37 protein-coding genes, 1 tRNA gene and 1 rRNA gene are annotated in these 41022 nt (G+C 66.7%); 29 read left to right on the top strand and 10 right to left on the bottom strand.

Going from position 1 to position 41022, the window contains the following annotated elements; genetic code table 11:
* Nucleotides 1-94: ribosomal RNA gene (gene rrf, locus ACFRAU_RS16205) — 5S ribosomal RNA — on the top strand; the annotation flags it as partial.
* A gap of 311 nt (nt 95-405) precedes the next feature.
* Here rrf and ACFRAU_RS16200 read toward each other — a convergent pair.
* The 3 genes from ACFRAU_RS16200 to ACFRAU_RS16190 form a co-directional block, all read right to left on the bottom strand.
* Nucleotides 406-2448, bottom strand: coding sequence for a multicopper oxidase domain-containing protein (locus ACFRAU_RS16200; RefSeq protein ID WP_378000677.1), 2043 nt, complete (start codon nt 2446-2448; stop codon nt 406-408).
* A 146-nt stretch (nt 2449-2594) separates the two neighbouring features.
* Entirely contained in the window at nt 2595-4514 is a 1920-nt protein-coding gene (locus ACFRAU_RS16195) for a cytochrome c oxidase assembly protein (RefSeq protein ID WP_378000676.1), read from the bottom strand.
* A gap of 308 nt (nt 4515-4822) precedes the next feature.
* Nucleotides 4823-5944, bottom strand: coding sequence for a hypothetical protein (locus tag ACFRAU_RS16190; protein ID WP_378000675.1), 1122 nt, complete (start codon nt 5942-5944; stop codon nt 4823-4825).
* Between ACFRAU_RS16190 and ACFRAU_RS16185 the strand changes: the two genes are divergently transcribed.
* The 12 genes from ACFRAU_RS16185 to ACFRAU_RS16130 all read left to right on the top strand — a co-directional run bounded on the left by ACFRAU_RS16185 (nt 5915) and on the right by ACFRAU_RS16130 (nt 17923).
* Entirely contained in the window at nt 5915-6706 is a 792-nt protein-coding gene (locus tag ACFRAU_RS16185; RefSeq protein WP_378000674.1) for a hypothetical protein, read from the top strand. The two genes, ACFRAU_RS16190 and ACFRAU_RS16185, sit on opposite strands and share 30 nt — an antisense overlap.
* 4 nt (nt 6707-6710) lie before the next feature.
* Nucleotides 6711-7703, top strand: a complete 993-nt coding sequence (locus ACFRAU_RS16180; RefSeq protein ID WP_378000673.1) for an HAD-IIA family hydrolase — start codon at nt 6711-6713, stop codon at nt 7701-7703.
* A 9-nt stretch (nt 7704-7712) separates the two neighbouring features.
* Nucleotides 7713-8018 carry a hypothetical protein gene (locus ACFRAU_RS16175; RefSeq protein WP_377997933.1) on the top strand — a complete coding sequence of 102 codons (306 nt, stop codon included), beginning with the start codon at nt 7713-7715 and terminating at the stop codon, nt 8016-8018.
* Nucleotides 8019-8020: 2 nt separating this feature from the next.
* Nucleotides 8021-8833, top strand: coding sequence for a TlyA family RNA methyltransferase (locus ACFRAU_RS16170; RefSeq protein WP_378000672.1), 813 nt, complete (start codon nt 8021-8023; stop codon nt 8831-8833).
* 13 nt (nt 8834-8846) lie between these two features.
* Entirely contained in the window at nt 8847-9872 is a 1026-nt protein-coding gene (locus ACFRAU_RS16165; protein WP_377997935.1) for an NAD kinase, read from the top strand.
* A 3-nt stretch (nt 9873-9875) separates the two neighbouring features.
* The gene (recN, locus tag ACFRAU_RS16160) at nt 9876-11615 is read left to right on the top strand and encodes a DNA repair protein RecN (RefSeq protein WP_378000671.1); all 1740 of its coding nucleotides are present in this window, start codon (nt 9876-9878) and stop codon (nt 11613-11615) included.
* 130 nt (nt 11616-11745) lie between these two features.
* Nucleotides 11746-13503: a CTP synthase gene (locus ACFRAU_RS16155; protein ID WP_377997937.1), complete on the top strand. Its 1758-nt coding sequence runs from the start codon at nt 11746-11748 to the stop codon at nt 13501-13503.
* 47 nt (nt 13504-13550) lie between these two features.
* Nucleotides 13551-14213, top strand: coding sequence for an NUDIX domain-containing protein (locus tag ACFRAU_RS16150; RefSeq protein ID WP_377997938.1), 663 nt, complete (start codon nt 13551-13553; stop codon nt 14211-14213).
* On the top strand, nt 14213-15241 hold the full coding sequence (gene xerD / locus ACFRAU_RS16145) for a site-specific tyrosine recombinase XerD (RefSeq protein ID WP_378000670.1): 1029 nt from the start codon (nt 14213-14215) through the stop codon (nt 15239-15241). The genes ACFRAU_RS16150 and xerD overlap by 1 nt, the downstream gene beginning before the upstream one ends.
* A 72-nt stretch (nt 15242-15313) precedes the next feature.
* Nucleotides 15314-15805 (top strand): 8-oxo-dGTP diphosphatase, encoded by a 492-nt coding sequence (locus ACFRAU_RS16140; RefSeq protein WP_377997940.1) that lies wholly within the window; start codon nt 15314-15316, stop codon nt 15803-15805.
* Nucleotides 15806-15879: 74 nt separating this feature from the next.
* Nucleotides 15880-16404 carry an RNA polymerase sigma factor gene (locus ACFRAU_RS16135; RefSeq protein ID WP_378000669.1) on the top strand — a complete coding sequence of 175 codons (525 nt, stop codon included), beginning with the start codon at nt 15880-15882 and terminating at the stop codon, nt 16402-16404.
* 1 nt (nt 16405) lies between these two features.
* A complete protein-coding gene (locus tag ACFRAU_RS16130; RefSeq protein WP_378000668.1) occupies nt 16406-17923 on the top strand; it encodes a hypothetical protein in 1518 nt (505 codons plus the stop codon).
* Nucleotides 17924-18029: 106 nt separating this feature from the next.
* Here ACFRAU_RS16130 and ACFRAU_RS16125 read toward each other — a convergent pair whose 3' ends face one another.
* From ACFRAU_RS16125 to ACFRAU_RS16110, 4 genes are all read right to left on the bottom strand, one after another.
* Complete coding sequence (locus tag ACFRAU_RS16125) at nt 18030-19169, bottom strand: bifunctional 2-methylcitrate synthase/citrate synthase (protein WP_378000667.1); 1140 nt, start codon at nt 19167-19169, stop codon at nt 18030-18032.
* Between the two features lie 70 nt (nt 19170-19239).
* The gene (prpB, locus tag ACFRAU_RS16120) at nt 19240-20145 is read right to left on the bottom strand and encodes a methylisocitrate lyase (protein ID WP_378000666.1); all 906 of its coding nucleotides are present in this window, start codon (nt 20143-20145) and stop codon (nt 19240-19242) included.
* Complete coding sequence (locus tag ACFRAU_RS16115) at nt 20146-21666, bottom strand: MmgE/PrpD family protein (RefSeq protein ID WP_378000665.1); 1521 nt, start codon at nt 21664-21666, stop codon at nt 20146-20148.
* Nucleotides 21659-22315, bottom strand: a complete 657-nt coding sequence (locus ACFRAU_RS16110) for a GntR family transcriptional regulator (protein WP_378000664.1) — start codon at nt 22313-22315, stop codon at nt 21659-21661. The genes ACFRAU_RS16115 and ACFRAU_RS16110 overlap by 8 nt, the downstream gene beginning before the upstream one ends.
* A 412-nt stretch (nt 22316-22727) precedes the next feature.
* Between ACFRAU_RS16110 and ACFRAU_RS16105 the strand changes: the two genes are divergently transcribed.
* Nucleotides 22728-24398, top strand: coding sequence for a DUF222 domain-containing protein (locus ACFRAU_RS16105; RefSeq protein WP_378000663.1), 1671 nt, complete (start codon nt 22728-22730; stop codon nt 24396-24398).
* A gap of 26 nt (nt 24399-24424) precedes the next feature.
* Here the strand turns inward: ACFRAU_RS16105 and ACFRAU_RS16100 are convergent, their stop codons facing one another.
* Nucleotides 24425-25138 carry a response regulator gene (locus tag ACFRAU_RS16100; protein WP_378000662.1) on the bottom strand — a complete coding sequence of 238 codons (714 nt, stop codon included), beginning with the start codon at nt 25136-25138 and terminating at the stop codon, nt 24425-24427.
* A complete protein-coding gene (locus ACFRAU_RS16095) occupies nt 25135-26856 on the bottom strand; it encodes an ATP-binding protein (protein WP_378000661.1) in 1722 nt (573 codons plus the stop codon). The genes ACFRAU_RS16100 and ACFRAU_RS16095 overlap by 4 nt, the downstream gene beginning before the upstream one ends.
* A 138-nt stretch (nt 26857-26994) precedes the next feature.
* Between ACFRAU_RS16095 and ACFRAU_RS16090 the strand changes: the two genes are divergently transcribed.
* From ACFRAU_RS16090 to ACFRAU_RS16045, 10 genes are all read left to right on the top strand, one after another.
* Nucleotides 26995-28335, top strand: a complete 1341-nt coding sequence (locus tag ACFRAU_RS16090) for a cation:dicarboxylate symporter family transporter (RefSeq protein WP_377997771.1) — start codon at nt 26995-26997, stop codon at nt 28333-28335.
* A gap of 251 nt (nt 28336-28586) precedes the next feature.
* A complete protein-coding gene (locus ACFRAU_RS16085; RefSeq protein ID WP_377997770.1) occupies nt 28587-29486 on the top strand; it encodes a ParA family protein in 900 nt (299 codons plus the stop codon).
* Nucleotides 29487-29491: 5 nt separating this feature from the next.
* On the top strand, nt 29492-30331 hold the full coding sequence (locus tag ACFRAU_RS16080) for a segregation and condensation protein A (protein WP_377997769.1): 840 nt from the start codon (nt 29492-29494) through the stop codon (nt 30329-30331).
* Nucleotides 30328-30957 carry an SMC-Scp complex subunit ScpB gene (locus ACFRAU_RS16075; RefSeq protein WP_378000660.1) on the top strand — a complete coding sequence of 210 codons (630 nt, stop codon included), beginning with the start codon at nt 30328-30330 and terminating at the stop codon, nt 30955-30957. Before ACFRAU_RS16080 ends, ACFRAU_RS16075 begins: the two co-directional genes overlap by 4 nt.
* Nucleotides 30958-31063: 106 nt before the next feature.
* Entirely contained in the window at nt 31064-32314 is a 1251-nt protein-coding gene (locus ACFRAU_RS16070; protein ID WP_378000659.1) for a pseudouridine synthase, read from the top strand.
* A 3-nt stretch (nt 32315-32317) separates the two neighbouring features.
* On the top strand, nt 32318-33427 hold the full coding sequence (locus tag ACFRAU_RS16065) for a prephenate dehydrogenase (RefSeq protein ID WP_378000658.1): 1110 nt from the start codon (nt 32318-32320) through the stop codon (nt 33425-33427).
* Complete coding sequence (gene cmk, locus ACFRAU_RS16060; protein ID WP_377997765.1) at nt 33427-34140, top strand: (d)CMP kinase; 714 nt, start codon at nt 33427-33429, stop codon at nt 34138-34140. Before ACFRAU_RS16065 ends, cmk begins: the two co-directional genes overlap by 1 nt.
* Before the next feature lie 73 nt (nt 34141-34213).
* On the top strand, nt 34214-34897 hold the full coding sequence (locus ACFRAU_RS16055; RefSeq protein ID WP_378000678.1) for a lysophospholipid acyltransferase family protein: 684 nt from the start codon (nt 34214-34216) through the stop codon (nt 34895-34897).
* Between the two features lie 10 nt (nt 34898-34907).
* Entirely contained in the window at nt 34908-36458 is a 1551-nt protein-coding gene (der, locus tag ACFRAU_RS16050) for a ribosome biogenesis GTPase Der (RefSeq protein WP_377997764.1), read from the top strand.
* A 139-nt stretch (nt 36459-36597) separates the two neighbouring features.
* Nucleotides 36598-36674 (top strand) — tRNA-Pro (locus ACFRAU_RS16045).
* An 83-nt stretch (nt 36675-36757) separates the two neighbouring features.
* Here the strand turns inward: ACFRAU_RS16045 and ACFRAU_RS16040 are convergent.
* Entirely contained in the window at nt 36758-37630 is an 873-nt protein-coding gene (locus tag ACFRAU_RS16040) for an Fpg/Nei family DNA glycosylase (RefSeq protein ID WP_377997763.1), read from the bottom strand.
* Nucleotides 37631-37784: 154 nt separating this feature from the next.
* On the opposite strand from ACFRAU_RS16040, the gene gcvH reads away from it, so the two are divergent.
* From gcvH to ACFRAU_RS16015, 5 genes are all read left to right on the top strand, one after another.
* Nucleotides 37785-38171 (top strand): glycine cleavage system protein GcvH, encoded by a 387-nt coding sequence (gene gcvH / locus ACFRAU_RS16035; protein ID WP_306922252.1) that lies wholly within the window; start codon nt 37785-37787, stop codon nt 38169-38171.
* A 146-nt stretch (nt 38172-38317) separates the two neighbouring features.
* Entirely contained in the window at nt 38318-38797 is a 480-nt protein-coding gene (locus ACFRAU_RS16030) for an FHA domain-containing protein (RefSeq protein WP_378000657.1), read from the top strand.
* A 22-nt stretch (nt 38798-38819) separates the two neighbouring features.
* Nucleotides 38820-39536, top strand: coding sequence for a MerR family transcriptional regulator (locus tag ACFRAU_RS16025; protein WP_353713277.1), 717 nt, complete (start codon nt 38820-38822; stop codon nt 39534-39536).
* Nucleotides 39536-40039: a bifunctional nuclease family protein gene (locus tag ACFRAU_RS16020; RefSeq protein WP_377997760.1), complete on the top strand. Its 504-nt coding sequence runs from the start codon at nt 39536-39538 to the stop codon at nt 40037-40039. Before ACFRAU_RS16025 ends, ACFRAU_RS16020 begins: the two co-directional genes overlap by 1 nt.
* Nucleotides 40040-40291: 252 nt before the next feature.
* Entirely contained in the window at nt 40292-40888 is a 597-nt protein-coding gene (locus ACFRAU_RS16015; RefSeq protein WP_003801807.1) for a MerR family transcriptional regulator, read from the top strand.
* The last annotated feature ends 134 nt before the right edge of the window (nt 40889-41022 follow it).

Here is a 41022-nt window from a genome sequence, read left to right as displayed (position 1 = left end):
AACGCCCGGTCCCATTCCGAACCCGGAAGCTAAGACCCACAGCGCCGATGGTACTGCACCCGGGAGGGTGTGGGAGAGTAGGTCACCGCCGGACAACCATTAAGGTCGAGGACCCCAACCACCAGGTTGGGGTCCTCCCGCATTTAACACCGGCTTAGCCGCATTCCACCCCAGGCCCCGACAGGCACAACCAACTGGCCCAGTCCCCGAACGCTCCATCACATCCTGCAGCGTTTCCCCAAACGCTTCCGCAGCTTTCGCAGGTTTTCCCCAGACGCGCACTCACATCCCGCAGCGTTTCCCCAAACCCTTCCGCAGATCCTGCAGGTTTTCACGAGCCCCGGCATGTACGCCGGGGCCGGAGCCACCTAACGGCCTTCTCCCAGGTGGGTCGGACGGGCCTGGTCAGCTGGTCCGCACTCTGGTTGTCGCAGTCCCGCCGACGCTCGATTCGGCCTTGACGGCGGTGACCTGCTTCGTTGGTCCGGGCTTGACCGTCAGTGTCCAGGCTCCCAGGGCGTTCGCCTTCACGGTGCCCAGGCGGGTGGCGGCACGCCCCGGCGTGACGTCGTACAGCACGACGGTGGCTGAGGTGGCCGCCGTCGAGCCCGTAAACTTGGAGGTTCCGGCGAAAGCCATGTCCTTGGTCAGCCGGTGCCGGGCGGCGATGATGGTCACGACGTCCTTCTGTCCCACCGGGGCCGTGGCCGGAGATGGGACGGCCGCCGGTGGTGATGCGACCGGTGACGTGGCCGGAGTGGTCGTTACGGGTGCAGTCACCTCTGTGGGCTGGGTGGTGAGTGGCGCCGGCACTCCCGCCGTCCCCGGGGTTGCTGCTGATGGGGCCGGTGCAGATTGATTGATCGGATGCGGCCTTACAGCCTCGACGGGATGATTGGGATCTGCGTTGTTCGTGTCGATGCCGACGCTGAACTGGGCCATCATGTCATGGTCCTCATGGGGCAGGTTGTGGCAGTGGATCATGTACCTGCCGCGGTTGTGCTCAAACTTCATGAGCAGCCGAACTGTTTCCCCTTCACCCACGTAGACCACGTCCTTCGGCCCCCGCTCGTGGGCGAAGGGTGCCTGCCCGTTGCGGCTGACGACCTGGAAGTCCACCAGATGGATGTGGACCGGGTGGAACCATCCTCCTGAGCTGTTTTCTATTTCCCAGATTTCCACATCGTCGAGATCGGGATCGGCAAGAACCTTCCTGTAGCCACTCTGCACCACCTCGTCCCACGTCATGCCGCCGATGGTCCACATGCCGTTGTCCCGCTTCACCCGCATGCGCCGGGTTTTTACAGAGTCCGAAGTCTTGAGGCTCATGGCGGTGCTCGGGGCGAGAAGAGTCGGCAGCACCCTGGCGCCGGGTCCGGACGTGTCGACCGGCTCGTCCGTTACGTCGAAGGCCATGACTTTGCTGGTGAAGTCGTAGTCCACATTGTTCTTGTTGGACAGGTTGCGCAGTTCCACCCGCTTGCCGACTGGATACTTCGAAAAGTCGATAAGGACCTCGTAGCGCTCGGCGCCGCCGTGCCGCCAGGATGTCACCTGCTGGGCGGCCGGCATCAGGCCGCCGTCCGTTGCGACGATGGTCATGGCGTCGCCTGTGCTCAGCGAGAAGCGGTAGGAGCGCGCAATGGATGCATTGAGTATGCGGAAGCGGTAGACCCGTCGCTGGACCTTCATCACCGGCCAGGGCGCTCCGTTGACAAGGATGACGTCACCCCATAGGCCGGAGTGGGTGTTGTCGTTGTAGCCGAGGGAGCCGTTGGCTGCGAACATGGCGTCGGAAACAGTGAGCGGCACGTCGAACTTTCCCTGCGGAAGAATGTTGCCTTCCACATCGTCGTGCAGGTGGTACTGCGCGGCCAGGCCGGAGTAGACGCTCTGGCCCGTATTGTGCACCGCGTGGTCGTGGTACCAGAGGGTCCGCGCCGGCTGGAAGTTGGGGTATTCGTAGTCCTTGCAGTAGTCCCGGCCTGTGAGGTCGTTGGCGTAGCCGTCGAACTGCGGCAGCGACGCAGACCCGTGCAGGTGGGTTGAGGTGTCAAGCCGGTATCCCCACTGCGGATGGAACAGTGGCAGGACGTTGTCCATCTCCAATGTGATGCGTTCGCCCTGATTCACTTTGATGGTCGGGCCCGGAAATGTCCCGTTGTAGCCGAGGATGGGAGTGCTGAGGCCAGGCACGATGTTCGCCAGGGCGGCTTTCTGCTCGATCTTGTACAGGTGCCGCTTGTGACCGTCGGGGTCCACAACCGTGCTCTTGGGCTTGAGTACCTCTGGAATGGGAAGAGCCCGCTGGTAGGGCTTTGGCATGTTGCGGGACGCCAGCTGGCTTGCCGACTTGGCGTTGACGGACGTCAGGGGTACAGCCAGCCCAAAGGCACCGATGATCCCCACTCCACCTATTTGCAGTGCCTGACGGCGAGTAACTGACACGACTACCTCCAACGTCGCTAGAAAGTCCATTTGATTTAGTTGAGGGTGTAATACCTACCCTGCGGAAACCTTGAGCGAGACAGGGCCGGCGGCGGCCTTCTTTGGGTGGGGGCCGCCCACGGGACGCCCGCTTGGGGAGGCGCCCATCAGGACTCTGAGGACATCACAAGGTCTTGGGCCTGCTCAGGAGCGGAGCGGACCCGCTTCCCCGTACCCGCGGCGGGGCGCCGGCGGGCCCGGTACAGTACAGCCGCTGCCGCCACGGCAAGCGTCCCGGCGGCGATGACCCACATGGCCATGCCCGCCGGCTCCACGACCGACAGAAACGGCCGGTCCCAGGGCTGGCCCACACTGATCAGCCATTCCTGCCGTCGCGAATCCGGCAGCTGGTCTGTCTGTTGGGCGAGGGCCCAGCCGTGCATCGCGTAGAGCATTGCCACAGCTCCCAGGGACATCAGCCTGGCGGCCACTGATGATCCGGGCCCGCGGTCCGTGGCACGGGCAAGGGAAGCAGCAAACAGGCAGCCGGAGAGCAAGGCCAACAGGGCCATGGCCTGGTATCCGAACTGGGTGCGAGACGAGTACTCGAGCAAAGGCGTGTAGTACAGGGCAGCCAGCACTGCGGCCAGGCCGGCGGCCGCCGTAAAGGGCGCTGACGTGGCACTCAGAACGGGACGCAGTGTCAAGGTGAGAGCTTCGGCACCGCCTATGGACCCGTCCTGCCTGGGTGCCGCGGCGTGCCTGGCCAATGTCAGGGGGGCACCCGGTACCAGCAGGAGCGGAACGGCGGCCATTAGTAGCATCTGCGTCGTGACGTGCGCGCTGATCAGGTACTCCTGGTAGAAGCGAAGCCCTCCGTTGGTGACCAGGAACAACAGCGCGACTCCGGTGAACCAGGGGACGGCGCGGTAGGCAGGCCAGTGCCCGCCCCGGTTCCGAACACGCCGCATCCCGGCTGCATACAGGAACACGGCGACGGCGCAGAGGAAGATCCACAGGGCGTCGGGCTTCCAGCTGCTGAACACATCCACAACGCCCGGAAGACGCAGGGAAACGGGGGCGGGCGCGGCCTGCGAGGCCGTTGGCGGTGGGGTGCGCGCCAGGGCAGCCGCCAGTCCTGATGCGGCTGTCATGACGGCAAGCTCGGCCACAGCCAAAGCCGCGAAGGTGGTCCGTGCCTTGCCCAGGGCCGAATCCAGCTTCGTGAGGATCCACTTTCGGTGCAACGCCCCGAACAGGCCCAGAACGCCCAGAGCCGCGGTCTTCGCCAGGAGGATCAGGCCGTACTGCGAGGCCAGCCCTTCAAGCGTGCCGATACTTGTCACCCCAGCTGCCACGCCCGAGATTGCCAGGGCAAGGAAGGACAGCAGCGCCAACGTCGAGTAACGCCGGACCGCGGCCGGCAACTCCGTTCCCAGCGTGCGCCGCAGCAGGACGAGCGTTGCCAGGCCGCCGATCCAGATGGCCGCGGCGGCCATGTGCATGACCACCGAAACCGTACTGTCGGCGTGGCTGGCACCGCCTGCAGCATGGGAGTTCAGGGCCAGTGGTATCAGCCCCGTGGAAGCCAACACAGCCGTGACGGCAACAGCCCGTTGGCTCTGAACTCCGAAACACAGGAGCGCTGCTGTTGCCGTAATCACTACTGTCAGGGCGCTTCTGCGGCCAGCATCAACGTCCGTCAGGAAACTGACGAAGATGGCCCCGGATCCTTCCGAAAACAGTGGCAGGTTAGCCAGCGAGTGGAAGGTGAGTACGCTGATCGCGGCTGCTGCGGCCGTCCAGAGCACCGCGGAAATACCGGCTAGGACCAGCGCCTTCGAGTACGCCTTGCCTTTCGGGGGGAGGGCAAAGAGCGTGAGGATAAGCGGCCCGACTGTTCCGGCGGCCGCGACGTTGAAAGCAAGTTTGGCAACCGGGAGCCCCCAGATGACCGCTGCCCCGGTCCTGTCGAGGAATGCTGCTTCCTTGCCGGCCTCGGTCGAGTAGGCAAGGAACAGTGCCAGTAGCCCGCAACCCAGGATCATGGCAGCCGCGGCCACCGGCTTCGTCCGTGAATTCTTCATGGTCCCCCCTCGGCGGATGCTGTGGGGCCAGTCTTGCCACGCCTCCTTGGATTTTTCCTGTGGGGTGCTGTGCTCTCCCGGGCGCCCGGAAGCACGAATCGCCGACCCGGCCCACAGCAGAATGAATGGCCCTCGCCGCTGTGAGGATGCACACCCCGGCCCGTGTAAGGCCCCCGCCGTTAGTGGCTGGCACCGGCTCTCGCCTAGAATTGTCAGAGATATGCGGACACCGGACGCTTCACCACGGGTCGCGCAGGACAACCAAACACGGACAAGAGCGGCTGCACATCGCGCCAGTGGTCGGCTCACTACAGGAGGAATCCACCATGGCTGAGCACAAGGGCGGCGGTTACCGCGGCGGAAATGACCGGGGGGACTCGGGAAGCAACCGGGGACGGCAGGGGGGCCCTTTTAGGGGGACCAATAATTCCGGCGGGGATCCGCGGGGCTTCCGCGCCCGTGATGGCCGCGGTTCCGGCGGTGACCCTGACCGTAAGCCGTTTGGTGATCGTCCGCGCGGTGAGGGTGGGGGTGATCGCCGCGGTTTTGGTGGTGGTGAGCGTAAGCCGTTTGGTGATCGTGACCGTAAGCCATTTGGTGACCGCCCGCGTCGTGAAGGCGAGGGTGAGCGTCGCAGCTTTGGCGAAGGCGACGGCCGCGCGTTTGGTGATCGTCCGCGTCGTGAGGGCGAGGGTGATCGCCGCGGTTTTGGTGGTGGTGAGCGTAAGCCGTTTGGTGATCGTGACCGTAAGCCATTTGGTGACCGCCCGCGTCGTGAAGGCGACGGTGAGCGTCGCAGCTTTGGCGAAGGCGACCGCCGCGCGTTTGGTGACCGTCCGCGTCGTGAGGGCGAGGGTGATCGCCGCGGTTTTGGTGGTGAGCGTAAGCCGTTTGGTGATCGTGACCGTAAGCCGTTTGGTGACCGTCCGCGTCGCGAGGGCGACGGCGACCGCCGCACCTTTGGTGGCGGAGACAACCGCAGGCCTTTCGGTGACCGGCAGGACCGTGCACCCCGCGAGGACCGTGCCGGTTGGCAGGACCGCGGTGAGCGGCAGGACCGAGGACCCCGAAACTTTGACCGCGGCGACTCCGGCCCCCGCCAGTTCGGCCGCGACAGGGCTGAGGACCGCCCCGTCCGCGTTCCCAACGCCCGCGACCTCCGCAGCGCGAACCGCCCGGACCGTGAGCGTTCGCCCGAAATCGACGAGGACGTCACGGGCAAGGAACTCGACCGCGCCACGCAACACCAGATCAAGACCCTGGAATCCAACAGCGCGGAATGGGTTGCCCGCCACCTCGTGATGGCCGGACGGCTCATCGACGAGGAACCTGAACTGGCGTTCCAGCACGCCCTTGCCGCCAGCCGCCGCGGCGGACGCCTTGCCGCTGTCCGAGAGGCCGTGGGCCTCACGGCTTATGCTGCCGGCCACTACGGCGAGGCCCTGCGCGAGTTCCGCACCTACAGGCGGATCAGCGGTTCCAACGTCCACCTGCCAGTGATGGCCGACTGCGAACGCGGCCTGGGCCGGCCCGACCGCGCCCTGGACGTTGTCCGCTCCGAGGAGGCACAGGACCTCGACGCACCCGGCAAGGTGGAGTTGGCAATTGTCGCCTCCGGTGCCCGCGCCGACCTTGGCCAGCTGGACGCCGCCGTGGCGGAGCTGGAGATCCCGCAGCTGGACATCAACCGTGCCTTTTCCTACAGCCCGCGCCTGTTCCGCGCCTATGCTGAGGCCCTGACCGCCGCCGGCCGCGAAACCGAGGCCGGGAAGTGGCAGCGCCAGGCCGTCGTAGCCGAAGAAGCCCTGGGCCTGGGCATGGCTGAGGAACCCGACATCATCGACCTCGGCTGGGACGAGGAAGAGGAAGCCCGGGAAGAAGCCGAACGCCGGAAGCGAATTGCGCAGGCAGCAGGCACGGCGGCGCAGGACGGCACCGAGTCTTCCGAACAGTCCGCCCCGGGCATCAGCACGGAGGAGGAAGCTGCCGCGCAGCGGCCTTCAGCGGACCTCGCTGCAGAAAACCTGGCGGAAGAAAACCTGGACGACGCAGAAGCGGACTACTTCGAATCCGATGACGCCGAGTCTGACCAGGACTCCGCTGAGCCGGATGAGGACGCTGACGGCGAAGTTGAAGCCGGGCACACCGACGAGCAGGATGCTGACCGCCGCCAGAACGGCTCGGAGGACTAATCACATGAGTGACGCCCAACTGATTTCGCGGTTCGATGCCCTGCTGGCTGACCTGGACGGAGTGGTGTACAGGGGTCCCCACGCCATCCCCGGAGCTGTGGAATCACTGCAGCAGCTGGCCGGGATCGGCGTCGGCCTCGGTTACGTGACCAATAACGCTTCCCGTACCCCGGCGCAGGTCGCAGCCCACCTGCGCGAGCTTGGCGCCCCCGCCGAGGACCACCAGGTGGTGAGCTCCTCCCAGGCCGGGGCCGACCTGTTGGCGTCTCTGCTTCCCCCGGGCTCCGCCGTCCTGATCACCGGAAGCCCGGCACTGGCCCACGAGGTTGAGCTGGTTGGCCTGAACCCGGTGCACAGCGCCGAGGAGAATCCGGTGGCGGTCGTGCAGGGCTTCAACCCTGCAATCGGCTGGAAGGACCTCGCCGAAGCGTCTTTCGTCCTGGCGGACGGTGACGTGCTGTGGGTTGCGACGAACACCGACATGACTCTCCCGCAGACCCGGGGGACCGCGCCCGGCAACGGGTCCCTCGTGGCCGCAGTGGCGGCCGCAACGGGCCGGCAGCCCCTGGTCGCCGGGAAGCCGGAGGCCCCGCTGTTCCACGCCGCGGCCAAGCGGCTTTCCTCGGACCGGCCGCTGGTTGTGGGCGACCGCCTGGACACCGACATCCTGGGTGGCAACCGGGCCGGCTTCGCCACCGTGGCCGTGCTGACCGGCATCGACACCCTGGAAACCATGCTGGCGGCCCGGACCGAGGAGCGGCCCCGCTACATCATCCAGGACCTGGCTGGCCTCTACGAGGCATATCCGGAAATTGATAACGACGGCGGGACGTTCCGTTGCGGGAACGCCACGGCAACCGTCGCCGGTGACGCCATCCGCATAGCAGGACCGACCGATGACCTCGATTCGTGGCGCGCGGCGTGTGCCGCGTGGTGGGCGGCCCGGCCCGACGCCGAAGTCCCCACGGCTCCCGAACTCGAGTGGCTGGATCAATAGACTGGTGCCATGCCCGAGTTGAACAACGACGCGTCGTACGATGCCCTGCCGGGCGGTGCAGCGCCGGACTCCGCAGCGCCGGACTCCGCAGTGGACGCCGCACTGTCAGACGCCGCCTGGCCGGAGCTGACAGTCCCCGGCAGCCCCGCTTCGGAGGCCGGCGTCGCTGACCCGGCGGTACTGGCCGTCCTGGACCGTGTCCGCGAGATCCCCGGGCTCCCCGTTTCGGAGCACCCGGCCGCCTATGCAGCCATGCACGACGCCCTGCTGGAAGCCCTCAACGAAGAGCCGCAGCACGGTCCGGGTGCTGCCTGACCATGCCCAGACTCGACCAACTGCTCGTCAGCAGGGGACTGGCGCGGTCCCGCACTCATGCCGCCCGGCTCATCGCCGACGGCAAGGTGTCATCCGAAGGCGACGTCCTCGCCAAGGCGTCGCTGCAGGTGGGCGACGACCGTGAACTGAGCGTGACGGAAGACGCGGCGGACGCGTACGTCAGCCGCGCCGGCCACAAGCTGGCCGGCGCGCTGGACGCCTTCCCCGAGGTCGCCGTCGGCGGAAAACGGTGCCTTGACGCCGGAGCCTCCACGGGCGGCTTCACCGATGTCCTGCTGCGGCGGGGCGCCGCGCACGTGGTGGCGGTCGACGTCGGGCACGGCCAGCTGGTGCCGCAGCTCCGCAGCGATCCGCGCGTGAGCGTGCACGAGGGGCTGAACGTCCGCTACGTGGACCCCGAACAGATCGGCGGCCCGGCAGAGCTCACGGTTGCCGACCTGTCCTTCATCTCCCTGACGCTGGTGCTGGCCCCGCTGGCTGCCTGCACCGCCCCCGGAGGCGACCTGGTCCTCATGGTCAAGCCGCAGTTCGAGATCGGCAAGGAGCGGCTGGCCCGCACGGGGGTGGTCACGTCGGAGCGCGAACGGCGCCTGGCTGTCGGTAAAGTGGCGGGGGCGGCGCTCGACGCCGGCCTGGAACTGCGGGGGCTGGCCACCAGCCCCTTGCCGGGCCAGGACGGAAATGTCGAATACTTCCTGTGGATAACGCAAAGAATGTCCGAAGACTTGCCTAAGATCGAAGAGCGGGACGCAGCCGTCGCTGCGTTGCTGGGAAAGATCTGGCCGAACCACTAGAGAGCGGAACCCGATGAGCAGGCGTGTACTGGTACTTGCCCATACCGGCCGCGAGGAATCCCTAAAGGCGGCCTGGGAGGCGTGCGCCCAGCTCCATGCCTCCGGCATCATCCCCGTCATGCAGAAGTCCGAACTGGGCGACATGGAAAGCTTCTTCGGCGCCATGGACCAACCGGTCGAAATCCTCCACGACCATATCCAGCTTCCGGACGTGGAACTGGTCATGGTGCTGGGCGGGGACGGCACCATCCTGCGGGCGGCCGAACTGGTCCGCGAAGTGGACGTGCCGCTGCTGGGCGTGAACCTGGGCCACGTCGGTTTCCTCGCCGAGAGCGAGCGTGCGGACCTCGCCCAGACAGTCGAATGGATCGCCAGCCGTGAGTACACGGTGGAGGAGCGCATGACCATTGACGTCCAGGTCTGGGTCCGAGGCCAGAAGATCTGGCACACCTGGGCCCTGAACGAGGCCGCCATCGAAAAAGGCGACCGGGAGCGCATGCTGGAACTGGTCACCGAGGTGGACGAGCGCCCGCTGACCTCCTTCGGCTGCGACGGCGTGGTGCTCGCGACGCCCACCGGATCCACCGCCTACGCCTTCTCTGCCGGCGGCCCTGTTGTGTGGCCGGAGGTGGAAGCCCTTCTCATTGTCCCCATCAGCGCGCACGCCCTCTTCGCCAAGCCTCTGGTGGTCTCGCCGCGGTCCCGGCTGGCTGTGGAGGTCCTTAACCGGACGGACGCCCTGGGCGTGCTGTGGTGCGACGGCAGGCGTTCCGTGGACCTGCCTCCCGGCGCCCGCGTGGAGGTCACCAGGTCCACCACGCCTGTCCGCCTGGCCCGCACGCACCAGACCCCGTTCTCGGCCCGGCTGGTCCGCAAGTTCGAGCTGCCCATCCATGGCTGGCGCGGCCCCGTGCCGCAGTCCGAGCAGGTCCATACCGGTCCGGTGCCCATCGTGCGCACGCCCCGGACCATGGCGCCGCCCTCGGGCCTTCGGCCGTACGAACCCGGTTCAGAATCCGATCCTCCGACTGAAAAGTGAACCATGCTTGAAGAACTGAGAATCCGCGATCTCGGCGTCATCACCGATGCCACGCTGCCGCTGGGCCCCGGGCTCAGCGTGGTTACCGGCGAGACCGGTGCCGGCAAGACCATGGTGGTCACCGCCGTCGGGCTGCTGCTGGGAGCCCGGTCGGACGCCGGCGCTGTGCGCAGCGGCGCGAAGAGCGCCTCTGCCGAAGCGGTGGTGCACCTGCAATCCGGCCACCTCGCCCTGGAACGCGCCAGGGACGCCGGGGCCGAGGTTGAGGAGTTCGACGGCGGCGCGGAGCTTCTGCTGTCGCGGCGCCTCGGTGCCGACGGACGCAGCAGGGCCTTCCTCGGCGGCCGGGCCGCCCCGGTGGGCGTACTGGCCGAAATCGGCGAGTCGCTGGTGGTGGTGCACGGGCAGACGGACCAGATCCGGCTCAAGGGCGCCGCGGCACAGCGCGAGGCGCTCGACAAGTTCGCCGGGGACGGGCTGGCCTCGACGCTCGGCGGATTCCAGGACCTCTACAGCTCCTGGAAATCCAGCCAGGCCGAGCTGGACTCACTGCGCAGTGCGGAGCGCGAACGGCTTCGCGAGGCCGAGTCCCTGGAAGCTGCGCTGGCGGAGATTGACGCCGTGGACCCGCAGGCGGGGGAGGACGAGGCCCTGAAGGCCGAGGCCGTGAAGCTGGCCAACGTCGAAGAACTCCGGATCGCCGCCACCACCGCGCACCAGGCACTCATCGCCGAGGACTTCGGCGAGGCCGGCGACGCCACGTCGCTGGTGGATGCGGCCAAGCGGACCCTGGAACACGTGGCCGAACACGATGAGGAACTCGGATCAGCGGCCTCCCGCCTCGCCGAGGTGGGATTCCTGCTCAACGACATCGCCACCGAGCTGGCCAGCTACCAGGCCGGGCTGGACTCGGAGGGGCCGGAGCGCCTGGCCGAAATCGAAGAGCGCCGCGCCTCCCTGGCCAAGCTGGTCCGGAAGTATGCGCCGAGCATCGACGAGGTCCTCGAATGGGCGGAGAGTGCCCGGGCACGCTTTGACGAACTGCAGGGCGACTCCACCCGGATTGAGAACCTGGAAGCGGAAGTGGCCAGGGCCGCTGCCGAGTTGAAGAAGCAGGCCGCGGCCATCAGCAAGGTCCGCGCCAAAGCCGCCAAGGACCTCTCCGCCCGGGTCAGCGCCGAGCTTAAGGCACTCGCCATGGCCGATGCCACCCTGGTGATCACCATCGAGGCCGCGGCCCAGCTGGGACCCCACGGCGCAGACGAGATCTCCTTCCTGCTGCAGCCGCACTCCGGAGCGCCCGCCCGGCCGCTGGGCAAGGGCGCGTCCGGCGGCGAGCTCTCCAGGGTCATGCTGGCCATCGAGGTGGTGCTGGCGGCGGTGGACCCCGTGCCTACGTTCGTCTTCGACGAGGTCGACGCCGGCGTGGGTGGCCGCGCCGCAGTGGAGATCGGCCGGCGGCTGGCCATGCTGGCCCGCCACGTGCAGGTCCTGGTGGTGACGCACCTGCCGCAGGTCGCGGCGTTCGCCGACCAGCACATCCGTGTGACCAAGACCTCGGTGCGGGGCTCTGACGGCTCCACCGCCAAGGGTTTCACCTCCAGCGACGTCCAGCTCCTGGACGAGGCCGAACGCGTCAGGGAACTGGCCCGGATGCTGGCAGGCCAGGAGGACTCCGAAACCGCGCAGGCGCACGCCCAGGAGCTTCTGGACGACGCCAAGCTCCTGCCGCAGCAGGCCTGAGCTGCTGGCTCGGGACCCGGCGGTCCTTGGGCCCCGTTCTTGCCGGCGGCGCGGCTCTTGCTTGCAAGGCGTGGACAGGGAAAACTGAAGCCTTTGGGGACGCATACCCGATCCGTGGAAGGCTCAATTGATGATAGGCTCGAATTCCGTGGTGCAGCGATCAAATTCCCGTGTAAATTCCCGGTTCCCGGGCTCCTCCAAGACGACCAAACACATCTTCGTCACCGGCGGTGTGGCGTCCTCGCTAGGCAAAGGACTGACGGCCTCCAGCCTCGGCCACCTGTTGCGGGCACGCGGCTTGTCAGTAACTATGCAGAAGCTCGATCCCTATCTGAATGTGGATCCGGGCACGATGAACCCCTTCCAGCACGGCGAGGTTTTCGTCACAGACGACGGTGCTGAAACCGACCTCGACATCGGACACTACGAGCGCTTCCTCGACGAAAACCTCGAGGGTTCGGCCAACGTGACCACCGGCCAGGTGTACTCCACGGTGATCGCCAAGGAACGCCGCGGCGAGTACCTCGGTGACACCGTCCAGGTCATCCCGCACATCACCGATGAGATCAAGCGCCGGATGCGGCTGCCCTCCGAGGGCAAGAACGCGCCGGACGTCATCATCACGGAGATCGGCGGCACGGTCGGCGACATCGAGTCCCAGCCTTTCCTTGAGTCCGCCCGCCAGGTCCGCCAGGACATCGGCCGGACCAACGTCTTCTTCCTCCATGTTTCCCTGGTCCCGTACATCGGTCCTTCGCAGGAACTGAAGACCAAGCCCACGCAGCACTCCGTGGCCGCCCTCCGCTCCATCGGCATCCAGCCGGAAGCCATCGTGATCCGTTCGGACCGCGAAGTCCCCGACGCCATGCGCGAGAAGATCGGCCGCATGTGCGACGTCGACATCGACGCCGTGGTCAACGCCGCCGACGCCCCCAGTATCTACGACATCCCCAAGACCCTGCACACGCAGGGCCTGGATTCGTACATCGTCCGGGCGCTGGACCTGCCGTTCAAGGACGTCGACTGGACCAGCTGGGACAAGCTCCTCGAAGCCGTCCACAACCCGAAGCATGAGGTCGAGATTGCCCTGGTGGGCAAATACATCGACCTTCCGGACGCATACCTGTCCGTCACGGAGGCCCTGCGCGCCGGCGGATTCGCCAACGACGCCAAGGTCAAGATCCGCTGGGTGCCGTCGGACGAATGCGAAACCCACGAGGGCGCTGTGCGCTCCCTCGAGGGCGTGGACGCCATCTGCGTTCCGGGCGGCTTCGGTATCCGCGGCCTGGAAGGCAAGCTGGGCGCCCTGAAGTTTGCCCGCGAATCGCGGCTGCCGGTGCTGGGCCTGTGCCTCGGCCTGCAGTGCATGGTCATCGAGTACGCCCGCAACGTCGTCGGCCTGGAGGGTGCCTCCTCCAGCGAGTTCGAGCCGGACTCCAAGTACCCGGTTATCGCCACGATGGAAGAGCAGCTGGAATTCGTCGAGGGCCGCGGCGACCTCGGCGGCACCATGCGCCTTGGCCTGTACGAGGCCAAGCTGGATGAGGGCTCGGTCATCGCCGAGACCTACGGCACCACCACCGTCAGCGAACGCCACCGCCACCGGTACGAGGTGAACAACAAGTACCGCGAGCAGATTGCTGCCGAGGGCCTGGTGTTCTCCGGCACGTCCCCGGACGGCAAGCTGGTGGAATACGTGGAGCTGCCCCGCGAGGTTCACCCCTACTACGTGGCCACCCAGGCGCACCCGGAACTGAGCTCACGGCCCACCCGGCCGCACCCGCTCTTTGCCGGCCTGGTGAAGGCCGCCCTGGACCACCAGAGCGGCAGCGACGGAACCGGTTTTGAGCCCGCCGCGGCCGGAACCGGCGAAGCCGCCGCAGAGTAGAACCCAGCAGAGCAAATTCACAACACCTATAGAGCAAGGACGGCGCGATGCCCGGTAAATCTGAAAACACCCCTGCTGGCCGGCAGGTTTCGGATGCGCCGAGCCCGCGCCGTCTGCTCTCCCGGGAGCGGGTCTACAACGGCCGGATCTGGGACGTTGTCAGCGACAGCTTCAAGCTCACCGCCGAGGGCGACCCCCTCGTCCGGGACTACATCGAGCACCCCGGTGCCGTCGCAGTGCTCCCCATGAACGACGACGGCGAGGTGCTGCTGATCAAGCAGTACCGCCACCCGGTGGGCATGGACCTCTGGGAGATTCCCGCAGGCCTGCTCGACGTCGAGGGTGAGGATTTCGTGGTGGGCGCCGGGCGTGAACTCGCCGAGGAAGCGGACCTGATCGCCAGCGAGTGGAACGTCCTGGTGGACTTCTTCAATTCGCCAGGTTCCTCCAGCGAGGCGATCCGCATCTACCTCGCCCGCGGCCTCACCGAGGTCCCGCATCACGAACTGCACGTCCGCACGGACGAAGAAGCTGAAATTGAGTTGCACTGGATCCCGCTGGAGGATGCCGTTGCGGCGGTGCTGGAGGGACGCCTGCACAACCCGTCCGCCGTCGTCGGAATCCTTGCTGCCGCCGCCGCGAAAGCGGACGGCTTCAGCGGACTACGGCCGGGCGACGCCCCCTGGCCGGCGCACCCCAGCCAGCGCTGATGTCCGCGGACACTGCGGCACAGGAGGAATCTCCGGCCACGCCGGCACCCCAGCCGGCAGCCGGCGCCGAACCGAAACCGCCGGAACGTCCCCGCACCGCGATTGACCGCGGCGTGACCGACTACCTCCAGCACATGGGCGTCGAACGGGGCCTCGCGGCAAACACGCTGTCCGCGTACCGCCGCGACCTCGCCCGCTATTCCACCTACCTCGCCGGCCAAGGGCTCGGCAGCCCGGCTGACATCACCCGCCACCACGTGACCGGCTTCGCCCAGGCGCTTTCCGACGGCGCCGACGGCGGCACTCCGCTGGGAGTGCGGTCTGCGGCGCGGACCGTGGTGGCCGTCCGCGGACTGCACCGCTTTTGGGCGCTGGAAGGGACGACGACGGCGGACCCCGCCAGCGACGTCCACCCGCCAATGCCCGGCAAGCGTCTGCCTAAGGCCATCACCGTCGAGGAAGTCACCAGGATCCTGGAAGCCGCCGGTACTGACACCCCAACCGGCCTCCGGGATCGGGCGCTGCTGGAATTCCTGTACTCCACCGGTGCCCGGATCAGTGAAGCCGTGGGCCTTGACGTCGACGATCTCTCGGTGCAGGCCGCCGAATCCGGCCCGGCCATCGTGCGGCTGTTCGGCAAGGGCTCCAAGGAACGTCTCGTGCCGCTCGGCTCATTCGCGGCCCGAGCCCTCGACGGGTACCTTGTGCGGGGCCGTCCCCAGCTCGCGGGGAAGGGCAAGGGCACGCCTGCGCTGTTCCTCAACGCCAGGGGCGGGCGTATCAGCCGGCAAAGCGCCTGGACCATCCTGAAGGCCGCGGCGGACAAAGCCAACATCATCAAGGACGTCTCCCCGCACACGCTCCGGCACTCCTTCGCCACCCACTTGCTCGAAGGCGGCGCGGACGTCCGCGTGGTCCAGGAACTCCTCGGGCATGCCTCGGTGACCACCACGCAGGTGTACACGCTCGTCACCGCCGACACGCTGCGGGAAGTCTACGCCGCTGCTCATCCCCGGGCGTTGGGGTAATCGAGGCCCTCGGGGTATTCCCGGGCCTTGGACACACATCCGGACAGCGCCGGCAACGCTAGGCTGGTCTGCATGACCTCCGTGCCCGTCACCCTCTGCTTCCTGCTTCGGGAACGCCAGGAGGTTGGGCCTGAGGTGCTGCTGGGCCTGAAAAGGACCGGCTTCGGAACCGGCAAAATCGTGGGACTCGGCGGCCACGTGGAGGCCGGCGAGACCGATGGCCAGGCCGCGTGCCGGGAGGTACTGGAGGAAGCCGGCGTCGTGGTCCTCGAAGAGGACCTGTCCGACGCGGGAAAGGTGGAGTTTGTTTTCCCCGCCCGGCCGGACTGGAACATGTCCACCCGCCTGTTCACCACCCGCCGGTGGGCCGGTGAGCCAGTGGAGAGCTCCGAGATCATTCCGGAGTGGTTCCTGGTTTCGGCCCTTCCACTGGAGCGGATGTGGCAGGATGCGGAGCACTGGCTGCCCCTGGCGCTGGCCGGGAACGTGGTCGACGCCGTCATCACCCTGAACGAGGACAACGAGACGGTGGCGTCCGCCGAATATTCTTTCCGGGCCGTGTAACCGCCCGTTCCCTGGCGGAAACTATACGGTTAGCCTGCCTGGTCAGGACACTGCTTTTTACGTTGGGGGGATACGTGGAGTCGGAACGCGAACTGGCGTTCGTCGCCGTTCACAGGGACAGCTATCCGCGGGTTTACAGGTACGTGCGGCGGCGGGTGGAATCGCCCGAGCTCGCCGAAGAGCTCGCCGCGGACGTGTTCCGCGTCGTCTGGCAAAAATGGAACGAGCAGCGGCACCCGGACATCGCCTGGTTGCTGACCGTGGCGCGGAACCTGATCGGAAATGCCTACCGCAGCCGTGACCGTCTCGTGGCCCTGCAGGCAAAACTTCGGGCGTCCGCCGAGCTCGGCTCCGGTGTGGATTCCGCGGACCTGGCGGTCCACGACGCAATGGCCGCGCTGCGTGACTGTGAGCGCGACATCCTGCAATTGGCCTACTGGGACGAGCTGAGCATGGCGGAGATCGCCGGTGTTCTGCAGTGCAGCGAAGCTGCTGCCAAGGTCCGCCTGCACCGTGCCAGGGCCGCCTTCCGAAAGCAAATGCCGGTAACCGCCCGCTCGGGCAGCCAGAACTCGCTCACACAAGAGATGGGTGCATGAGATGGATCCGATCAAGAACCTGATTTCCGGGTCAGACCCGCTCCGCAACGATCCTGCCGGGGTGCCCGACGCCGAAGCGGCCCTGCGCCGGGTGACCACCGAAGCACCGATGTTCACGGACAGCCTGCCGGCGCACGTACTCCGGTTCGAGGACCGGAAACGGCGGCGGGCGCGCGTTGCCGGTGTCCTGACCCTGGCGGCAGCGGCTGTGACCGCCGGTGTGCTCGTGGCCGCGAACCTTGGGACGCTGGTATCGGCTCCCGAACCTGCGGGCACCGTTGTGCCGTCGCCGGCTGAATCCACCGTGCCGGCCACAGCAACTCCGCGGGCGACCCCTACCGCGACATCGACGGCGACAGCAGTGCCGGCGCCGATACGAACCGCTCCCGCGGCAGCAGCCACGTGGACCACCTTCACGGACGCCACCGGCCAGGCGACCTTCGAACACCCGCTGGGATGGACCGTGTCCCAGATGCCGCAAACCATCGACGGCGGAGCCTACAACGTCGTCGAAGTGAAGAATGCTGCCGGCAAGACCGTGTCCACCCTGCGGCTGCTCTACGACGCGGCGGGTGGTCCGGTGTGCCCGGACCCGAAGCCGTTCCGGACCCTCGATAAGGTGGTCGTTGACATTCCGCAAAAGGCGGCCAAGATCGCGGAAACCGGCTTCGGCCCGTCCGCCTTTGTCTTCCGGGTCATAGAGGGCGCCAAGGTCTACGGTTCCCTGGCGCTTGCTGACGGCGACGCGGCTTCGCAAACCACGACGTGCGGCTTGTACAACGGCATCCTCGGCCCGGACAACGTTCCCTTCACTCAATTCGGCGACACCACATGGCTCATGGCCAACGGAAAGGACGCTCCGCTCGCGTTCGACTCCGTTGCCGAGGCGAAGGCGTACATGGGGACTCGGGAGTACCAGGACGTCAAGCGCATGCTGATTTCCCTGGCGCTGCGGCCGGCCAATTCACCGGCCGCCAGCCAGCGCTTCGTCAGCGGGGACGGGAAAGCCAGCCTCGTCCTCCCGGCGGGCTGGACCGCGAAGGATGTTTCCGTTGGCACGCCGGACTACCCGGGCTCGGGAATCACCGTGTCAGACGAGTCCGGCAAGGCCGTGGCCAGTTTCCAGCACAGTGCTGCGGGCGGCCTCGGCGGCGCCTGCACGGCTGGAAAGTACAAGATCACCGAACTGGATGCCGGCGAGTCTTCCCTGACTGCCGATTGGGCTGTGGAGCGCGGGGTGCGGTTTTCCTACCGGGTGATGGACAGGACCTCGATCGGCAAGGGATTCAGCTACCAGCTCGGGTTGGTGGACAAGGACAGTGGCTCCGTCAGCGACAACTGCCTCATGTACACGTTGGTCACCGGCACCCCCACGGGCATCCTGTCCTTTACGGCCAGGGGCGCGCAGGACACCGCGGAGCCGGCATTCACCACCATGGCCGAGGCCAGGGCCTACGTTGAGACGCCGGAGTACAAGAAGCTGAAGGCCATGATCCAGAGCCTGAAGACCACCTCCTGACGCCACCACAAAGGGACCCAGAAATGAACGACGCCGGGCCGGCCACCGAAAGGTGACCGGCCCGGCGTCGTGCTTCTCCGGCGTCGTCCGCGTTACAGGCGAGGGACTACGGCACGTGCCGTTCGTCCGGACCGTTGTAGGCGCTCAGTGGGCGGATGAGTGAGTTCGCGTTCAGCTGCTCCATGAAGTGGGCGGTCCAGCCGGTGATGCGGCTGGCGACGAACAGGGGCGTGAACATGTTCGTGTCGAAGCCCATGAGGTGGTAGGTGGGGCCGGCCGGATAGTCGAGGTTCGGCTTGATGCCCTTGGCCTCGTCCATGGCCGATTCGAGGCCGTTGTACAGGCCCAGCAGCTCGGGCCGGCCGAAGTGGGCAATCATCTTGTCGAGGGCGGCCTTCATGGTGGGCACGCGGGAATCGCCGTGCTTGTAGACCCGGTGTCCGAAGCCCATGACCTTCTTCTTCTGGGCGAGGGCGTTCTCCATCCATGTCTTGGCGCGGTCTGCGGCCTCCTCGAGGGACTCCTCGGGCCGGATCCCGATCTCGTCGAAGGTGTGCATGACGGCCTCGTTGGCTCCGCCGTGCAGCGGCCCCTTGAGCGCACCGATGGCGCCGGTCACCGCCGAATGGAGGTCGGACAGCGTGGACATGATGACGCGCCCGGTGAAGGTGGAGGCGTTAAAGGAGTGCTCGGCGTAAAGAATCATGGAGACGTTGAAGGCCTCCACCACCTCGGCGACGGCCTCCTCGCCGAACGTCATCCACAGGAAGTTGGCCGAGTAGCCGAGGTCGTCCCGCGGCTCCACGAGGTCCTGCCCGCGCCGGCGACGCTGGTCATACGCCACGACGGCCGGCATCGCGGCAAACAGGTCCAGGGCCTTGGCCATGTTGGCGTCCCGGGAGGAATCCTCCGCGAGCGGGTGGCGGGCGCCCATCACCGATGCGGCGGTGCGGCAGACGTCCATGGGGTGCGCCGACGTCGGCAGGGCATCAATCACCTGCTTGACCACGGGATCCAGCGGCCGTCCGGCGCGTTCGCGGGCCGTGAACTCAGCCAGCTCGCCGGAGGACGGCAATTCGCCGTTCCACAGGAGGTAGGCGACCTCTTCGAAGCTGCACCTGGCGGCGAGCTCCTGGACGGGGTAGCCGCGGTACAGCAGTGAGTTCGTGTCGGGATTGACCTTCGAGACCGCGGTGTAGTCCACCACGACGCCATCGAGGCCCTTCTTGATCTCTTCTTCAGCCATGCTGAACTCCTTCGTTCCTTGGGTCCGGTTACCGGCTGGAAGGGCCGGTGGTCCTGCGAGAATTTGGGCGTCAGTCGGTTCCGGGGATCCGGAAGTTGAAGACGCCGGTGTCAAAGCGGTTGTAGGCCTCGTAGTCCACCAGGTCGTACAACCGCGCGCGCGTCAGCATGCTCCCTACCTGTGCCTCCTGGGTTCCGTCGGCCTTAATTGAATCCAGCGTACGCTCAGCAGCCCCCATGGCACTACGGAGCAGGGTCACCGGATAAATCACCATGTTCACGCCCACACCCTGCAGCTGGTCCACGGTGAAAAGGTCGCTCTTGCCGAACTCGGTCATGTTGGCCAGGATCGGTACGTCGACGGCGTCCCGGATGGCCTGGAACTCCGCCAGGTCTTTCATGGCCTCGGGAAAGATGGCGTCGGCGCCAGCCTCGACGAGGGCCCTGGCCCGGTCCTTCGCGGCTTCCAGCCCGTCCGTGGCGCGGATGTCGGTTCGGGCCATGATCAGGAAGTTCGGGTCCCGCCGCGCATCGGCCGCAGCCCTGATCCGCTTGGTGGCGGTGTCCAGGTCCACGACGTTCTTGCCGTCCAGGTGGCCGCAGCGCTTGGGGTTGAACTGGTCCTCGATGTGGCAGCCGGCAAGCCCCGCGTTCTCCAGCTCCTGCACGCTGCGGGCCACGTTCATGGGTTCGCCGAAGCCGGTATCGGCGTCCACGATGGCCGGCAGGTCGGTCATACGGGCGATCTGTCCTGCCCGGGTGGCCACTTCAGTCAGGGTGGTCAGGCCGATGTCGGGCAAGCCCAGGTCATTCGCCAGCACGGCGCCGGAGATGTAGACCCCGGCGAAGCCCTTCTCCTCGATCAGCCGGGCGGAGAGCGGGTTGAACGCACCGGGGAACTGCTGAATGGTTCCGGAGTTGAGCAGTTCCCTGAACTTGAGGCGTTTCTGCTCCGGGGTGGCGGTGGAGTACAGCACTTAGAACAGTCCCTTGGGCGCCGCGCTGAAATCGATGACGCCGGGCGCCGCGGTGATGTTCAGCTGGTCCAGCTCGCCCGCCGCCAGTTCCGGGAGGCGTTCGACGGCGGCCAGGAACCTTTCGATTTCGTCCTCCGCCACCAGCCCGGAAGCCAGGGTGCGGAACTTGTTCACGTACTGCTCACGGGCGAACGGCCGGGCGCCCAGCGGGTGGGCGTCGGCCACGGCGATTTCGTCCCGGATGACGGTGCCGTCGGTGAGCGTGATTTCCACGGAACCGCCGAAGGCCTTCTCGGAGATGTCCAGGGAATGGTACCGGCGGGTCCACTCCGGGTCCTCCACCGTGGACACCTTCTGCCACAGCTCCACCGTGTCCGGCCGGGCGGCGCGTTCGGGGGAGTACGAGTCCACATGGTGCCAGGCCCCGTCCTGCAGGGCCACCGTGAAGATGTAGGGGATGGAGTGGTCCAGGGTTTCCCGGCTGGCCGTCGGATCGTACTTTTGCGGATCGTTGGCGCCGGAGCCGATCACGTAGTGCGTGTGGTGGCTCGTCTTGATAAGGACGGACTTCACATTCGCCGGATCCGTGGCCTCGGGGTGCTCCTTGTTCAGCTTGCGGGCGAGGTCGATCCAGGCCTGGGCCTGATATTCTGCCGAGTGTTCCTTGGTGTAGGTGTCCAGGATGGCACGCTTGGCCTCTCCGGCTTCGGGCAGCGGAACCTCGTAGGAGGCGTCCGGGCCGTCAAGCAGCCAGGCGATCACGCCGTCCTCGCCTTCATAGATCGGCACCGGGGACGTCTGTCCGCGCATGGACCTGTCCACCGCCTCGACAGCCATCTTGCCCGCGAAGGCCGGGGCGTGCGCCTTCCACGTGGAGATCTCGCCCTTGCGCGACTGGCGGGTGGCCGTCGTGGTGTGCAGGGCCTGGCCCACGGACTGGAAGATGGTTTCGACGTCCAGGCCCAGGAGTGTACCGATACCGGCGGCCGCCGCGGGGCCGAGGTGGGCCACGTGGTCGATCTTGTGCTTGTGCAGGCAGATCGCCTTCACCAGGTTCACCTGGATCTCGTAGCCGGTGGCGATGCCGCGGATCAGGTCCTTGCCGCTGGAGCCCACGTGCTGGGCGACCGCAAGGATCGGCGGAATGTTGTCGCCCGGGTGCGAGTAGTCCGCGGCGAGGAAGGTGTCGTGGTAATCCAGCTCGCGGACCGCCACACCGTTGGCCCACGCCGCCCACTCCGGAGAGACCCGGTCGCCGATGCCGAAGACCTTGGCTCCTTGGCCGCCGGTTGACGGTGCGTGGGTGACGGCCTGTGCACGGGCCGCGATGATGGGGGCGCGGTTCAGTGAGGCGACGGCCACCGAGGCATTGTCGATGATCCGGTTGATGACCATGTCCGTGACGTCGTCGGTGACGGCCACGGGGTCTGCTGCCACCACGGCGATCTTGTGGGCGAGTTGCTGTTCGCGCGGGAGGTTTTCCTCGCTCTTGTAGACGCGGACGTGGTGTTCCTTAACCATGGGACTCCTTCTGGGCGGATGTGTGGACTGCTTTGACGTGGGAAAGACTGCGGTGCAGATGGAGGGTGGTGGCCGCTTCCGCCAGCCGGGCGTTGCCCGCCGCTATCGCTTCGGCGATGGCGGCATGTTCGGCTGCGGCCGCCGTGAGCCGGGCCTGGTCATCAGCGGCCAGCCGGCGGACCCGCACCAGGTGGACGCGCAGGCTGCGCATGGCCTGCGCCAGGTAGGAGTTGGAGATGGCCGCGTCGATGGCGGCATCCAGGCGGCCGACGAGCTCGTAATAGTCGTGCCGGGTGGGGTCAGGTGAGGTGAGCAGGGCCGGGGCGTCCAGCAGCTCCTCCTGCAGTCCCCGGAAGACGCGGGCATCGCCGCGTTCTGCCGCGAGTGCAGCAGCTTTCCCTTCAAGGGTTTCGCGGAGCTCGAACAACTCGTCGATGTCCTCCAGGGAGATGTCGGTGACGACGACGCCGCGGCCGCCCGCCGTCGTCAGCCCTTCCGCCGTCAGACGGCTCAGTGCCTCGCGGAGCGGTGTCCGGGAGATTCCCAGTCTGGCGGACTGCTCGACCTCAGCGAGCACTGTGCCGGGGAGGAGGCGCCATTCGATGATGTCATCGCGGAGTGCTGCGTAGGCTCTGTCGCTGGCACGCATACAGTCTCCCTCCCTTCGGCTCGGTTTACCTCGAGTGTATACACAGAAGCGGACCTTGCATAGTGTTGTGCCGGATTTGTCAGGGTTGAGAGGCGACTGTGTATACATAAGCTGAATCCGAGGGCGGAAGCGAGTGCTGCAGCCAGGGATTGGTTCCGTTGCTCTCGGCGAGGGCGGCCGCCAGGCGGACAGATGTGTGGCCCTGGTCTGTGGCCGGGCCGGCAGGAATGTCAGTGCCCCGGATCACAATGTGTTTATGGAAGCTTTCGGGGGACGCACCGCACACCGGGCCGCAGGGCCGGGTGCCGGCGTGTTGGCTTCAGTGACAGGGAACGACGGCGATGGCTTGCTCAGCCGGGGGTCCTCCGCTGGCGCGGTTAAGAATGTCAGTGCCCCCTCTCATACTGTGGGTATGGATAACAGCACGGCTGCTGCGGAGGTGTTGGAGGCTATTGGTGCCTCTGCCTTAGCGCTGGCCGCCGAGCTGCGCAGGACCGCTGGCGCGGCTGTTCTTGATCCTGCCCCGGCGGGCGCTGATCCGTTGCCGCATCACGTTGACCCGCTTGGGGAGCAGGCGGCTGCGTTCCTGGACGGCCTGACCGGGGTGGCCGGGATGGAGGCCCGGCTTGCGGCGGTGAAGGTGCAGTTTGCCGCCGGTTACGCCGCGGCGGATGCGGCGATGGCGGGACCTGGTGAAAGCCCGCAGGACGTTGCCGTGCGGCAGATGTCCGTGACGGCGGAGGTGGCCGGTGCGCTGACCATCAGCGAGGGTGCGGCAGCGCGGTTGCTGGTTGAATCGGGCAGGCTGAGCACGGATCTGCCGGTGACACTGGCAGCTTTGCGGGCGGGGAGCATTTCCTGGCAGCACGCCCGGGTCATGTGCGATGAAACCGACGGGCTGGATCGGGCGGCTGCGGCGGCGTTGGAAGCGCACTTCCTGGATCCGGACGCGCCGGGGTTTGCGCGGGGTTGCCCGGCGGGGGAGCTGACCCCGGCGAGGTTCCGGGCCAAGGCACGGTATTGGCGGGAACGGCACCACCAGGACAGCATCGAAACCCGGCACCGCAACAGTGTGAAGGACCGGCGCCTGGAGTACCAGCCGGCCCGGGACGGCATGGCCTGGCTCTCGGCGTTCCTGCCCGCGGACCAGGCCGCCGGGATCTGGAACCGCTCCACCGCCGCCGCGCGCGCAGCCCAGGGCCCGACCGAGACCCGGACCCTGAGCCAGCTCCGGGCCGATGTCTTTTCCACCGGCATGCTCGGTCCCGTTTCGGGGATTGATGGCACGGGCGCAGCATTCTTCGCCGGCCTGGTGCCCGCAGGTGTTGGGGCCGCAGGTGTTGGGGCCGCGGGGGACGGGCCCGCTGCTGATGGGACGGCTCGTGATGTGCCGGCCGGTGTTGTGCCGTCCCCGAGGGCGCAGGTCCTGGTCACGGTTCCGGTCTTTTCGCTGCTCAGCCTCACCGAGGAACCGGCCACACTGGACGGCTACGGGCCCATTCCCGCCAGCATGGCCCGCCGGCTCGTCGCCGACGGCGCGAGATCGTTCCTGCGCGTGCTGACGGATCCGCGGGACGGGGCTCCGCTGGAGATCGGACGCACCAGCTACCGGCTCACTAAACCGATGCGCCAATGGCTGCGGCTCCGCGGTGCGCGGTGCACGTTCCCGGGCTGCAACAACCACTCCCTGGACAACGACGCCGACCACATCCTGGCCTGGGCAGCCGGCGGCACCACCGGCGTCGCCAATCTTGGCCAGCCGTGCCCGAAGCATCACCGCCTGAAACACACCACAGCGTGGACGCCGGTCGCCGCCACCCGCGAGAGCCCGCCAGGCTGGATCTCACCCACGGGACGGACCTACCCCACCGAATACCAGGACTGGGAACCACCCCACTGGCCAGACAGCCTCGAACCAGACAGCCTCGAACCAGACAGCTACGAGCCCGACAGTCACGAGCCCGACAGTCACGAGCCCGACAGTCACGAGCCCGACAGTCACGAGCCCGGCAGGCCCGACGACCTGGATCCGCCACTGCCTCTGGATCCCTGGCCCTACTGGTCCACACCCACAGCCGCCTGAGGGCATGTTCCCATGCCCGTTATTGATCAGGCCCGGGACCAGCGGTATTCGTTCTCGGGGCGGCCCGGCGCGCCGTACCGCGCCGTCCGGGAGACCGTTCCGGCGTCGGCAAGGTATTCGAGGTAGCGGCGGGCGGTAACCCTTGACATGCCCAGGGCGGTCATGACTTCGGTGGCCGAGACGGCGTCGGGCTGTTCCTTCATAAAGTCGCTGACGGCGTCGAGCGTTGAAGGGGCCAGGCCCTTCGGCAGCGGCAGCTCAGACGGAGCCCGCAGGCTCGCGAAAGCCTGGTCCACGTCGCTCTGCGATGCTGCCGCCTTCGCTGACCCCGCCTCCGGGCCCGCGAGCTGCTCGCGAAACTGCCGGTAACTCTCCAGTTTGTCCGCGAACGTCGCATAGGTGAACGGCTTGATGAGATACTGCACGACGCCGATCGACACTGCGCTGCGGACAATTGCCAGTTCGCGAACAGCCGTGATTGCGATGATGTCGGCGAAGTGCCCGGCGGAGCGCATCCGGCGCGCGATGTCGAGGCCGTGCAGGTCCGGCAGGTTCATGTCCAGCAGAACCAGTTCCACCGGGCTGCCGGCGGCCGAGAGCTCGGTGAGCATCCGAAGCGCGGACTGGCCGTCCGGGGCCGTGCCCGCCAGTGTGAAGCCGTCCGCCCTGCCCACGTAGGCGGCGTGGGCCGCAGCTGCGACGGGCTCGTCCTCAACGACGAGGACTCGGATGTCTGTCACGTGTGCTCCTCCGGGAGACTCGATGTGGCCGTGCTTGACGGCAATGTGCTTGAGTGCAATGCGCTTGGCGGAATGGTGTCTGCGTGCAGTGGGTCGGAAGCGATGCTGGCCGGGAGTGCGATGTGGAAGCGCGCCCCTCCGGCGCTGGAACTGCTGATGGTCATGGTACCTGCCAGGCGCTGGACGGCCTGTTTCACCAGCGCAAGGCCAAGGCCCCGCCCGAACGGCCCGGCGGTCTTGGTGCTGAACCCGTAGCGGAACACGTCGTCCACAGCTGTTGGGTCAATGCCCTGCCCCGAGTCCTGCACTGTGATGTCCAGGCCGCCGCGCGCCGTGTCCACCAGCAGCTCCACGCGCTTGGGTGCGGGGGCGTCCGCGGCGGCGTCGATGGCATTGTCCAGCAGGTTGCCGAGCACCGTGACGAGGTCCTGTACGGCCAGCTCTCCGCTGAGGGTCGGCCCGGACGCCTCGACCACCAGCTCCACGCCGCGTTCGTGGGCCTCGGCGGCCTTGCCCATGACGAGGGCGCTCAGCACGGGCTCCTGGACCGAACTGATCACGTCGTCCGTCAGCTGCTGGCTCAGCTCGAGGTCCTTTGTGGCAAAGTCCAGGGCCTCATCAGTCCGCCCCAGCTCCATCAGGGAGACCATGGTGTGCAGCCGGTTAGCATGCTCGTGGGTCTGCGCCCGGAGGGCATCGGAAAGCGTCCGCATGCTTTCCAACTCGGTACCCAGGGATTCGATCTCCGTGCGGTCTCGGATGGTGGCGACGGTGCCGAACACCGGGCCGCGCTGCCGTCCGGTGGAGGACCCTGGCCCCACTGCCGGGCGCTGGTTAACCACCAGTACGCCGTCATGGGTGAGGTGGATTTCGTCGTGGGCCGTGCGCCCCGATTCAAAGAGCTCTTTCAGGCTGGGCGCCAGGGGCAGGTCGGCGAGCAGCGGCGTGGCCGCGTGGTCGTCCTCCGCTTCCCGGGGTTCCAGTCCCAGCAGCTCTGCCGCCTGGTCGTTGTAGATGACCACCCGTCCGGCGGGATCTATCAGGACAACACCTTCCCGGACCGAGTGGAGTACTGATTCGTAGTAGGCAAAGAGCTGGGCGAGCTGCTCGGGACCCCAGCCCCTGGTCACCCGCCGGAGGTAGCGGCCAAGAAACCAGGACGCGAGCGATCCGCCTGCCAGCAGGGATCCGGAGACTGCCAGCAGCGCCGGCAGCCGGCCGGAAACGGCCACGTCAACAGTATTGACGGTCACGCCGGCCGCCACGAGCGCGCGGACCCCACCGCGGGCGTCCTTCACCGGGGCGATCGTACGCACCGACGGCCCGAGCGTTCCCGCAGTGATCTCGGTGAATACGTGGCCTTGGAGGGCCTGCTCGATCGAACCGATATAGGGGCGGCCCAGCTCCTGGTCCAGCGGGTGGGTCCAGCGCGTCCGGTCCGGCGCCATGATGGTGATGAAATCCGCTCCGGAATCGGCCATGACCTTCAATGCGTAGGGCTGCAGCTGCGCTGACGGATTCCCCGTCCCGGCGGCCTGCAGCACAAGAGGGTTGTCCGCAATGGATGTCGCCAGGGCGCCCATCCGGCGGCCGGCCTCTTCGTAGGCATGGTCCCGGGCGTCGACGAAGACGGCCGTCCCGACGATGGCCGTCAGGGCCAGCATGAACAGCAGGTTCGCCACGAACAGCCGCCTCGCGATGCTCCAGCGGTGGATCATCAACACCTCCCATGACCAATATGAACGCAACGGTGAGCCAAGTCACTCTGTGGCGAATGATGGAAATCACAAGGACCGACGCGCGGGGCCCAGAGATTGTGCCGAAGCGTCTCCAGATTATCCATAAGGAGAGACAAGATGGCTTCTCAACGAGGAGAGTCGGCAGTGCCGGCTAAAGCCGAGCGTAAGGGACTCGACAAGTCCCATTACCTGTACATTGCGGTCATCGCCGCAGTCGTTCTCGGCGCTCTGGTAGGACTGCTGTTCCCCGAGGTCGGAAAATCACTCAAGCCCCTCGGTGACGGCTTCATCAAGCTGATCAAGATGATGATCGCCCCGGTCATCTTCTGCACCATCGTGCTGGGCATCGGCTCCATCGCCAAGGCCGCCACCGTCGGCAAGGTCGGCGGGCTGGCACTGGGCTACTTCGTCGTGATGTCCACCTTCGCCCTGGCAATCGGCCTGGTCGTCGGCAACATCATCCACCCGGGTGAAGGGCTGGAGCTCGCGCCGTACGATCCCAACAAGAAGGCGGCCACGGACAGCACCGTTGACTTCCTGCTGGGCATCATTCCCTCGGACATTCCGGTGCTTCCCACCCTGCTCGCTGCCATCCTCGTCGGCTTCGCGCTGCAGAAGATGGGCCCGCAGGGCGCACCGATCCTGAAGGCGATCGGCCACGCCCAGGCACTGGTCTTCCGCATCCTGATCATGATCATGTGGCTTGCCCCGGTGGGTGCCTTCGGTGCCATCGCCGCCGTTGTTGGCGCAACCGGCTTCCAGGCCATCGTGAGCATGTTCACCCTGATGATCGCGTTCTACATCACCTGCGCGCTGTTCATCGTTGTGATCCTCGGCGGCCTGCTGCAGGTTGTCACCGGCGTGAACATCTTCAAGCTGATGAAGTACCTGGCCCGCGAATACCTGCTGATCTTCTCGACGTCCTCCTCTGAAGCGGCCCTGCCGCGCCTCATCGCCAAGATGGAGCACCTCGGCGTCTCCAAGCCGGTTGTCGGTGTGACGGTCCCCACCGGCTACTCCTTCAACCTGGACGGTACCGCCATCTACCTGACCATGGCATCGCTCTTCGTGGCCAACGCCATGGGTACCCCGCTGGACCTCGGCGCGCAGATCTCCCTGCTGATCTTCATGATCATCGCGTCCAAGGGCGCCGCCGGCGTCACCGGCGCAGGGCTGGCCACGCTCGCCGCCGGCCTGCAGGCCCACCGGCCCGAACTCCTGGGCGGGGTCGGCATGATCGTCGGCATCGACCGCTTCATGTCCGAGGCCCGTGCACTGACCAACTTCACCGGCAACGCCGTTGCCACCCTGCTGGTCGGCACCTGGGTCAAAGAGGTCGACGGCGAGCAGGTCAACCGGGTGCTGTCCGGCGAGGCACCGTTCGACGAGCAGACCATGGTGGCGCACCACCACGGCGTGGTAGAAACGCCGGAGCCTGCCGTACCGGCCAAGGCCTAGGTCCCGGGCCTAAGCCCCCGCGCCATACAACTGAAGGAAAACCGCCCGCACAGGCCCCCGCCTGTGTGGGCGGTTTCATTGCTGCCGGACAGACAACCTTCGACCTCAGGTACAAGGTAAAGGCTCAAACGCCATCAAAAGTCAAGGTCCACGGAATGCCGTGTCGGGCGCTGTAACCTTGGGGTGGAACAAGCAGGGGCGCTGGCAGACAGCGGCAGAAAATCACCGTCATCGAAAGTGTGGATAGATACGTGAGCAGCGAACAGGGTTCAGCAACTCTGGAAGGCACGGAACTCGACCTGGAAGACGCCGTCATGGGTCCCACAGGCCGCCCCCACCGCGAATTTCCGGAGCCCGCGCCGCTGTCCTCCCATGGACCGGCCCGCGTCATAGCCATGGTTAACCAGAAAGGCGGGGTGGGCAAGACCACCTCCACCATCAACCTTGCCGCAGCACTGGCCGAATACGGCCGCCGCGTGCTCCTGGTGGACTTCGACCCGCAGGGCGCCCTGTCCGCCGGGCTCGGCGTCAACCCCCATGAACTCGATCTGACCGTCTACAACGTCCTGATGGACCGCAAGATCGACATCCGCGAAGCCATCCACCGGACCGGCGTCGAGAACGTGGACCTGCTGCCCGCCAACATCGACCTCTCCGCGGCGGAAGTCCAGCTGGTCAACGAGGTGGCCCGCGAACAGGTCCTCGACCGTGCCCTGAAGAAGGTTGAGGATGACTACGACGTCGTGCTCATCGACTGCCAGCCTTCCCTCGGCCTGCTCACCGTCAACGCCCTGACCGCGGCCCACGGCGTGATCATTCCGCTCATCTGCGAGTTCTTTGCCCTGCGCGCGGTGGCCCTGTTGGTCGAAACCATCGACAAGGTCCAGGACCGACTCAACCCGCGGCTGCAGGTGGACGGCGTGCTGGCCACCATGTACGACGCCCGCACGCTGCACAGCCGCGAGGTCATCAGCCGCCTGGTGGAAGCCTTCGGGGACAAGGTCTTCGAAACCGTCATCAAACGCTCCATCAAGTTCGCTGACGCCACCGTGGCCGCCGAGCCCATCACGAGCTACGCCGGAAACCACGTGGGTGCCGACGCCTACCGCCGCCTCGCCAAGGAACTGATCTCGCGCGGCGGCGCGCCCTAGCCCGGATGACCGCAGAGCCGGCAGCGCCCCCCGCCGAGGCCAGGCGGTCCGGCTTCGAAGTACGGTTGGCCAACTTCAGTGGCCCCTTCGACCTCCTGCTGGGGCTGATCTCCAAACACCAGCTGGACATCACCGAGGTGGCGCTTGCCACGGTCACCGACGAGTTCATCCGGTACATCCGGAACCTCCAGGAACTGGGGGAGGAGTGGGCCCTTGACGAGGCAAGTGAGTTCCTCGTCATCGCTGCCACGCTGCTGGACCTGAAGGCAGCGCGCCTGCTGCCCGCAGGCGAGGTGGAGGACGACGACGACATCGCCCTCCTCGAGGCGCGTGACCTGCTCTTTGCCCGGCTGCTGCAGTACAAGGCCTTCAAGCAGGTCGCCGCTCTGATGGACGCAACACTGGAACTTGAGGCCCGGCGCTATCCGCGGCAGGTCGCCCTCGAGGAACACTTCGCCGCCATGCTGCCGGAACTGGTCTGGAAGCACAGCCCTGCGCAGTTCGCGGCGCTGGCCGAGGCCGCTCTCAAGCCCAAGGACCCGGCGCCGACGGAGGTCGGTGTGGCCCACCTGCACGGGAGCGCGGTGAGCGTCCGCGAGCAGGCGGAGCTGATGGGGCTGCGGCTGCAGGATGGCAGGCCCCTGACCTTCCGTGCCCTGATAGCCGACGCCGAATCCACCCTCGTTGTGGTGGCCCGCTTCCTGGCCCTGCTGGAATTGTTCAGGGACCAGGTGGTGGCCTTCGACCAGGTGGCGCCGCTTGGCGACCTGACAGTGCGCTGGACCGCGGCCGGCAACGGATGGACCGCGGAGCACCTGAGCGAGGAATACGAGGAGCAGCGATGACGGATCCAATTGAGGGCCGGGAACGCGCCGCGCTTGAGGCGGTGCTGATGGTGCTGGACGAGCCCACCTCTGCCACCGACCTCGCCGCCGGACTCAACCTGACGGTGGCCGCCGTCGAAGCGCTGCTGCTGGACCTGCAGCGCGACTATGACGGCTATACTGTTAAAGCCCTGGATATGGAAACTGGCAGTAATGGACCTAAGCATAACGTCGCTTCCAGCCCCCGGGGTTTTGAATTGCGGAATGTCGCCGGAGGCTGGCGCATCTACTCACGGGCTGAATTCGCCGACGTCGTCGGTGCTTTCGTCCTGGAGGGACAGACGGCCAGGCTGACCCAGGCGGCGCTTGAGACCCTCGCCGTCATCGCGTACCGGCAACCGGTATCCCGGGCAAGGGTGTCTGCAATTCGTGGAGTCAACGTTGACTCTGTTGTGCGGACGCTGACCCAGCGTGGACTGGTCGAGGACGCCGGAACGGATCCGGAGTCGGGCGCTGTCCTGTACCGCACGACGTCGTATTTCCTTGAACGCATGGGAATCGGCTCGGTGGCTGAGTTGCCTCAGCTTTCACCCCACCTTCCGGGGCTTGAAGGAATTGAAGAGTTCTACGACGCCGGAAGAATGTAGGCGGCACGCCTGCGAAGCAGTTTTTACCAGGGCAGATTTATTCTGCACGGCTGGCTAGTGTTGTCCTTGGACAACCTTTGCCGGTCAAAATCACAGAGGACGGGTCATGACACAGGCGGGACGCCAGGGTTCACCACGTAACAGCTCCGGACGCAAAGGTCCGGACAACGCCGCGCGGGGCGCGGCACAAGGCCGCGGGCCAGTACAGGGTCGCGGCGCGGGCGCCGGGAAGCGCGACTTCCCGAAGGGGGGCGACCGCCCCTTCAGCGACCGCACCTACAAGGCCAAGCCCCGCGAGGAGCGCTTCGTCGATCCCGACGAGGCACCTGCCGGCCGCCGGCCCGCAGGCGACTGGAAGCCGGGCACTAAGGCCCCCGCATCCAGGACAGGTGCATCCAGGACGGGTGCACCCAAGGCAGGCGCGCGCAATGCCGCCGCTGCCCGGAAGCCCGGAGCCAACAGGGCTCCCGGCACGCCGGGCGCGCTGAAGCCCAAGTCGGGCGCCCCCAAGACCGCGGGGTCGCGCGCCTTCGGCAGCGAACGCTTCGGCCAGAACCTGGGACCGGTCCGCCGGCCCTCCCGCAACCGCGGTCCCCGCGCCGAGGTGCCGCAGTCGGAAGTCCACGACGCCGACGGCGTCCGCCTGCAGAAGGTCATGGCCTCCGCCGGCGTCGCCTCCCGGCGCGTCTGTGAAGACATGATCGCCGAGGGCCGCGTGGAGGTCGACGGCAAGGTCGTCACCGAGCTCGGCGTCCGCGTCGACCCCAAAACAGCAGTCATCCACGTGGATGGCCTCCGCATCCAGCTCGACGACACGCTGGTCTACATGGTCTTCAACAAGCCCAAGGGCGTGGTGTCCACCATGGAGGATCCCGAAGGCCGGCCGTGCATCAGCGACTACATCCGCAACAACCAGGGTGAACGGCTCTTCCACGTCGGGCGCCTTGACGTCGCCACCGAAGGCCTGCTGCTGCTGACCAACGACGGCGAGCTGGCCAACCGGCTGACCCACCCGTCCTACGAGGTTCCCAAGACCTACCTGGTCCAGGTCCGTGGGCCGTTCCCGCAGGGCATTGGCACACAGCTTAAGGATGGCATCGAACTGGAGGACGGATTCGCGTCCGTCGACTCCTTCCGGCTGGTCGACTCAACCCCGGGCCACGTGCTGATCGAAGTGGTGCTGCACTCCGGCAAGAACCGCATTGTCCGGCGTCTGTTCGACGCGGTTGGTTTCCCGGTGCTGCGCCTGGTGCGCGTCAAGGTCGGCCCCATCGGCCTGGGCGACCAGCGCCAGGGAAGCATTCGCAACCTCGGCAAGCAGGAAGTCGGCCACCTGCTGGCATCCGTGGGGCTGTAAGGGATGTCGGCTTTCCGTACGCACGGCCGGGGGCACCTGAACGGGCCGGTCGTTGTTATCGGCACCGGCCTGCTCGGCACCAGCATCGGCCTCGGCCTGCGCGGCCGCGGCGTTGCCGTCTACCTGTCGGATCCCTCGCCCACCAACCAGGCAGTCGCCGTCGACATCGGCGCAGGCCTCCCGCTGGCGGCCATGAAGGACGAAAGTCCTGAACTGGTTGTCGTCGCGTCGCCGCCGGACGTGACCGCGGACGTTGTGGAACGTGCGCTGGCAGACTACCCGGACGCCACCGTCGTCGACATCGCCAGCGTCAAGGCCGCGATCCTGCACGACCTGCGCAGCCGCGGCGCGGACCTCAGCCGTTACGTGGGCACACACCCCATGGCCGGACGCGAGAAGTCCGGCCCGGTCGCGGCCCGCGGCGAGCTCTTCACCTCCATGCCGTGGGTCGTGTGTCGCACCGAAGAGTCCTCGGCCGGAGCTGTCCAGGCTGCGCAGGCGCTGGCCACCGACCTCGGTGGCCTCGTTTCGCAGTTCACGGCCGAGGAACATGATGGGGCCGTGGCCTTGGTCTCCCACCTGCCCCAGGTGATGTCCTCGCTGCTGGCGACCCGTCTGCAGGACACCCCGCTGCACGCCCTCTCCCTCGCGGGAAACGGGCTACGCGACACCACCCGGATCGCAGCCAGCGACCCCACGCTGTGGGTCCAGATCCTGGGTGCGAATGCCGGCAAGGTAGTGGAGATCCTTTACGGTGTGCGAGATGACCTCAACCGGCTGATCGGAACCCTGGAAGACCCCGCGGCCGCCGGTGCCCGCCTTGACCTGGCGCAGCTGATGAGCGAAGGCAACGCCGGGCAGGCCCGGATTCCGGGCAAGCACGGCGGACCGCCGCAGGCGTATTCGTGGCTCACGGTACTCGTGGACGACCGCCCGGGCCAGATCGCCAGGCTCCTGACCGAGATCGGTGAGATTGGCGTCAACCTCGAAGATCTCCGCCTGGACCACTCCTCGGGGCAGAATGTGGGCATGGTGGAGATCTCCGTGCTGCCGAGCGCGCATGACCTCCTTGTAGAAGCACTAAGCGACCGTGGATGGCGGGTACTGCAGTAATGACACAGGAACTGACCGAGACTTTGCCTGCCCTCCGGCTGGGCCGTCCGCTCGTGGTGGCCATCGACGGGCCGTCCGGCTCCGGAAAGTCCAGCGTCAGCAAGGAAGTGGCCCGCCGCCTCAGCCTTGCCTACCTGGACACCGGCGCCATGTACCGCGCCCTCACCTGGTACTGCCTCGACCGCGGAACGGACCTCGCTGACGCCTCCGCCGTCGAACTGGCTGCCGAAGAACTGCCGCTGGACATCAGCACCAGCCCGCACGCCGAGTACGTGCGGGTCGATGGCACCGACGTTACAGACGCCATCAGGGAACCGGCGATCTCTTCGTCCGTCAGCGCCGTCGCCACCACGCTCGGTGCCCGGACGGAACTTATCCGCCGCCAGCGCGCCCTGATCGAAAAACACAACCGCCGCATGGTGGTGGAGGGCCGGGACATTACCACCGTCGTTGCCCCGGCTGCCCAGGTCCGCATGCTGCTGACCGCCAGCGAGGAGGCGCGGCTCCGCCGCCGCGGCATCCAGCTCGGCGGAACGCAAAGCGCCGAGCAGTTGGCAGCCCAGGTGACCCAGCGGGACGCGAAGGACTCCACCGTGGTGAACTTCACCCAGGCGGCGGACGGTGTGGTGACGCTGGATTCGTCGGAACTGGATTTCGAGGAAACCGTGGCCGCCGCGCTGCGCATCGTCACCAAGGTCATCAACCATGAGTGATTCCGCCCGGATGCCAGGTACCGGAGTTCCGGGCACCCGGGTTCCGGAGACGGGTCTCCCTGGTGCGTGGACCATGGCGTGGAGCCGGCCCGTCGGCCGGTTCCTGAACAACGTCGTCTACCGCACCTCCGTCACCGGGCGCTCCAACGTTCCGGCCTCGGGCCCGGTGATCTTCGCAGGAAACCACATCAGCCTCCTCGACGGACCCGTCATGTTCGGCGCCTCGCCCCGGAGCATGCACATCCTCGTTAAGAAGGAGATGTTCAAGGGCTTCCTCGGCCGCGTGCTGAGGGCGTCGGGCCAGCTTCCGGTTGACAGGGCGGGGGACCGCTCGGTCCTGCAGCTCAGCAAGGACGCCCTCGACGCCGGCCGCTGCATCGGCATCCTGCCGGAGGGAACCCGGGGGAGCGGCACCGCAGCCGGCATCAGTAACGGGGTGGCATGGCTCGCCCTGAACTCCGAGGCCGTCGTGGTGCCGGTGGCCATCCTTGGCACACGGCAGGGCGGCGAACACCTGGGCAGCATCCCGAAGCCGGGCCGCCGGCTGCACGTCAGCTTTGGCCAACCCCTCGCCGTCGGCCGCAATCCGGGCGAAACCGGGCGTGCTTCAATGGACAGGGCGGCCACGGAAATCCGCGACACCCTGGCCGCGCACGTTCGTGACACTGTCCGGCTCAGCGGGCTGTCCTTGCCCTCCGCGGATCATCCGCACCAACGTTCCACCGCAGTAGCCGGACAGCCGGCAGACCATCATTAAGGAAAGTGCAATGAGCGATACGACTCAAACCTCCGGCCACTCCGGCGCCGGCGAAGACGAATACACGCCCACCGGCACCGACCAGGTGGCTGAACATCTGGCGGCCCTGGACGACGACGAGGCGGAGCTTCGCGCCGCTTCCCTCCGTGCCGGACTGGACGACTACGAACTCGACGAGGACGACGCCGCGCTCCTCAGCGGACTGCACGACGAGGACGAACTGGAGGGCCCGCTCAAGCTGGACCCCGTGCTCGCCATCATCGGCCGCCCGAACGTCGGCAAATCCACCCTGGTCAACCGCATCCTCGGCCGACGCGAGGCGGTCGTTGAAGACACCCCGGGTGTAACGCGCGACCGCGTGATGTACTCGGCGAACTGGAACGGCAGGAACTTCACCGTCGTCGACACCGGCGGCTGGGAGCACGATGCCCGCGGCATCCACGCCCGCGTGGCGGAACAGGCCGAAATGGCAGTGGAGCTGGCGGACGCCGTGCTCTTCGTCGTCGACTCGGCCGTGGGCGCAACCGCCACCGACGAAGGCGTCATGAAGATGCTCCGCCGAAGCAAGAAGCCCGTCATCCTTGTCGCCAACAAAGTGGACGACTTCGTGCAGGAAGCCGACTCCGCAGTCCTGTGGGGCCTGGGCTTCGGCGAGCCGTACCCCGTCTCCGCGCTGCACGGCCGCGGTGTCGCCGACATGCTGGACCACGTCATGGACACCCTGCCGGAGTTCTCCACCGTTGAGGGCGTCGAACGCTCCGGCGGCCCGCGCCGGATTGCCCTGATCGGACGTCCCAACGTGGGCAAGTCTTCCCTCCTGAACAAGCTGGCCGGCTCCGAGCGTGTGGTGGTGGACAACACCGCCGGCACTACCCGCGACCCGGTTGACGAATTCATCGAGCTCGGCGGCCAGACCTGGCGCTTCGTGGACACCGCCGGCATCCGCCGGCGCCAGCACATGGCGCAGGGCGCCGACTTCTACGCCTCCCTCCGGACCCAGAGTGCGCTGGAAAAGGCGGAGGTCGCCGTCGTTCTTCTTGCCGTGGACGAGGTGCTCAGCGAACAGGACGTCCGCATCCTGCAGCTCGCCATCGAATCGGGGCGTGCCCTGGTGCTCGCGTTCAACAAGTGGGACCTGCTGGACGATGAACGCCGGCGGTACCTGGAACGCGAAATCGAGCAGGACCTGGCGCATGTGGAGTGGGCGCCACGTGTCAACATCTCCGCCAAGACCGGCTGGCACAAGGACCGCCTGGTGCCGGCCCTGGAGCTGGCGCTGGAAAACTGGGACCGGCGCATTCCGACCGGACGGCTCAACGCCTTCCTGGGCGAGCTGGTGGCGGCACACCCGCACCCGGTCCGCGGCGGCAAGCAGCCCCGCATCCTGTTCGGCACGCAGGCCTCCAGCCGGCCGCCGAAGTTTGTCCTGTTCACCACCGGTTTCCTGGACCCGGGCTACCGCCGGTTCATCACCCGCCGCCTGCGCGAAACCTTTGGCTTCGAGGGAACGCCCATCGAAGTCAGCATGCGTGTGCGTGAAAAGCGCGGCAAGAAGCGTTAATTACGACACACCGGGCGGCGAATGCCGGAAAGTGTCACTGGCACCCTCCGGAATCGTGTAAGCTCTTCTAGGTGGTTCGGCCGGACTGCTTAGATGAAATTCCTCGGAACATTCATCTGGCGGAGAACGGCGGAACTGACGGGCTGTAGCGCAGCTTGGTAGCGCACTTGACTGGGGGTCAAGGGGTCGCAGGTTCAAATCCTGTCAGCCCGACCACAACAAAACCCCGCCAACCCAAACTGGGTTGGCGGGGTTTTTTTGTGCACGCCCGACGGCGGAACGGGTTTAAGCGGTGAGCCCTACTTGAGGAAGCGGGATGTTCTGCGGTCGGCCAGGATCTTGCCGTTTGTCTGGCAGGTGGGGCAGTACTGCAGTGCAGTGTCCGCGAAGGACACCTCCCGGACCGTGTCCCCGCATACCGGGCAGGGCTGGCCGGCGCGGCCATGCACATTCATCCCGCTTCGCTTCGCGTCCTTGAGGTCGGCGGGCGCCTTCCCCCGGGCCTGCGCCACCGCGGCTCCCAGGACGCTGTGGATGGCGTCGAACAGGACCCCGACCTTCGCCGGCTCCAGGGCATTGGCCATGGCGAACGGGGAGATTTTCGCTGCGTGCAGGATTTCGTCGCTGTAGGCGTTTCCGATGCCGGCGATGACGCTCTGGCTGCGCAGCACACCCTTGATCTGGTGCGGGTGGCCAGCCAGGATCTCGGCGAACATCTCCCGGCTGAACGCGGGAATCAGCGGATCCGGGCCCAGGTCGGCGATGCCGGGAACGTCGCCGGGCTTCCGCACCACGTAGACTGCCAGGCCCTTCTTGGTGCCGGCCTCGGTCAGGTCGATGCCCATCTTCCCGCCGTCCGCCCCGGCAAGGTGCAGCCGGGCCGCGATGGGGCCCTTGCCGGGCCGTAGCGGTTCGGGCGATGGTTTTTCGGTGTAACGGACCCAGCCCGCCCTGGCGAGGTGGAAGACGAAATGCAGGCCGTCGGCGTCAATGCTGACGAACTTCCCGAACCGCTCCACGCCGGTGATGGTTCGGCCCGCGAGGGCCGTGTAGGGCGGGTCGGCCGTCTTGAGCACGGCCACGGACAGGATCTGCAGCTTCTCCAGCACCGCGCCGCGCAGCCGCGTGTCGAGGAACGTGCTCAGTGCGGCCACCTCGGGTAGTTCCGGCATGGCACCACTTTGCCACACAGGATGCCGGATTGGGCGGTTCCCGCGGGGCATAATGGCACATCCGGCGGCCAAGGAGTTGTGCATATACTTTCAACCGGTGGCTGTTCCCGACGCCTCCGTTGACATTGGTGATTGACCCGATGAAAGGCCCCTGATGAGCAACATTCCCTCTGATCTGTCCTACACCGCCGAACACGAATGGGTGAGCGCACCGAACGCCGATGGTGTGGTCCGCGTGGGGATCACCGACTTCGCCCAGGACGCCCTCGGAGATGTCGTCTACGCCCAGATGCCCGAAGTTGGCACCACTGTTAAGGCAAACGACGTCGTGGGTGAAGTTGAGTCCACCAAGAGCGTCAGCGACATTTACGCCCCCGTCTCCGGCGAGATCGTGGCCCGCAACGAGGCACTGGACAGCGATTCCGCACTCATCAACTCCGATCCCTACGGCGACGGCTGGCTCATCGAAGTCAAGCTCGCCGAGCCTGATGCAGTGGATTCCCTGCTCAGTGCATCGGAGTACGAACAACAGGTAGGCTAAAGCTAACCGGTCCCGCTGCCCGGCCACCGGAGTCCAGCAATGGGGTCCAATGGCCGGACGGCGGGCGGCATAACGGAGCTGCCAGGCAGTTCCGGACGGTACGCGTTGATTGCAGGGGGACATCTGCAACGAAGGAGGAGGATTCCATGGTTGGCGGCGAACAGAACCACACCAACGGCAATTACGGCACAGGTGCGGGCAGGGCCTCGGAAACCACCTCGATCAACCTCACTCCGGTTCATCATGACGAGCCCACAATCGTCCCCAAGCTCTCCCCGGAGGAACGCTCCGCCGTCGAGGCGCTGCCCTCCGGCTCCGCCCTGCTCGTGGCCCATAGCGGGCCGAACTCAGGTGCACGATTCCTCCTTGACTCCGATGTCACCACGGCCGGGCGGCACCCGGACGCTGATATTTTCCTCGATGACGTGACGGTGTCCCGCCGCCACGTCGAGTTCCGGCGCACGCCGCGGAGCTTCGAGGTGGTGGACACCGGGAGCCTGAACGGCACCTACGTCAACCATGACCGCGTGGACAGCGTGGAACTGAGGTCCGGAAACGAAGTCCAGATTGGCAAGTTCCGCCTCACCTTCTACCTGAGCCCTGCCCGCGCAGCAGGACGCGTCTGATTCGGAGCGGCTGCCTGTGGCAATGGCACAACCGGAGCGCCGGGGACCACTGGTCCTGAACATCGGGGAAGTGCTCGCTCAGCTGAGCGATGACTTTCCGAGCATGACGGCGTCGAAAATCAGGTTCCTTGAGGAAAAGGGGCTCATCAATCCCCGGCGTACGCCCGCGGGCTACCGGCAGTACGCCGACAGCGACGTCGAACGGCTCCGCTTCGTCCTGTCGCTCCAGCGCGACCAGTACCTGCCGCTGAAGGTCATCAAGGACTACCTTGACGCCATCGACAGGGGCGAGCGGCCCGAGAACCTTCCCCCCGGCGTTACCGTGTCCCCGCGGATCGTCTCGGATGAGCTCGCAGCGGAACTGCAGAACAAAGCGCGCAGGCTCAGCGAGGAGCAGCTGCGCGCGGAGTCGGGGGCCAGCGTTCCGCTGCTGCAGTCCCTGCTCAGCTTCGGCCTCATCGGGCACACCGACGGCAAGTTCGACGAGCACGCCCTCCAGGTGGCCCGCGCCTGCGTCCAGCTGGAGAGCCACGGCCTGGAGCCGCGGCACCTCCGGCCCTTCCAGGCGGCCGCGGAACGCGAGTTCGGACTCGTGGAACGCGCCGTGGCCACCCTGACCTCGCGCAGGGACGCCGCATCGCAGGCCCGCGCGGCGGAAGCCGCCCGGGAAATCAGCGACCTTTGCCTAACCCTGCACCGGGCCCTTGTCCAGGACCGTATCTCGCGGATGGAAATCTGATGATCGAAGTCGAGATTGTGGGCGTCCGCATCGAACTGCCCTCCAACCAGCCTCTGGTTCTGCTTCGCGAGATGCACGGGGAACGGCACGTTCCCATCTGGATAGGGACCCCCGAGGCAAGTGCCATCGCGCTGGCCCAGCAGGGCGTGGTACCGCCGCGGCCCATGACGCACGACCTCCTGGTTGACGTCGTCGAGACCCTTGGCCATTCCGTGGTCAGCGTGAACATCGTTGCCGTGGAGGACAACATCTTCTACGGCCAGCTCCAGTTCGACAACGGGGCCACAGTGAGCTCCAGGGCGTCGGACGCCCTGGCCATCGCGCTACGCGCCAAATGCCGGATCTGGTGCGCTGACTCCGTCATGGACGAGGCCGGCGTGCGCATTACCGAGCATGACGAGGGCGAGGACACGGAGCCCGGCCCCACCGTGGATGAAGAGCGTGAGCTGCGCAGGTTCCGGGAGTTCCTGGACGACGTCGAGCCGGAGGATTTCGACGGCTAAGGTCACGTTAAGGTTAAAGTTAAGGCTGAAACTTTCGACACGCCCCACTAATCATGCGAACGTCTTTGACCTTGGGCCACGGCAGGCCTAACGTCGAAGGTACCAAGTTCCCATTGCATACGACAGCGGCGCAAGTCACACTGGAAAGTGCTACTCCGGCCGAATTACAAGCATGAATTTCATCCGGACTTCATGCGCGTAGCAGCTGTTGCGGCAACTTCCTCAGGGGAGCTCATGACAAGGAGGATCCACGTGAGTCCGAAAGGCGAAGCAGGCGAGCTGAAGCAGCCCTCGACGGCCGGCGTTGCCGTGCCCGCAAGCGGTGCTCAGGGCCTTCTCTTCACTGAGGATCTCCCGGTTCTGGACGAGGATGCCGGCTACCGCGGGCCCACCGCCTGCAAGGCCGCCGGGATCACCTACCGGCAGCTTGACTACTGGGCCCGCACCGGCCTGGTGGAGCCGGCAGTCCGCGGAGCAGCGGGCTCGGGTTCCCAGCGGCTCTACGGTTTCCGCGACATCCTGGTCCTGAAGGTGGTCAAGAGGCTGCTGGACACCGGCGTATCGCTGCAGCAGATCCGCAGCGCCGTGGAGCACCTCCGTGAACGCGGCGTCGAGGACCTGGCGCAGATCACCCTCATGAGCGACGGCGCCAGCGTCTACGAATGTACGTCCGCGGACGAGGTCATCGACCTCGTGCAGGGCGGCCAGGGCGTGTTCGGAATCGCGGTCGGCCGCGTGTGGCGCGAAGTCGAGGGAAGCCTCGCCTCGCTGCCCAGCGAGCACGCCGGCGAACAGACGTTCCCGGACGACGAACTCAGCAAGCGCCGCGCGGCACGCAAGATCGGCTAACAGCGCCAGCCACGAGATGTACGCAGAAGGGCGCCGCCCCGCAGGGGGGGGGGCGTCGCGGGGGCAGTACGCGTCGGTGGGGTGCCGCGGGGGGGGCCGCCCGGCGCGGGTATCGGGCGCGCCGGCGGCGGCGG

Origin of the sequence: Arthrobacter sp. NPDC056691, assembly GCF_042791415.1 — a bacterium.
Taxonomy (GTDB): domain Bacteria; phylum Actinomycetota; class Actinomycetes; order Actinomycetales; family Micrococcaceae; genus Arthrobacter.
The sequence above is the reverse complement of the archived record's forward strand: the minus strand, read 5'-3'. Positions and strand labels throughout refer to the sequence as shown.

Coding starts and splice junctions, on each gene's coding strand:
- ACFRAU_RS16055 (WP_378000678.1), top strand. CDS start 34,214: ATGGCGTGGAGCCGGCCCGTCGGCCGGTTCCTGAACAACGTCGTCTAC.
- ACFRAU_RS16090 (WP_377997771.1), top strand. CDS start 26,995: ATGGCTTCTCAACGAGGAGAGTCGGCAGTGCCGGCTAAAGCCGAGCGT.
- ACFRAU_RS16170 (WP_378000672.1), top strand. CDS start 8,021: ATGCCCAGACTCGACCAACTGCTCGTCAGCAGGGGACTGGCGCGGTCC.
- ACFRAU_RS16155 (WP_377997937.1), top strand. CDS start 11,746: ATGATAGGCTCGAATTCCGTGGTGCAGCGATCAAATTCCCGTGTAAAT.
- ACFRAU_RS16150 (WP_377997938.1), top strand. CDS start 13,551: ATGCCCGGTAAATCTGAAAACACCCCTGCTGGCCGGCAGGTTTCGGAT.
- cmk (WP_377997765.1), top strand. CDS start 33,427: ATGACACAGGAACTGACCGAGACTTTGCCTGCCCTCCGGCTGGGCCGT.
- ACFRAU_RS16095 (WP_378000661.1), bottom strand. CDS start 26,856: ATGATCCACCGCTGGAGCATCGCGAGGCGGCTGTTCGTGGCGAACCTG.
- ACFRAU_RS16020 (WP_377997760.1), top strand. CDS start 39,536: ATGATCGAAGTCGAGATTGTGGGCGTCCGCATCGAACTGCCCTCCAAC.
- ACFRAU_RS16075 (WP_378000660.1), top strand. CDS start 30,328: ATGACGGATCCAATTGAGGGCCGGGAACGCGCCGCGCTTGAGGCGGTG.
- ACFRAU_RS16115 (WP_378000665.1), bottom strand. CDS start 21,666: ATGGTTAAGGAACACCACGTCCGCGTCTACAAGAGCGAGGAAAACCTC.
- ACFRAU_RS16030 (WP_378000657.1), top strand. CDS start 38,318: ATGGTTGGCGGCGAACAGAACCACACCAACGGCAATTACGGCACAGGT.
- ACFRAU_RS16175 (WP_377997933.1), top strand. CDS start 7,713: ATGCCCGAGTTGAACAACGACGCGTCGTACGATGCCCTGCCGGGCGGT.
- ACFRAU_RS16105 (WP_378000663.1), top strand. CDS start 22,728: ATGGATAACAGCACGGCTGCTGCGGAGGTGTTGGAGGCTATTGGTGCC.
- xerD (WP_378000670.1), top strand. CDS start 14,213: ATGTCCGCGGACACTGCGGCACAGGAGGAATCTCCGGCCACGCCGGCA.
- ACFRAU_RS16025 (WP_353713277.1), top strand. CDS start 38,820: ATGGCACAACCGGAGCGCCGGGGACCACTGGTCCTGAACATCGGGGAA.
- ACFRAU_RS16065 (WP_378000658.1), top strand. CDS start 32,318: ATGTCGGCTTTCCGTACGCACGGCCGGGGGCACCTGAACGGGCCGGTC.
- der (WP_377997764.1), top strand. CDS start 34,908: ATGAGCGATACGACTCAAACCTCCGGCCACTCCGGCGCCGGCGAAGAC.
- ACFRAU_RS16070 (WP_378000659.1), top strand. CDS start 31,064: ATGACACAGGCGGGACGCCAGGGTTCACCACGTAACAGCTCCGGACGC.
- gcvH (WP_306922252.1), top strand. CDS start 37,785: ATGAGCAACATTCCCTCTGATCTGTCCTACACCGCCGAACACGAATGG.
- ACFRAU_RS16080 (WP_377997769.1), top strand. CDS start 29,492: ATGACCGCAGAGCCGGCAGCGCCCCCCGCCGAGGCCAGGCGGTCCGGC.
- recN (WP_378000671.1), top strand. CDS start 9,876: ATGCTTGAAGAACTGAGAATCCGCGATCTCGGCGTCATCACCGATGCC.
- ACFRAU_RS16180 (WP_378000673.1), top strand. CDS start 6,711: ATGAGTGACGCCCAACTGATTTCGCGGTTCGATGCCCTGCTGGCTGAC.
- ACFRAU_RS16165 (WP_377997935.1), top strand. CDS start 8,847: ATGAGCAGGCGTGTACTGGTACTTGCCCATACCGGCCGCGAGGAATCC.
- ACFRAU_RS16110 (WP_378000664.1), bottom strand. CDS start 22,315: ATGCGTGCCAGCGACAGAGCCTACGCAGCACTCCGCGATGACATCATC.
- ACFRAU_RS16195 (WP_378000676.1), bottom strand. CDS start 4,514: ATGAAGAATTCACGGACGAAGCCGGTGGCCGCGGCTGCCATGATCCTG.
- ACFRAU_RS16130 (WP_378000668.1), top strand. CDS start 16,406: ATGGATCCGATCAAGAACCTGATTTCCGGGTCAGACCCGCTCCGCAAC.
- ACFRAU_RS16125 (WP_378000667.1), bottom strand. CDS start 19,169: ATGGCTGAAGAAGAGATCAAGAAGGGCCTCGATGGCGTCGTGGTGGAC.
- ACFRAU_RS16040 (WP_377997763.1), bottom strand. CDS start 37,630: ATGCCGGAACTACCCGAGGTGGCCGCACTGAGCACGTTCCTCGACACG.
- ACFRAU_RS16140 (WP_377997940.1), top strand. CDS start 15,314: ATGACCTCCGTGCCCGTCACCCTCTGCTTCCTGCTTCGGGAACGCCAG.